The 57,671-nt window shown below is 42.3% G+C and carries 48 protein-coding genes (1 of these 48 running past the window's edge); 19 read left to right on the top strand and 29 right to left on the bottom strand.

Going from position 1 to position 57,671, the window contains the following annotated elements:
- Positions 1-219: 219 nt before the first annotated feature.
- The 9 genes from hflC to B6K83_RS05285 form a co-directional block, all read right to left on the bottom strand.
- Positions 220-1,104 (bottom strand): protease modulator HflC, encoded by an 885-nt coding sequence (gene hflC, locus B6K83_RS05245; protein WP_085283923.1) that lies wholly within the window; start codon positions 1,102-1,104, stop codon positions 220-222.
- A gap of 3 nt (positions 1,105-1,107) precedes the next feature.
- Positions 1,108-2,256 carry an FtsH protease activity modulator HflK gene (hflK, locus tag B6K83_RS05250; RefSeq protein ID WP_085283924.1) on the bottom strand — a complete coding sequence of 383 codons (1,149 nt, stop codon included), beginning with the start codon at positions 2,254-2,256 and terminating at the stop codon, positions 1,108-1,110.
- 65 nt (positions 2,257-2,321) lie between these two features.
- Positions 2,322-3,608 (bottom strand): ribosome rescue GTPase HflX, encoded by a 1,287-nt coding sequence (gene hflX / locus B6K83_RS05255; RefSeq protein WP_085283925.1) that lies wholly within the window; start codon positions 3,606-3,608, stop codon positions 2,322-2,324.
- Between the two features lie 33 nt (positions 3,609-3,641).
- The gene (gene hfq / locus B6K83_RS05260) at positions 3,642-3,908 is read right to left on the bottom strand and encodes an RNA chaperone Hfq (RefSeq protein ID WP_085283926.1); all 267 of its coding nucleotides are present in this window, start codon (positions 3,906-3,908) and stop codon (positions 3,642-3,644) included.
- 101 nt (positions 3,909-4,009) lie between these two features.
- Positions 4,010-4,906: a tRNA (adenosine(37)-N6)-dimethylallyltransferase MiaA gene (gene miaA / locus B6K83_RS05265; RefSeq protein WP_085284136.1), complete on the bottom strand. Its 897-nt coding sequence runs from the start codon at positions 4,904-4,906 to the stop codon at positions 4,010-4,012.
- A gap of 43 nt (positions 4,907-4,949) precedes the next feature.
- Complete coding sequence (gene mutL / locus B6K83_RS05270; RefSeq protein WP_085283927.1) at positions 4,950-6,884, bottom strand: DNA mismatch repair endonuclease MutL; 1,935 nt, start codon at positions 6,882-6,884, stop codon at positions 4,950-4,952.
- Positions 6,885-6,890: 6 nt separating this feature from the next.
- Complete coding sequence (locus tag B6K83_RS05275; protein ID WP_085283928.1) at positions 6,891-8,210, bottom strand: N-acetylmuramoyl-L-alanine amidase; 1,320 nt, start codon at positions 8,208-8,210, stop codon at positions 6,891-6,893.
- Between the two features lie 74 nt (positions 8,211-8,284).
- Positions 8,285-8,773: a tRNA (adenosine(37)-N6)-threonylcarbamoyltransferase complex ATPase subunit type 1 TsaE gene (gene tsaE, locus B6K83_RS05280; protein WP_085283929.1), complete on the bottom strand. Its 489-nt coding sequence runs from the start codon at positions 8,771-8,773 to the stop codon at positions 8,285-8,287.
- 41 nt (positions 8,774-8,814) lie between these two features.
- Positions 8,815-10,365, bottom strand: a complete 1,551-nt coding sequence (locus tag B6K83_RS05285; RefSeq protein WP_085283930.1) for an NAD(P)H-hydrate dehydratase — start codon at positions 10,363-10,365, stop codon at positions 8,815-8,817.
- On the opposite strand from B6K83_RS05285, the gene queG reads away from it, so the two are divergent.
- Positions 10,364-11,509 carry a tRNA epoxyqueuosine(34) reductase QueG gene (queG, locus tag B6K83_RS05290; protein ID WP_085283931.1) on the top strand — a complete coding sequence of 382 codons (1,146 nt, stop codon included), beginning with the start codon at positions 10,364-10,366 and terminating at the stop codon, positions 11,507-11,509. The two genes, B6K83_RS05285 and queG, sit on opposite strands and share 2 nt — an antisense overlap.
- 19 nt (positions 11,510-11,528) lie before the next feature.
- Here queG and B6K83_RS05295 read toward each other — a convergent pair whose 3' ends face one another.
- The 5 genes from B6K83_RS05295 to orn all read right to left on the bottom strand — a co-directional run bounded on the left by B6K83_RS05295 (position 11,529) and on the right by orn (position 18,645).
- A complete protein-coding gene (locus B6K83_RS05295) occupies positions 11,529-13,202 on the bottom strand; it encodes a response regulator (RefSeq protein ID WP_085283932.1) in 1,674 nt (557 codons plus the stop codon).
- Between the two features lie 8 nt (positions 13,203-13,210).
- Positions 13,211-13,423, bottom strand: a complete 213-nt coding sequence (locus tag B6K83_RS05300) for a DUF1289 domain-containing protein (protein WP_085283933.1) — start codon at positions 13,421-13,423, stop codon at positions 13,211-13,213.
- Complete coding sequence (locus tag B6K83_RS05305) at positions 13,420-17,037, bottom strand: hypothetical protein (RefSeq protein ID WP_085283934.1); 3,618 nt, start codon at positions 17,035-17,037, stop codon at positions 13,420-13,422. The genes B6K83_RS05300 and B6K83_RS05305 overlap by 4 nt, the downstream gene beginning before the upstream one ends.
- 202 nt (positions 17,038-17,239) lie before the next feature.
- The gene (locus tag B6K83_RS05310; RefSeq protein ID WP_233143801.1) at positions 17,240-17,725 is read right to left on the bottom strand and encodes a DUF4442 domain-containing protein; all 486 of its coding nucleotides are present in this window, start codon (positions 17,723-17,725) and stop codon (positions 17,240-17,242) included.
- A 374-nt stretch (positions 17,726-18,099) separates the two neighbouring features.
- On the bottom strand, positions 18,100-18,645 hold the full coding sequence (gene orn, locus B6K83_RS05315; RefSeq protein WP_085283936.1) for an oligoribonuclease: 546 nt from the start codon (positions 18,643-18,645) through the stop codon (positions 18,100-18,102).
- 182 nt (positions 18,646-18,827) lie between these two features.
- Between orn and rsgA the strand changes: the two genes are divergently transcribed.
- The 5 genes from rsgA (at position 18,828) to B6K83_RS18530 (ending at position 24,115) form a co-directional block, all read left to right on the top strand.
- Positions 18,828-19,865, top strand: a complete 1,038-nt coding sequence (gene rsgA / locus B6K83_RS05320; protein WP_085283937.1) for a small ribosomal subunit biogenesis GTPase RsgA — start codon at positions 18,828-18,830, stop codon at positions 19,863-19,865.
- A 69-nt stretch (positions 19,866-19,934) separates the two neighbouring features.
- Positions 19,935-20,777: an archaetidylserine decarboxylase gene (gene asd, locus B6K83_RS05325; protein ID WP_175474847.1), complete on the top strand. Its 843-nt coding sequence runs from the start codon at positions 19,935-19,937 to the stop codon at positions 20,775-20,777.
- 49 nt (positions 20,778-20,826) lie between these two features.
- On the top strand, positions 20,827-21,558 hold the full coding sequence (locus B6K83_RS05330; protein ID WP_085283939.1) for a glycerophosphodiester phosphodiesterase: 732 nt from the start codon (positions 20,827-20,829) through the stop codon (positions 21,556-21,558).
- A 168-nt stretch (positions 21,559-21,726) separates the two neighbouring features.
- Positions 21,727-22,113 carry a BlaI/MecI/CopY family transcriptional regulator gene (locus tag B6K83_RS05335; RefSeq protein ID WP_085283940.1) on the top strand — a complete coding sequence of 129 codons (387 nt, stop codon included), beginning with the start codon at positions 21,727-21,729 and terminating at the stop codon, positions 22,111-22,113.
- A 25-nt stretch (positions 22,114-22,138) separates the two neighbouring features.
- A complete protein-coding gene (locus B6K83_RS18530; protein ID WP_085283941.1) occupies positions 22,139-24,115 on the top strand; it encodes a M56 family metallopeptidase in 1,977 nt (658 codons plus the stop codon).
- Between the two features lie 2 nt (positions 24,116-24,117).
- On the opposite strand, the gene B6K83_RS05345 is transcribed toward B6K83_RS18530, so the two are convergent.
- The gene (locus tag B6K83_RS05345; protein WP_085283942.1) at positions 24,118-24,597 is read right to left on the bottom strand and encodes a Spy/CpxP family protein refolding chaperone; all 480 of its coding nucleotides are present in this window, start codon (positions 24,595-24,597) and stop codon (positions 24,118-24,120) included.
- A 154-nt stretch (positions 24,598-24,751) separates the two neighbouring features.
- On the opposite strand from B6K83_RS05345, the gene B6K83_RS05350 reads away from it, so the two are divergent.
- Genes B6K83_RS05350 through B6K83_RS05360 form a run of 3 tightly spaced genes read left to right on the top strand, consistent with a single transcriptional unit; the run spans position 24,752 to position 27,922 of the window.
- Positions 24,752-25,453: a response regulator transcription factor gene (locus tag B6K83_RS05350; RefSeq protein ID WP_085283943.1), complete on the top strand. Its 702-nt coding sequence runs from the start codon at positions 24,752-24,754 to the stop codon at positions 25,451-25,453.
- On the top strand, positions 25,453-26,859 hold the full coding sequence (locus tag B6K83_RS05355; protein ID WP_085283944.1) for a HAMP domain-containing sensor histidine kinase: 1,407 nt from the start codon (positions 25,453-25,455) through the stop codon (positions 26,857-26,859). Before B6K83_RS05350 ends, B6K83_RS05355 begins: the two co-directional genes overlap by 1 nt.
- A complete protein-coding gene (locus B6K83_RS05360; protein ID WP_085283945.1) occupies positions 26,849-27,922 on the top strand; it encodes an alpha/beta fold hydrolase in 1,074 nt (357 codons plus the stop codon). The genes B6K83_RS05355 and B6K83_RS05360 overlap by 11 nt, the downstream gene beginning before the upstream one ends.
- Positions 27,923-27,944: 22 nt before the next feature.
- Here the strand turns inward: B6K83_RS05360 and B6K83_RS05365 are convergent, their stop codons facing one another.
- Complete coding sequence (locus tag B6K83_RS05365; RefSeq protein ID WP_085283946.1) at positions 27,945-28,850, bottom strand: cation diffusion facilitator family transporter; 906 nt, start codon at positions 28,848-28,850, stop codon at positions 27,945-27,947.
- Positions 28,851-28,939: 89 nt separating this feature from the next.
- Between B6K83_RS05365 and trmL the strand changes: the two genes are divergently transcribed.
- Positions 28,940-29,404: a tRNA (uridine(34)/cytosine(34)/5-carboxymethylaminomethyluridine(34)-2'-O)-methyltransferase TrmL gene (gene trmL / locus B6K83_RS05370; RefSeq protein WP_085283947.1), complete on the top strand. Its 465-nt coding sequence runs from the start codon at positions 28,940-28,942 to the stop codon at positions 29,402-29,404.
- Positions 29,405-29,501: 97 nt separating this feature from the next.
- Here the strand turns inward: trmL and gpsA are convergent, their stop codons facing one another.
- From gpsA to B6K83_RS05390, 4 genes are all read right to left on the bottom strand, one after another.
- Positions 29,502-30,509, bottom strand: a complete 1,008-nt coding sequence (gene gpsA, locus B6K83_RS05375; RefSeq protein WP_085283948.1) for an NAD(P)H-dependent glycerol-3-phosphate dehydrogenase — start codon at positions 30,507-30,509, stop codon at positions 29,502-29,504.
- Between the two features lie 2 nt (positions 30,510-30,511).
- The gene (gene secB / locus B6K83_RS05380) at positions 30,512-31,024 is read right to left on the bottom strand and encodes a protein-export chaperone SecB (protein ID WP_085283949.1); all 513 of its coding nucleotides are present in this window, start codon (positions 31,022-31,024) and stop codon (positions 30,512-30,514) included.
- Between the two features lie 64 nt (positions 31,025-31,088).
- Positions 31,089-31,343: a glutaredoxin 3 gene (grxC, locus tag B6K83_RS05385; protein WP_085283950.1), complete on the bottom strand. Its 255-nt coding sequence runs from the start codon at positions 31,341-31,343 to the stop codon at positions 31,089-31,091.
- Between the two features lie 29 nt (positions 31,344-31,372).
- Entirely contained in the window at positions 31,373-31,798 is a 426-nt protein-coding gene (locus tag B6K83_RS05390; protein WP_085283951.1) for a rhodanese-like domain-containing protein, read from the bottom strand.
- Positions 31,799-32,037: 239 nt separating this feature from the next.
- On the opposite strand from B6K83_RS05390, the gene gpmI reads away from it, so the two are divergent.
- From gpmI to B6K83_RS05405, 3 genes are all read left to right on the top strand, one after another.
- Complete coding sequence (gene gpmI, locus B6K83_RS05395) at positions 32,038-33,585, top strand: 2,3-bisphosphoglycerate-independent phosphoglycerate mutase (protein WP_085283952.1); 1,548 nt, start codon at positions 32,038-32,040, stop codon at positions 33,583-33,585.
- Between the two features lie 31 nt (positions 33,586-33,616).
- Entirely contained in the window at positions 33,617-34,780 is a 1,164-nt protein-coding gene (locus B6K83_RS05400) for a murein hydrolase activator EnvC family protein (RefSeq protein WP_158088319.1), read from the top strand.
- A gap of 104 nt (positions 34,781-34,884) precedes the next feature.
- Complete coding sequence (locus B6K83_RS05405) at positions 34,885-35,652, top strand: divergent polysaccharide deacetylase family protein (RefSeq protein ID WP_092251460.1); 768 nt, start codon at positions 34,885-34,887, stop codon at positions 35,650-35,652.
- A gap of 14 nt (positions 35,653-35,666) precedes the next feature.
- Here the strand turns inward: B6K83_RS05405 and B6K83_RS05410 are convergent, their stop codons facing one another.
- Entirely contained in the window at positions 35,667-36,431 is a 765-nt protein-coding gene (locus tag B6K83_RS05410) for a S1C family serine protease (RefSeq protein WP_085283953.1), read from the bottom strand.
- Positions 36,432-36,766: 335 nt separating this feature from the next.
- Here B6K83_RS05410 and B6K83_RS05415 point away from each other — a divergent pair, with 335 nt between their 5' ends.
- The 4 genes from B6K83_RS05415 to B6K83_RS18675 all read left to right on the top strand — a co-directional run bounded on the left by B6K83_RS05415 (position 36,767) and on the right by B6K83_RS18675 (position 41,689).
- Positions 36,767-37,609 (top strand): patatin-like phospholipase family protein, encoded by an 843-nt coding sequence (locus B6K83_RS05415; RefSeq protein ID WP_085283954.1) that lies wholly within the window; start codon positions 36,767-36,769, stop codon positions 37,607-37,609.
- Positions 37,610-37,840: 231 nt separating this feature from the next.
- Positions 37,841-38,608, top strand: coding sequence for a PEP-CTERM/exosortase system-associated acyltransferase (locus B6K83_RS05420; RefSeq protein WP_085284139.1), 768 nt, complete (start codon positions 37,841-37,843; stop codon positions 38,606-38,608).
- A gap of 320 nt (positions 38,609-38,928) precedes the next feature.
- The gene (locus B6K83_RS05425) at positions 38,929-39,726 is read left to right on the top strand and encodes a PEP-CTERM/exosortase system-associated acyltransferase (RefSeq protein ID WP_085283955.1); all 798 of its coding nucleotides are present in this window, start codon (positions 38,929-38,931) and stop codon (positions 39,724-39,726) included.
- A 10-nt stretch (positions 39,727-39,736) separates the two neighbouring features.
- Entirely contained in the window at positions 39,737-41,689 is a 1,953-nt protein-coding gene (locus B6K83_RS18675; RefSeq protein WP_085283956.1) for a ThiF family adenylyltransferase, read from the top strand.
- A gap of 573 nt (positions 41,690-42,262) precedes the next feature.
- Here B6K83_RS18675 and pepA read toward each other — a convergent pair.
- The 3 genes from pepA to prsT (B6K83_RS05445) all read right to left on the bottom strand — a co-directional run bounded on the left by pepA (position 42,263) and on the right by prsT (B6K83_RS05445) (position 48,719).
- Complete coding sequence (pepA, locus tag B6K83_RS05435; RefSeq protein ID WP_085283957.1) at positions 42,263-43,123, bottom strand: flocculation-associated PEP-CTERM protein PepA; 861 nt, start codon at positions 43,121-43,123, stop codon at positions 42,263-42,265.
- 166 nt (positions 43,124-43,289) lie between these two features.
- Entirely contained in the window at positions 43,290-45,956 is a 2,667-nt protein-coding gene (gene prsT / locus B6K83_RS05440; RefSeq protein ID WP_085283958.1) for an XrtA/PEP-CTERM system TPR-repeat protein PrsT, read from the bottom strand.
- A 15-nt stretch (positions 45,957-45,971) separates the two neighbouring features.
- A complete protein-coding gene (gene prsT, locus B6K83_RS05445) occupies positions 45,972-48,719 on the bottom strand; it encodes an XrtA/PEP-CTERM system TPR-repeat protein PrsT (RefSeq protein WP_085283959.1) in 2,748 nt (915 codons plus the stop codon).
- Positions 48,720-49,076: 357 nt separating this feature from the next.
- Between prsT (B6K83_RS05445) and xrt the strand changes: the two genes are divergently transcribed.
- Positions 49,077-50,474, top strand: a complete 1,398-nt coding sequence (xrt, locus tag B6K83_RS05450; RefSeq protein ID WP_085283960.1) for an exosortase — start codon at positions 49,077-49,079, stop codon at positions 50,472-50,474.
- On the opposite strand, the gene B6K83_RS05455 is transcribed toward xrt, so the two are convergent.
- The 5 genes from B6K83_RS05455 to B6K83_RS05475 form a co-directional block, all read right to left on the bottom strand.
- On the bottom strand, positions 50,442-51,575 hold the full coding sequence (locus B6K83_RS05455) for a hypothetical protein (RefSeq protein WP_085283961.1): 1,134 nt from the start codon (positions 51,573-51,575) through the stop codon (positions 50,442-50,444). The two genes, xrt and B6K83_RS05455, sit on opposite strands and share 33 nt — an antisense overlap.
- 1,283 nt (positions 51,576-52,858) lie before the next feature.
- Positions 52,859-53,137, bottom strand: coding sequence for an REP-associated tyrosine transposase (locus tag B6K83_RS18540; protein WP_408607186.1), 279 nt, complete (start codon positions 53,135-53,137; stop codon positions 52,859-52,861).
- Between the two features lie 715 nt (positions 53,138-53,852).
- The gene (locus tag B6K83_RS05465) at positions 53,853-55,397 is read right to left on the bottom strand and encodes a hypothetical protein (protein ID WP_092251448.1); all 1,545 of its coding nucleotides are present in this window, start codon (positions 55,395-55,397) and stop codon (positions 53,853-53,855) included.
- Positions 55,398-55,408: 11 nt separating this feature from the next.
- Positions 55,409-56,413, bottom strand: coding sequence for an endonuclease/exonuclease/phosphatase family protein (locus B6K83_RS05470; protein ID WP_158088320.1), 1,005 nt, complete (start codon positions 56,411-56,413; stop codon positions 55,409-55,411).
- The gene (locus B6K83_RS05475; protein WP_085283964.1) at positions 56,403-57,455 is read right to left on the bottom strand and encodes a glycosyltransferase family 4 protein; all 1,053 of its coding nucleotides are present in this window, start codon (positions 57,453-57,455) and stop codon (positions 56,403-56,405) included. Before B6K83_RS05475 ends, B6K83_RS05470 begins: the two co-directional genes overlap by 11 nt.
- A 147-nt stretch (positions 57,456-57,602) precedes the next feature.
- Between B6K83_RS05475 and B6K83_RS05480 the strand changes: the two genes are divergently transcribed.
- Positions 57,603-57,671, top strand: the 5' end (the start) of a protein-coding gene (locus tag B6K83_RS05480; protein WP_085283965.1) for a glycosyltransferase family 4 protein. The gene runs 1,035 nt beyond the window's last position; the window shows 69 of its 1,104 coding nt (coding positions 1-69); the start codon lies at positions 57,603-57,605; its stop codon lies beyond the right edge, outside the window.

A 57,671-nucleotide genomic window follows, 5' to 3' on the forward strand; every position in this document is an offset into this window, starting at 1 on the left:
GTTTATCAACAAGGGATTTCCAATCATCAAGTGTTCTGCGTTGCATAGGTTGCTCCAAGAAAAAATATTAGAGCAACTTTAAATTGAAAGGTTAATTCAGGAAATGTGCAGTTGGCCGGACGTTTACAACGCTTCAAGTCATTATCTTGCCTGCAAAAAAAAGCCATGACAATGTCATGGCTTTGTTCCGCGTTGTCATTACCAAGCTTTTGCCAGTAATTACTTCGCTTTTTTAGCATCTTTTAAGTAATTAAAAAAGTCGCTATCAGGTTTCACTACCATGATATCGCTTTTTGAATTAAAGCTATTTTCGTACGCTTCTAAACTACGGAAGAAGTTATAAAACTCTGCATCTTGGCTATAGCTATCAGCATAAACCTTAGCCGCTAATGCATCACCTTCACCGCGAATCTCTTGCGCATTTTTTTGTGCTGTCGCTAACATGACTGTCACTTTAGCATCTATGGTTGCACGAATGATTTCTGCCTGCTCTTGACCTTGAGAGCGGTGCTCTTTAGCTACTGCCGTACGCTCTGCACGCATACGCTCATAGATAGAGTTACTCACTTCAAGTGGCAAGTTAATGGCTTTAATCCGCACATCAATCACTTCAATACCCAAGTCTTCACGACTACTTTTCGCACTCTCTAACGCTTTGGCCATAATGCCATCGCGATCGCCAGAAACAATTTCTTTTATCGTACGAGTACCTATTTCTGTTCTTAAACCGTTGTTAACTTTTTGTTTTAATAACGCGCGTGCATTTTCAATAGAGCCTGATGTACGCAAGTAATAGGTTGAAAAGTCAACGATACGCCACTTGACAAAAGAGTCGACCATTAAGTCTTTCTTTTCTGAGGTTACAAAACGATCCGCGGCTTCATCTAAGGTTTGAATACGCGCATCTATTTTGCGTACCGTGTTAATAAACGGAAATTTAAAGTGCAGACCGGGTTCATATACTTTCATATCGCCGGTCGTGCTGTCACGGGTAATTTTTGAAAACTGGAAAACAATACCGCGTTGACCTTCAAAAACTACAAATACCGAAGATACCGTCAGCACTAATATTAGGGCGATGATTGCCATTATAAAATTCTTCATAGCTTAATCTCTCCCACTATTGAAGCGGTCAGTACGACCGGATAATGCTGGTGCACTATTATTGTTGCTGGTTGAGTTTTGATTTATCGTTGGTGTTGGCGACTGAATTACTCGTTGCCCCCCTGATTGCTGTTGCATAATTTTATCTAACGGCAAGTACATCATGTTATTACCACCATCAACATCAACCATTACCTTGCTGGTATTACGATAAATGTTTTCCATGGTCGCTAAATACATACGTTGACGTGTCACTTCTGGTGCTGCTTGGTACTCAGGCAGCAATTTGTTAAAACGTGCAACCGCACCTTCCGCATCAAGCAATACTTGTGACTTATAGGCTAAAGCTTCTTGCTCAAGACGTTTTACCCGACCACGAGCGCGCGGCTCAATGCCACGAGCGTATGCTTCTGCTTCGCGTAAGAAGCGTACTTCATCTTCTTGCGCTGCAATAGCATCATCAAAGGCATCTTTAACTTCTTCCGGTGGGCGCGCATCTTTAAAGTTGACATCAACGATGATCAAGCCAAGATTATAAGGTTCGATAATCTCTTCTAGCTCTTGCCATACCGATTGACGCACTGCTTCACGACCACTGGTTAAGATATCATCCATTTTTGCATGACCAATAACATAGCGTAGGGCACTATCAAGTGACTCACTTAAACTTTCGTCAGCATTAGTGACACTGAATATGTAATTACGCGCATCCACAACTCGGTATTGAATTTCCATTTCAACCCGCACCACGTTCTCATCTCTAGTCAGCATAAAGCCTGATGATGGCAAAGCCCGCGTAGTTTGCATGTCAACCGGAATAATCCGATCAACAAAGGTCCACTTCCAGCTTAAGCCTGGCTCCACCATGCCGGCATATTGACCAAAGCGTAATACTATGCCTTTTTCTGCCTCTTTAATGGTATAAAAACCCGCAAATATATAGACTATGATTGCCGCTACCAGTACCACCATCACGCCGATACTAGAAAAGCTTTTACCTGAGCCGCCACCGGACTTATTACCACCAAAAATACCGCCAAACTTGTTGCCGATATCTTTTAATAAATCATCTAAATCAGGTGGACCTTGGTTTTTACCACCTTTATTTTTCCAGGGATCTTTATCGTTATTCCCCGGTTCATTCCACGCCATGGTACTCTCCGCTATAAAAAATGAATGCGCTAACTGTTATATAAACGCTCTAATATAACAGTCTGTTAAGTTTGAATAAAGTGCTCTATGTTTGTTTCGCCTTGTTTTACTAATTGTTGCCACTCGCGAAACGGTAATTTAATGTCTAATACACTGTTACCCTGTTCATCAAAATCTTCATTGATAATGCAGTCTAGTTGATATAATCGCCCTCTAAGCTTGCCCTCGCTAGGGGGTAGAGATAGCGTCTGCATAATCACTTGTTTACCTAAGCGCTCGGCTAATGCCTGAAATAAAAGCTCAATGCCTATGCCTTGTTGAGCTGATAGCCAAACCCGAATAGGCATGCCATGCTCATCACGATCTATTCTTGGCTCTACATCATCTAAGCGATCAATTTTATTGCATATTAATAACTGAGGCACCTCACCGGCTTCAATTTCATTTAATACTATCTCTACTTGTTCGATATTTTCACTGCGCCTTTCATCTGCAATATCAATAACATGTAGCAGTAATTCAGCCTCTCGCGTCTCGGTTAATGTTGCTTTAAATGCCGCAACTAAATCGTGCGGTAAATGTCGGATAAAGCCGACCGTATCCGCTAGAATAACCCGCCCAACATCCTCGACTTTAATTTTTCGCAAGGTTGGATCTAATGTGGCAAATAATTGATCCGCGGCATAAACATCCGCTTGGGTGATTTGATTAAATAATGTTGACTTGCCAGCGTTGGTATAACCCACTAATGAAAGTGTTGGTATTTCTGCGCGATTACGGGCTCTGCGCCCTTGCTGCCTTTGCTTTTCTACTTTTGCTAATCGCTTACGAATATTGACCATGCGCTCACGCAGCAAACGTCTATCAGTTTCTAATTGAGTTTCACCCGGCCCGCGTAGGCCAATACCACCTTTTTGTCGCTCTAAATGGGTCCAACCGCGTATTAAGCGCGTGCTCAGGTGACGTAATTGTGCTAACTCAACCTGTAATTTACCTTCATGTGTTCGCGCGCGTTGCGCAAAAATATCTAAAATTAAGGTGGTACGATCAACCACACGGCATTGACACAAGGCTTCAAGACTTTTTTCTTGTGACGGCGCTAAACTGTGATTAAATAAAATAATATTGGCGTCGAATAAGCGCACAGCATCAGCGACCTCTTGCGCCTTACCTGTGCCGACGAAGTATTTCGGGTGCGGGCTATTTCGTTTGCCAGTAACGGTATCTAACGCATTAATGCCAGCCGAACTAACCAACATTTCAAATTCTTGCAGGTCTTCGCGGGTACTTTCATCAGAAAAATCAACATGAACAAGTATCGCCTGCTCACCTGCTTGATAACGATCAAACAAATGAGCGACTCCGTACAATACTGGTTTTGTGCATTAACCGTCTACATCCTGATTAAAGCCAGCTTGGTTGGCTTGTGGGTTTGTGGGTGCTGTAGAAACCGCTCGTGACGGCACTACTGTAGAAATCGCATGTTTATATACCATTTGACTGACGGTATTTTTGAGTAAAATAACGAATTGATCAAACGACTCAACCTGTCCTTGCAGTTTGATGCCATTAACTAAGTAAATTGCTACAGGAATACGATCACGACGTAACGCATTCAAAAATGGGTCTTGTAAAGATTGCCCCTTTGCCATTATTTGGCCCCTTTTTGTTATTTTTAAATAAGTTAAAAATGTTTATATTTTGTAATAAATCTAGTTGCTTAATGCTAACTATTTTAATTATACATCAATGTTTAAAGTTTGCTTACTGCCGATAAAATTACTTGCAAATTATTTTCATCTTCCATCGACAACCACTGCAAACTTTGCCAATTTCGCAACCAAGTTAATTGCCGTTTTGCCAACTGCCGAGTCGCACATACACCTCGAAAAATCATCTCATCGTGCTGATACTCACCCTGCAAGTGCTGCCACATTTGCCGATAACCAACACAGCGCATTGATGGTAGATCTAAGTGTAAATCTCCTCTGTGCATTAAGGCTGCAACTTCTTGTTGAAAGCCTTGTGTGATCATTTGCTCAAACCGCAACTCAATACGCGCATGCAAGTCACTTCGCTCTTGAGGTGCAATGGCAAACTGTAAAACATTTCCGCTAAGTTTATCACCTTTTATTGCGGTTAATTGTGTCAAAGTATGTCCAGTTTTTCGATACACTTCAATGGCACGCGAAAGTCGCTGCGGATCATTAGGGTGGATCCGCTTTGCTGCAACGGGATCAAATTGCTCTAACGCCTGATGCATTGCAAGCCAACCTTTATCTTTTGCTTCGCGAGCAATGGCTTGCCTGATACTTTGATCGGCTTCCGGCAACGGCGATATACCGTCAATCAAGCTCTTAAAGTACATCATAGTCCCGCCTACTAACAAGGGAATACGACCATTTGCACGACTTTTTTCAATTGCCTTAAATGCATCTTGACAAAAGTCAGCGGCTGAATAACTTTCGCTTGGGTCTCTAATATCTATCAACTGGTGTGGATAGGCTTGCAGCTCCTCTGCGCTAGGCTTAGCTGTACCTATATCCATATCGCGAAACACCAAAGCCGAGTCAACACTAATAATGTCACAAGGTAAGTTATCGTGTAACGCCATTGCTAAAGCCGTTTTTCCTGATGCAGTAGGCCCCATTAAACAAATAACAGGCGGTTGATTAGCGTTATTGGCTTGACTATTAGGCACGAGAGTTTTCAAAGATGCTATTTTGCTTTAACTGGTTTATAGCAGATGTGAGGTCGACCACAACAGAATTCAAGCGCAATTGTTGTGGAAATTGACATTTAAAATGATTTTTCGCTTGCTGCCAAATTTCTAAGGCCTGAGCTTGACTCGTTACCTCTTGATAAAGCAATGCCGCGAACGCTTGTTGCCAGTCGGTTATTGTTGTTGCATCGGCTCGCTGCTCCACTCGTAACAAACTGATTAATTTAGTAAAGCTAAGGTTGATGTCTTGATTTCTCAACAGCGCCGGAAATTGGCGAATTTGTACATGGTTGCGATCAAGCCGACGAAGCTGAATGCCTAAGTGCTGAAAATAGCCTTCATTGTTTTCAACAAAGTTCAGCACGTTTTCTGTGACGGCAATTTTTACCGGTAATAATAGCGGCTGACTGACAAATTCCGTTTGCCACTCCTGCTTAATTTTGTCTAATCTTAATAAAAAGTCGAGTTGCTTTAACGACAATAAGCGCAATTCTTCTTGCTGGAGAAACAGCAACTGTGCTGGCGCTTGCCAACACAAAAACCTGATGGGCTCAGACACCTCATTTGCCACTGGCTGTTCGGTATGCACTGTAGTTTCGGCTGAGCGAGTTGCTACCGGGGTTTGCATTGACGCTACTGATGCTTGCTCAAGCGCCAAAGGGGTCATTAAATCACTATAAGCCTTACTGGCTAACGGCGTGACTTGCGCTCTAACCGAAGGCGCTGCCTGCGTATAATGCGATTTCACGGCTCTGTTGCTCGTATCAATCCTTGGTTGAGCATCCGCTGAAGCTTGCCTATTATGCCTTTGTAGTGGGGTGATGAAATTACGTTCTGGCTCACTGACCTGCGCTTGATTATGATCAGGCGCTAATATTTCGCCAGTGCCGTGATCAATATTGATTGCTAATTCATTTTTTAAGGCCCGGTGACAAACGGAATAGATAAAGTCATGCACATAGCGGCCTTGGTGAAAGCGCACTTCATGCTTGGCCGGATGAACATTGACATCAACCTCACGAAAATCAAGCTTTAAAAATAGCACGAATGCTGGGTAACTATCACTGGGTAATAAGTCAGCATATGCTTGACGAATCGCATGATTTATTAACTTATCTCGCATCATGCGTTCATTAACATAGCTATAGCAGAGATCATTTTGCGCACGATAAAAACTCGGCTGCGCTATCCAACCATACAAATGTAAGCCATCATGTTGGCAATCAATTTCTAGTGCATGATCAATAAACTTTTGGCCACACACTTGTGCAATACGTTTACTGCGTTGTGCGCTAGTGTTGGCCGCTCGGTACTGTTTTACCACTTTATGATTGTGGCTTAGTACAAAGCTAATCTCAAAATGAGCCAGTGCAATGCGCTTGATCACTTCTTCAATATGATTAAATTCAGTTTTTTCAGTGCGTAAAAACTTACGCCGAGCTGGCGTGTTAAAAAACAAATCACTGACATCTATTGTCGTGCCGTCTGGGTGTGCTGCTGGTTTAACCGACACCGCCATATCACGCCCTTCCGCACTTGCCTGCCATGCAGACGCTTGCGCAGCAGGTTTTGAGGTTAAGGTTAATCGTGCAACAGAGCTGATACTGGCCAAGGCTTCACCACGAAAACCTAAACTGCTAATGGCTTCAAGGTCATCAAGATCTTTAATTTTACTGGTCGCGTGTCGACTCAAGGCTAAGGCTAATTCCGCCTGTGCAATACCCTGGCCATTATCAGTTATACGAATGCGCTTTGCGCCACCTTTTTCAATATCGATTTTTATGGTGCTAGCGCCAGCGTCAATGCTATTTTCAACTAACTCCTTAACCACAGAAGCCGGTCGTTCCACCACTTCACCTGCGGCAATTTGGTTCGCCAGTCGAGCGGGTAATATCGCTATGGTCATATTAAATTAATCTGCCTGTGGTATTTTGAGGGTTTGGCCAATTCTGACCACATTAGATTTCAAGTTATTGGCCGACTTCAATTGTTTGATGGACACTTTATAGCGCTGCGCAACCACAGACAGTGACTCGCCACGACTAATTTTGTGCTCTTTAACCCGCGTTGCGGCAATTAAGGTGCCACTGGGTGGGTTGCCAGTAAAGTAGTCATTCACGGCTACATAAATGGCATTGGCTAATTTTTGTTGATGGCGTGGATCGTTCAACCGCCTTTCTTCTTGTGGGTTTGAAATAAAGCCGGTTTCAATTAAAACCGAAGGAATATCCGCTGACTTTAACACCGCTAAGCTTAAACGCTCAGGCTTCTTTTTATGTAACTTAGTTACTTTTCGCAGCTGTTTTAATACATGCTCAGCAAAATTATAACTACTTGCCATGGTGTATTCTTTCTTCATATCTGCCAAGGCTATCGCTAAATTATTGTCTTTGGTTTTTCTTATCGTTTCACCCGCGCCACCTAACAACTCAGAATTTCGCTCCCTATTTTTGATCCAGCGGGTAAACTCTGAGTCGGCACGACGGGTTGATTGGACTAACACCGAAGCGCCACTAGGCTTAGCTGAGGTGAACGCATCGGCATGAATGGAGATCAGCAAATCGGCCTTAGATTTTCGTGCCAACTCGGTTTTTCGATCATGGTTAACGTAATAATCGCCACTGCGGATCATCACCGCTTTATAGCCTTTTTTCTGGTTAATAAGGTTAGCAAGTTTTTGCGATATTTTTAGGGTGATGCGCTTTTCATAAGTGCCGGCAGCGCCGATAGAGCCGGGGTCTTCACCACCATGCCCGGCAACAATAGCAATCACAATATCGCGCTTACCTTGATTGTTATCGTAACTGGCGATTGTTTGACTTTCTTTGTCATAGAGATCTATTACCAGTCGGTCACCATATTGACCAGCAGGTGCTAAAGAAAAAACCGAAACACGAAAATCATCGGCTAACTCTAACACTAAGCGCGTGCTGCCTTTTTCTTTCGGTGTACTGGTGCGAATTTTTTTTACGCGTCGGTCGGCTTTTATGGCTGACATTAAAGCAGCATTATTTTTGCTGTTTTTAAAGTCAATCACCAAGCGTTTGGGGGATTGCAATGAAAAGTATTTAAAGTCAGGCTTTTTGCTTAAATCAAAAACAATTCGTGTGTTCTCGGGGGCTGGCCATACTCGCACGCCTTCAATACTATTTTGTGCATATACTGTTGTTGAGATACTGGTGAAAAGTATCAGCACAATCCATAGTTGTTTTGAAAAACTTGCTAAACGCATGAAATTTATACCTCTGTAATGACCTGCTTTTACGCTACTTTACTGATGTTATGGCACGAAAATGTTGGCTTGCCCTACTCACGCTTTATCCATGACAATAAGCTTGTTCCTAGAGCTGAATGAGCGCTAAAGGTAATTTCGCGCTGTTGTGCCAAATAGACAAGATCAATAATGATGTCCGGCTCAGGTAACATGCCTTGACCTTGCTCTGGCCACTCAATAAAGCTACAACTGGTCGCATTAAAGTAATCACGAATGCCCATATATTCTAGTTCTTCAGGATCAGCCAAACGATATAAGTCAAAATGGTATACTTGCCAATCGGCTAAGTCATAAGGCTCAACTAAGGTATAGGTTGGACTTTTAACATGGCCAACATGCCCCATACCTTGCACAAAGCCACGCGTCAATGTGGTTTTTCCAGCGCCAAGATCACCATTAAGGTAAACAATAATACCTTGTTTTAACTTAGTTTTTACTATTTCGGCTAGATGTTTTCCTACCGCAACAGTTGCTGTTTCGTCAGCTAAAATAAAGCTGTGTTTTTTTAAATTATCAGTCATTGTTTTCTATTAGCTTCTAAAGTATCGCATCTATAGCCGAATTAATAGCACTGGCCATTAATGAGCCGTTGAATTTCCGAGTATAAATCGCTGGCTAGTAGGCCTATTTCGCCTGTATTTTTGGCAATAATATCAGCTGCTCGACCATGAATATAGACACCTAAACGTGCCGCAGTGAATAAATCTGACATTTGTAGCAGCAAAGCGCCAATAATACCAGTTAACACATCCCCCATGCCACCGCTTGCCATACCCGGATTTCCGCTGGTGTTAATCCATACGGTGTGCCCATCTGAAATTAATGTGCCCGCACCTTTTAATACACAAATACCGCCGTATTTTTGCGCAATTTTTTGTACAGCGGCAAACCTGTCTGCTTCTATATCACTAATGGCGCAAGACAATAACCGCGCCGCTTCACCTGGGTGTGGCGTTAAAATCCAGTTTGCGCTTTTTTGCGGCTGCGCTGCCAGCAAATTTAAAGCGTCTGCGTCTACAACTTTAGGTTGAGGGCATGCCATAGCAAGTTTAAATAGGGCCTGTGACCAGGCAGTCTGTGCTAGCCCAGGCCCAACAATCAACACTTTAGCTTGCTCAATAACCGACGAGCGGCCTAGCGTTTGTGCGGATGTGGCTGCCACCATTAACTCTGGACGCCGGATCAGCAAGGGGGTACGGGATTTTTCATGGCAACATACACTCACTAATGATGCGCCACTGCGCAGCGCGGCTTCTGCACTCAAACAAATAGCACCAGCATACGCATGATAGCCACCTATCGCCAATAACATGCCAATATGACCTTTGTGGTAGTTAGCTGGTCGCGCCTCAAGCTGGGGAATATTCTGCCCATGTTGACGAAAACAATGTGTGGCACATAGCTGACTAAACGCCTGATGAATACCTAAAGTTTCAAGCTGTAAATTTCCAACATAATGAGCCGCTTGCCCAGTGAGTAACCCTTGCTTATAAGCGATCAATGTCACGGTTAAATCGGCTTTAATCGCCTTAGCGGACACGGTACCAAGATCAGCGTTGAGCCCTGATGGCACATCAACTGACAATTTAGCGCAAGGTTGATTATTGATCTTGGTAAATAATTGCACCAAGGCAGGCGATAACGGGCCATTAAAGCCAATACCAAATATACAGTCAACAATCAGATCTCCATGAAAGGCATTTAACTGCTCTATTATGCTTTGCGCGCTTGGACAAAAATCAATATTAACCGCGCTATGCTCAAGCAAACTTAAGGCTTGTTTAGCGTCCCCACGAATTGCTTCACGCTCTGCAAGTACCAGTACAGTGACTTTCATGCCCGCTTGTTGTGCTAAATCGGCAATAATATAGCCATCACCCCCGTTGTTACCTTTGCCACAGACTACAAGTATATTGTTTGCTAATGGAAAATGGCGTTGTAACTGCGCAAAAACGCGAGCGCCTGCTCGTTGCATCAGTTGAAATAAATTCATCCCTAATGCTTGCGCTGCATCAGCTTCATGCTGTTGCAACTGATTAACCTTATAGGCTTGATGTGTTAAACTTGCCGCCATCTGTCTTACACCTTTACTGATTAAACCAACGGCTACCATGACGGCACCTGCTATTAACTATCAAGATTTAACCGAAAAAATCAAGCTTTGGGGACGAGAACTCGGCTTTTCGCAAGTAGGCATTAGCGATGTTAATTTAGTAGACCATGAACCAGCATTAGCACGTTGGTTAGCAAATAATTATCACGGCAATATGGACTATATGGCTCGACATGGCTTAATGCGTGCCCGTGCCAAGGAGTTGGTTGAGGGTACACTGAATGTCATCAGTGTGCGTATGGACTATTTACCCACTGATGCCAAATTTGCCCGCACCCTAAAAAATCGTCAGCATGCATATATTAGCCGCTATGCGTTAGGCCGTGATTATCACAAGTTAATGCGTAAGCGATTAAAGCAATTGGGTGAAAGAATTAAGCAGCATTGCCAAAACTTTAACTATCGCCCTTTTGTTGATTCCGCGCCGATTTTAGAGCGCCCTTTAGCTGAAAAAGCAGGTCTTGGCTGGGTTGGCAAGCACTCACTATTAATTAATAAACAAGCGGGCTCATGGTTTTTTTTGGGTGAGTTGCTGGTTGATATACCGCTAGTGGTTGATAAAAAAGTTGAAAATGCCTGTGGTAGTTGCGTAGCCTGCATTAAAATTTGCCCTACCCAAGCCATTGTTGAGCCTTATGTAGTGGATGCTAGACGTTGCATATCTTACCTCACGATAGAGTTACGCGAGGCCATCCCAGAACAGTTTCGTCCTTTAATCGGTAATCGAATATATGGCTGTGATGACTGTCAATTAATTTGCCCGTGGAATAAGTTTGCCAAACTCGGTAGCGAAGACGATTTCAAACCCAGGCAACAGCTTGATGATATCAGTTTATTAACCTTATTTGCTTGGGATGAAGCCAGTTTTCTTCGTAAAACACAAGGCTCTCCCATTCGTCGCATTGGCTTTCAATGTTGGCAACGCAATATTGCCGTTGCGCTTGGCAATGCTGACTTTTCTGCCACGATTGTGACTGCGCTTTTGGAAAAGTTACCCGCTAGTGAGCCTATGGTTGCAGAGCATATTGAGTGGGCATTAGCGCAGCAGAGGTTAAAACAACAGGCGTTGGCTGACGATAAAAATCTGCGCTTAACTGCCCGCTTAATTCGTTCGGTAGAAAAGGGCATGCCACGCGACGCATAACCTGTGCTGTCGCACCGGCTTAATCTTCCTGCTCAGACGCCAATTGTTGCCAAGTGTGCATTAACTCTTCAAATGTCGCTAAATTTTTACCACTAAGGTTTTGTTTTTGTAGTGCTAAAATCACCTGTTTGGCTGCGCTTAAGTGTTCATCCTGCTGTTGCTCCGATTGAGTAATTTTAATCACGATACGCAATTGCCTGATCAATAAGTTAACGCTAGATGGACTAAGTCGTAATGCTTGTGCTATGGCATCAAAGGCTGGCAATAAACGATTTTTTTGATAGTGCTCAAGCGCCATTGCATTTAACTCTTTTGCGGTAAAATGTATCTCTTCACGCTGCAAGCATTCTTGTGCAATATAACGGCGTACCACTTGACTATTTAATGAGTCACCCGCTATTTGATTATTAATCGCCTCAAGCAATTTTATCGCATCTTCGCGCATACCAAGCTCATGCAAAACTTTGACCCGATCTAAGTTATCTTCTACTGCAGGGCTTGGTTTTAACGACATATGGTTTTCCACCAGCTTAGTTGCTTTTTCCCGTTCATTTCGCACATTATGCAACCGGGCTTTAACCACGAGTAACTGCTCTTTAAAGTTATTGTTGTCTTTGCAGTCATATTCAAACTTCGCAATATAGCGTTCCGTTTGTTGTAAGACGGTATTGGCACTTTCATCGGGGGTTGCACAGGCTAAGTCGATGCCAGATCTAATGACATTGAGCAATAATTCGGGTGAATCGTGAATCGAGTTTTTAGCTTGTTCTGCAATATTTCGAGTGGCAAAATATTGCCCTTTGAAATCATGCGTTAAACGCGCTAAATCCCATGATTTTTTATTGCGCTCTATATTGCGTGGCGCTAACGCCATGGCCTTCTTGATCTCTTCATAAGCTTGCTGGTATTGCTCTTGCTCAATGTAATACTGTGCCATCATGTCATGAGCACCAAAGCGGGTTTCGGGCTTATCTGTTAAGGTTGCAAGCAAGTCACGTATCTCTTCGATGCGCCCTTGCTTTAGCAAGGCTTTCGCATAGCCTAAATAAACCCATGAATATTTATGTTGCTGTAATAGTTGGCGATAAAATGACTCTGCTTCTTCAAACTCTCGCAATGCAAGATACGATTCGCCTTTGATTCGATTGATATTGGCATGATAAGGCGCGAGTTTTTCATTCAATAAGTGGCGATCCGCATAATAAATCGCTTTCGCGTACGCTTTTTTGTCTATGGCGCTGTTTATATTAAACAGCACTTGCTTAATTTTTAAGGTGGCAATAAAGCGCGTACGCACTTTTTTAATCGCTAACGGCTTAGTCCAAAAGTCATCTGGTTGTAACTCAATAATTGAATTGACTAGTGATTCATCGGTGTCGGTGCTAAGAAAAATTAAGACCGTTGTTCTCTTCACATGCCCTTTAAACTTCAGCTCTTCTAACAAATGAAAGCCATCTTTATCGCTTTTAACATTGAAGGCACAAATAACAATATGAAAATGCATTTCATCGCATAGCCTTAGGCCATAATAGGCATTTTGCACACAGCGCACTTCTCTGATACCTAAAGAAAATAAGCTTTCCTTTAATACACTGTGCACCAATAAGTTGTCATCGATCACTAAAACATTAAGTTGATCGAGTTGGGCTAAGGTATTTTTTTCAACCTCTGCCATCATTTGCTTTTTCGACACGGCTCTTTCTACTCCATGGGTCTTGCTTGCTGCTGGCGTTGGCGGCACAGGTCAAGCACCTTTTGCTTAGCGCTATCTTCAAGTTTCTGCCACGCCATAATTTCATCCAATGAACGAAAACAGCCAAGACAAATATCACGCTCATTTAAGCAACAATTGCGAACACAAGGACTAGCAACTTGACTACGCTTTGCCGTTAGCTGTGGCTTATACGCCTTCATATACTTTCTACAAACTCAGTTAACTGTTTTACACATAGTGTGAAATGATTTAGCGCCGGTTGCAATTGCTGTTTTGCTGGCAACGCGGCTTCTTTCTGCTTAGCGAGCGACTCAACAAGCAGACGTAAACTTTGACATTGCTCGCACAGTGTCTCAGCAACAAGTAAGTTAGCCAAGTGCTGTAGTTTTTCTAACTGTGTCAGCGCCTCGGGATAACGCACTTGTTCAATGGCCTGCTCAAGCGCTAAGGTATGTTGCTGTATGTTAGCTAAATAATCATCTAGCATATACGCGGCTAACTCAGCAGAGCCCTGGTTTTGAGCAAACCTTGCTAAATCAAATGCTTGCGCGGCATCGATATAGTCTGCTGATAAAGGCAGTGAAAAGTCCAATGCCTGATCAAGAGGTTGCAGCGGCGCATCTTGGTTGTTGTAGGTTTCAGTCGCAACTATTTTCTCGTTAAGATCTTCCCGCTTAGCATCTACTTGATGCGATATAGCAGCGAGGTGCTGTTTATTATTAGCGCTTTGGGCGTTTTCTGTGCCATGTTTTAGCCAAGGTGCCAGTTGTTTACTTAACTGCTGAATATCTAAAATGGGCGCTAAATGGCCGCTGTGCCATTCATTTGGTATGGCGTTAACGGCTAGCGACTGCTGATTTTCAACCTTATCTGTCAGTAAAAACACACCGCGCCTTGGTGTTAAAGCTTGATTGATGGTTAACTCTGTTGGCAACCATTCGCTAATCATCACCAAAAACTGCCCTGTTCGCCATTGACGCTGCAAGCTAGCTGGTTCGCTGCTCACCTTAACTTGTAAACCAAACCATTGCAGCAACCGCACTAATAGTTGATGTTTTTTAATATCTGCAACGGCCAAGAGCACTTCAACCTGCGACTTAACGTATTGATAGGGTTTAAATATTTCCGGCGCAATTAATAAATTTGAGCTTTTATTGCTGGCAAGTAGTGAGCTAATGCCAAGCACTAACTGCTCACCAAGCCATGGGCTTTGACTCTCTGCATACAAACCCCACTGTGCAAAGTTACACTGATAATGCGGCTGAATAACCAATAATTTTGGTTGCACGCTTGCTGGTAGGCTGGCTAAATGGTCATTAATCAAGGCAAAATCTGAGCGATAAACTTCGGGTGATAGCACAATAACATCTAGCGGGTATTTGCTCAGGTGCTTAAGACTCAGTTGTCGTCTAAATAAGGTCACATCGTGCATAGTTTCAACTTCAGCCTGGCTTACGGCTAAATGTTGGCAAAGGCGTTGCCGGCTGCCACTATCTGTAGCGATTACGAGTATATTTCGCTGTGATAGTGTCACTGCAGGCATTTGTTTATCGTCTGCTAATGCCTCTGCCAACGCCAAGGGTAACTCAAAACTAAACTTAGCAGCCTCTTCCAATTGCTGATGGGCTTTATTACCAAGATTAAAAATAAGCTGTAAGTCTTTTAGATAATCAGACTGATTTTCGCTATATTCGGGGTTAATATCAGCATCTGCGGCGAGTTCATTACTAGTTTGCGTGAGCGATTGCCAACAAGAGGCGTTACTCACTGCAAAACTCATTCGGATAATTTGCTGCGCACTATTAACATCCACTAAACGTACATTAATTTCAAGCTCAGCGCCTTGCTGACCAGCAAGCAACCTTTCGCAGATGCTAACAAGCATCGTCTGAAATAATCTGCTATCAAGTGTTACCCAGGTTGCCACTTGGTCTGCGGCATTAAGATAGAGAGTATTTTTATTAGCCTGTTGTGCTTTGCCGGCGGTCAATAGTGCACAATGGAGTTCATTACTAAAGTTTACTTTAGCTAAGGTTAATACAAAGTCATCGCTACGCAATTGTGCAGCGATTGCCTGCTGCTGATGCCAATGCTGCAATTGTTGCAATAATTGATATATTACCTGCTCATTTTGAGCGGATAATGAATGTAATTGCTGTTGCACCATTATCTCGGCCAGCTGCTTACTGGCAACATTGCTTATCCTAATATTCGTATCAACATGGGCCTGCGCTAGTTGTTGTAGTTGCAGCGTTAACTGTTCATTTTCTGCCGTTAGCGCTTGCCACTTAGTCGCATCGGCTAAACTTCCACACCACACATTATGGTAATACTCTACGCTTAAAATTATTGGCTTTTCATACTTACTGAGTAAGGTTAGCGTTTCACGCTGCTGCTTTTTTTTAGCACTGCGCGCTGCTCTTAAAATGGCCCTTACGTCGGCGCGGCAAAAGCAATGTCGCCAATGCAGTTGAGTATCTTTACTACCAAGTAACTGCAGTATTTGTTGACGCTTTCGCTTTGAGGTTAACGGCAACACCCAGAACACATGACCACTGTGGCGAGTCATCATTTCTGCCATTTGCTGCTGCTTTTGTTGTTGTTTTTTAAAAGCGGCTTCACTAAATTCTGGTCGGGCTAGCTTTTTAATCGCGGTGATAATATCCGCCATTTCTGCACTGGGGATCGGGTGTATCACTTTTCCTTGGGTGATCAGCTCATCAACTAACACATAACTTTGTTGACCATAACGTTTTAACTTGCGCCGTACGCTTATTAACGCTGCGAAAAAGCTAATCAACAACAGCACAAGCAGAGCTAATGCAAGCCAGGTAATATGCTTAGGCTGTATGTCTAATTTGAATTTAACTAGCTCATTTGCAAGTTGCTGATTAAAAGGAATATAAGTTGCAACTTCACGCACCATAACCTGCTCAATTAAGGGCGTTAACTCAGTTTGCTGCGCGGTTAATTCAGCACGATAGGCGTCAAACCTGCGCAACTGACCTCGCCACTTAGCAAACGTGTTTTGTTCGCTAAACAGTAAATTATTTAACACCTTTGTTTGCTCAAGCAAAACCTTAGGCTTACTGCTAAGCGGTGCAGTATCAGGGTCAAGCCAACGCGACAAAGCTTGTTGGCTTTGTTGCTGAAGGTACTCAAATTCGATCAGATCATAATGTAAATCTAGCTGTTGAAACATGACCAAACTTGCGGTTAAGGTATTGAGCAACTGACGATTTTCCGCCAAGCGCATGGTTAACTCACTGAGCTTAATGGCGCGATTGCTTTTGCTCTGACTACTTAAATTGCCTTGGGTCAGGTCTCGATATAACTGATTTTGTTGTGTTATTTGTTGGCTAACTAGGGTCTTAACGCTATCAACTACTAAGGTCAGTTGAATAAGAACACTTTCTTTTAGTTGAATATTACGTCGACTACTTGCCGCTAAACGTAAGGCATTTTCTGTCTGCCGTTGCAATCGTCTCAGCAACGGCTCTAACACTGCCCGACTTTGCTCACTGCTCGCAATAAGGTCGAGTAAATTAGCCTCTAACATTTGCTGCTGCATGGCAAACTGCTCAGCATTACCGCTGGTTAACATCTCGTTTAATAGCTGCTGATGTTTGTGTAATAGCTGTTGCTGCTGCATTTGCTTGGCAATGGCCGGGAATTGCTGTTTTTTAAGCGCTAATAAATCTTGCTGACCATGATAGTAAAGCGTCACAGCGGCAACTAAAAATAAGATAAAGCTCGAAGCTAAAATAAACAAACGGCGAGTAAACTGGCGATATAATGGCAGTGTGGAGTCCATGAACAAGCAAATATCCTAAAGTCATATATGTATGCAAAATGCGCTAGCTATGATGCCAATCAACAAGTGCCAAACGCACAATTAGCACATGTTTTATATATAACAGGCTCTGCCGTTAACTGCAATTAGCAAGTTGCTTAACACACTAACACCTAGCAAACGCCACTAGCTAAAAAAGTGCAGCAAAAATGCCAGTCACGGATTACGCTTTTTTACTGATCCAAGCCCAGGTCATTTGACACAAGATTGGCTGTTCACCAGACTCATCATTGATGATGACTTCAATATCAATTGCACCTTTGTCTTCGCTTAATAATGCTATTTGCTGCGCTGACATGGTGGCAACGGCGGTTAAATCTCCTTGCATTCTGCGCTGATATTGAATAGTCATTGTTTTTAATAGCGGTAAACAGCGATCGGGTAAATTCATGGCAAAAACAATGCCGGTCGCTGACTCGGCAAGTAATGCCGCGGCAATGGCATGTACACCACCAATATGATTTTGTACTGATTTGCGGTTTTTCATCTGCAACCGCACTTGCCGTGCTTGAATATCAAGCACCGTCAGTTTCGAAGTACCAGCATATTTTACTTGTGAGCAAAATAGTTTGGTAAATAGCATTGAGTGGGTGAATTTCGGCAGCTTTTTAATCTTATCTACTACACGGCTAAAGCGATTAGTCATCATTATCCTTTACTGAGATTTAATTAGGGTCTGTATCTTTTAAGGTTAAAATTTATTCAATGTAAAACGGATTAAATCGCCTCGCGCGCTTTGAATAATAGTTATTTTATTTAAAAAGCGAGCAACAAAGCCTATATTCGTTTTAAATGAAGCTAATGGCAGCACTTGTTTGGTATTTATACGGCGTTACCACCAATTCGTGTAACTAACTACACATGCTCTGCCTTGTCTAAAGACCAAATAAGTCGCTGTTAAAGTCATCTCGAAAGGTCAACACCTGCTCGAGTATCATCATTGTAAGTCAACTGGTCAGACCTGCAAGCATAATTTAAAAAAAAGACGCAGTAGCGTCTTTCAGTTCTTAACATGGCTAAGATTTACAAGGTGAAAAAGTGCTGTTGATAAACCTTCAATTCAGCAATTGACTCGCGAATATCATCAAGGGCCAAGTGTGCACCGGTTTTGACTACCTTATCGAGTACTTCCGGCTTCCAACGGCGCGCTAACTCTTTAATGGTACTAACATCTAAGTTTCGGTAATGAAAATAGTCTTCAAACTCTGGCATATATTTATTAATAAAACGTCTATCTTGGCCAATGCTATTGCCACACATAGGTGATTTACCTTTAGCGACATATTGCGCTAAAAAAGCAAGCGTTTCTTGACTGGCCTGCGCTAAACTAACCTGACTTTCGCGACACCTTTGGGTTAATCCAGATTGTCCGTGATGCTCTATACACCACTGACTCATATTATCTAATACCTCATCAGTTTGATGAATCGCAAACACCGGGCCTTCGGCTAAAATATTAAGCTGACTATCGGTGACGATAGTGGCAATCTCTAAAATCACATCAGTGCTCGGCTCAAGGCCGGTCATTTCTAAATCTAACCAAATTAAGTTGCTGTCATTAGCGCTCATTTGTGTTCCTACTTATCAACTGTTGCTCAACTATGGCATGTTATCAGATAATGTCTGCCTTGTGTGCTGCTATTGGCAACGATTACACATGCATTTACGCCAACATTGAGTATATAATGCCTAACAATAAGTTTTCGCTTATTTACATTTAGATACCGAGCATAGAACAATGAGAATAACTTGTGGCTAAAGCCAAAAAATTAACTAAAGGTCAAGCACGACAAATTCGCGCCAATCAAAGCAAAAAGCTACGAAAATCCACGGAAACTATTCAGTGGCAAGACGATGAGCTTGGCGCCCCAGAGCAAGGGGTTGTAATTAGCCGCTTTGGCCAACACGCTGATGTCGAAAGCCATGATGGTGAGATTTTTCGTTGTAATTTACGACGTAGTATTAGCTCATTAGTTTGTGGTGATAAAGTCTTGTGGCGCAAAGGTAAAGCAACCCAACACAGTATTTCTGGTGTTATTGAGGCGGTACATGAACGTGACTCTGTGCTCAGTCGCCCCGATGTTTATGACGGTGTTAAACCCATTGCCGCCAATATCAGTCAAATACTGATAGTCTCGTCTGTGCTGCCTGCATTTAACAGCGATATTATCGATCGCTATTTAGTGGCCGCCGAGCAAACGGGTATTACACCGGTTATTTTGCTCAATAAAGTTGACTTGCTTGATGATAGTAACCGTGAAGTGATAGAAAAACAGCTCAATATTTACCGTGATATCGGCTATCAGGTAACTTACGTCAGTAATGAAACTGGCGAAGGTATTGCTGAATTAAGTGCGCAATTAAGCCAACATACCAGCATTTTTGTTGGCCAGTCGGGTGTTGGCAAATCAACATTAACCAACACCTTAATGCCAGAGCTAGGGTTGGTGACCAATATAGTGTCAGAAAATTCAGGCCTAGGTCAGCACACCACCACAGTTGCTCGCTTGTATCATTTTAAACAAGGTGGCGACTTGATAGACTCTCCCGGCATCCGAGAGTTCGGGCTTTGGCATTTGTCTCCCGAGCAAGTCAGCAATGGTTTTATCGAGTTTTCTCCCTATATCGGTACCTGCAAATTTCGCGATTGTAAGCACCAAAATGATCCCGGCTGTGCATTAATTGCTGCGAAAAATGACGGTAAAATTTATCCTGAACGCTTAGTAAGCTTTCAAAAAATATTAGCGAGCCTAGGTGATAATACCCTAACCTCGCGTTTTAATGATTAAATTCTGACAATCCACATCTAAGGAATCAACGTGTTAGTAAATAGAGTAAAAATCGCCCTACAGTATCTCATGCCAAAACATGCCATCTCTCGACTGGTAGGTAAATTTGCCGCTGCTGAGGCCGGTTGGTTGACAACTAAAGCGATCAGCTACTTTATCAAAGCCTACGACATCAACATGGCGGAAGCGAAATTAAAAAACGCCAGTGACTTTAAAACCTTTAACGATTTTTTTACGCGCGAGCTAGCCGAGGGTACTCGCCCTATTTTGCAAGATGAGCACAGCATTTGTTATCCCGTCGATGGCGCAATTAGCCAACAAGGTGCGATAGTGCAAGGTCAACTCATTCAAGCAAAAGGCTTTAATTATAGCCTAGAGACCTTATTAGGTGGTGATAAAGCCACCGCAGCGCCGTTTCAAGGTGGTGAGTTTTCTTGTATTTATTTAGCGCCAAAAGATTACCACCGTATTCATATGCCAGTGGCTGGAACACTACGAGAAATGATTTATGTGCCTGGCGACTTGTTTTCAGTTAACCCATTAACAGCGAATAATGTGCCAAATTTATTTGCCCGTAATGAACGTGTTGTCACCATTTTCGATACTGAGCATGGTCCTATGGCCATGGTATTAGTTGGTGCGACCATAGTCGCCAGTATTGAAACCGTTTGGGCTGGCACCATCACGCCGCCGGCTGGAAAAGATGTATTTCGCTGGCAATACCCTGCAAGTGGCGCTAGTGCCATCACCTTAGCCAAAGGTGATGAAATGGGCCGCTTTAAATTGGGCTCCACTGTTGTTACCACGTTTGCACCCAACATGGTGAAGTTTAATGAAACCGCGGGTCCTGAAACCGTCACTCGGTTAGGTGAGCATTATGCTGACTTAGTGCAAACAACAGCCAAGGCGTAAACGATTTCGCCATGCAATTGCTCATTAACACGAAATCAAGCAAAGCCCAATGCAAATAATTGCCCACCGTGGTGCCAGCAAAGCGTTTCCAGAAAACTCGCTACTGGCATTTGAACAAGCACTGTTACAAGGCTGTGATGGCATTGAGTTTGATGTGCAATATCATCAAGCAAGCGGCGAGTTTATTTTACTGCATGATCAATACCTAGCAACCGGCGAAGCAAAAGTTCATTTTAATGACTTACCACTGAGCGCATTAACTGGCGATCACAAGCAAAGTGGCTACGGGCTTTGTACATTAGCTCAAGCGCTAGAGTGCATTAAAGGCCAATGCTGGATCAATATTGAGTTAAAGTCGCCCGCGCAAGGCGAGCAGCTAGTACTTGAACTGACAAAGCTCAGCCAAGTTATCAGCTGTGCTAAACAGCATGGGCAAATCTGCGATTCGCAAATTGTTGTTTCGTCATTTAATCATCATGCCCTGCTTAAGTTACATCAGCTGTTACCTAAAATAACAACTGCGGCCCTGATTGCCTGCTGCCCTCTTGATTATGCCGCATTTTGCTTACCGTTAAAGGTGCAGATGTTAAACCTGTCTATCGATTGTCTAAACCCTGAGTTAATACAGGATGCAAAACAACGAGGCCTGAGCGTTGGTGTCTATACGGTTGATCTGCCAGCACAAATTGAACTCTGTATGAGCTTACAAGTAGATGCGATATTTACCAATGACCCACGGCAAACGCGAGCCATAGTAGAAGGTTTAAACAAATACGGCTAAACTATTAAGCAGCTGAATAATAAGCTGTTATTGACTATCTGTTAACATTTAATTAAAACAATTTTACAATTTCTATTGCTCAATTATTCGTCACAAGCTAGGATAGGAATGTATATGGTACGAGTTTATTCGTATAACAATTTAAAATATTTGCCTTAAGGAATCTCAATGTTACGAGATAAGTCTGATATTAAGCCAACCGAGGCAGAACTGACGTTGCTTAATATTTTATGGAAAATGGGGCCGGCTACGGTTCGACAAATTCACGAAAACGTAAGTCAAACACAACAAACGGGTTACACAACGGTGTTGAAAATATTGCAAATAATGCATGAGAAAGCCTTAGTTATTCGTGACGAAAGCAATCGTGCCCACGTTTATGCGCCAGCAAACAGTGAGGTTGTTACCCAATCTTCTTTATTAAAAGACCTAGTATTAAAAGCATTCGGTGGCTCAAAATCAAAATTAGTGATGCGAGCACTCGATGACTCGACCAGTAAAGAAGAAATTGAGGATATTCGTAAATTGCTCAATGAATTAGAACAACAATCATAACCGACATTAAGCTCAACAATAATTAATGATGCCAGAAAGCTTATTTAATAGCCCAATATTTGCCGCTTTAGCTGTCACTCTTATCCACTTTTTGTGGCAAGGAGTGCTTGTTGCGCTGGTTTTAAAAATGCTATTGTCATTGATTTCTTATCGAAAGCCACAATTACGCTATGCGCTAAGTACACTAGCTATGCTAGCAAACTTGCTGCTACCCTTTATTACCTTTTTTGTTGTTTACGATAATGAGTATCGTCACGCCACTAGCTTCATTCACACATTACCATTGCTTGATCAAAGCTATTACTTTGAGCATATGGCCACTAATGCTTGGTATATTGAATGGCTAGAATACTTACCTATACTGTCTATTATTTGGCTTTCCATAGTCAGTGCACTGGCATTAAAGCTCACTATTGAGCTTTATAATGTCAATCAATTGTCGGCTCGAGGCTGTGTAACGCCAAATCTAGCCTTGCAAGCACGCTTTGATGCCTTAGTAAATAAAGTGGCTTTGCGTCATAACGTAAAATTACTGATCTCCAATAGCACCAATGTTCCTATGGCGATAGGTTGGCTAAAACCCGTAGTTTTGATCCCCTTTAGCATGTTATCGGGCTTATCACCGCAGCAGTTAGATATGTTATTACTGCACGAACTTGCTCACATTAGGCGACATGATTATTTGGTTAACTTTTTCCAAACCTTAATTGAAATTTTATTGTTTTTTCACCCATGCGTACGTTGGGTGTCAAAACAAATGCGTAATGAGCGAGAGTTCTGTAGCGATGACATAGCGGTGCAGCATAGTGGCTGTTCACTTGCCTACGCACATACCCTAACGGATACGGCTTCCTTGTGTCAGCAACAGCGCCAAAGTAGCATTCCTAGCATGGCCATGGCAGCATCAGGCGGCGATTTAAAGTTACGCGTGGTGCGTTTATTAGATCAGCACCACTGCAGCAAAAGCACTGAATCTGGCAAATGGCTAGCTTCAGCAACCATACTGATCGGTATGATATTTTTAATCGCTAAACACTCACCTAGCTTACCCGTTATTGATTTACAGTCAGGCAGCATTTCTTTGCAAAGCTCGACGCTAGAGTTTAATAACCGTATTGGTAACTATGTTCCAAAGGTGTTAGAGCAAAGTCATAATAGTACATCGTTAGCACGACAATTGTTGGCTATTGATGGTGGCTCAGCGCGAACGAGTCAGCAGCCAACACGCACCGCAGATAGCGTTAATCAGCTACCGCATAATCCAACTCAAGATGTTCACCAAGCGAAAACAGTGCCTAACAATCGCAACCTTACCAACCAGAGTGTCAGTAGTGGTTACGAAAACGAGCTACCCATAGTACAACAAAAAGCGAATACAAGCCCATCGCACCATCAAAGCTTATCAGCCAGCGTTAAAAGTGCAGCTGGGCAAAGTCAACTTAATGATAAGCTCACAACGACAAACAAAAAGTCTATCTCTGAATTGGCATTTGAGCGCACTGATTCTAAAAATGCGGCCGTATCAGCTAATCCCTATTCACAACAGTTGGTATCTTTACTCAATGAGCCAGAAGCATCAAGTGAAACGCATATTGCCGCCCTATCTAAAACTCATTATGGCAACAGCAACCAGTTGAGATCGCGCCACAGCCCTAAGCCTGACTTTACATTGGTTAATAAAACAACAAAGCAAAATACAAGTAGTGCTTTACCAACGCTTAAATCAAGCCTAATGGCGGCAAAATTATTAAGATCGGTTGAACCTAAATACCCTATTGCCGCAAAGCGTAAAGGCATAGAGTTAGAAATTATGGTTGAATTCACCATAGATAAAAATGGTTTAGTTAAAGATATTCAGTTTGAGTCAAAAAACCGCGCCAGTTACTTTCGCAACACCATTCGCAATGCCATGGAAAAATGGCGCTTTCTGCCGGCAAAAGAAAATGGACGCGCTGTCCCTAGCAAAATGTCCAAAATATTCTCCTTTAGCCTACTGCGCTAACCTTAGCGGTGCCTGCGCATTTTTAGATACTTTTGTTGTTGCTGTGGCGTTAACACTTGCAGCACGCCATGATGCATTTTTGCTTTTTGCATGGCCATGGCTTGAAACGCTGGCTGAAACTCTGCATAAATCGCATTGAACTGGTTTTCATCAAACTCACTCGCTTGTGTGAGACCTTGCAGCTGGGTTTTAAAACCTGACAGGGCAGTTTTTTGCGCCAATCGCTCTGCTTTTTGCTCAGTAAACAGCTGCATAATCTCAGCTTGTTGTGCTTCGCTTAACGCTAACACCTTGGTTAAACGATGCATGCGTTTGTGCATTTTTAGCGCTTGTTTATCAATATCCATAACTTGCTGGTACATCTTGTGATGTTGGTGTTGCTGGTGTGCTAGCGCGAAACTACTGACACTTGTCACTGCCAGCAGCAGTGCCGCTATCGTAATAAAACGTTTTATCATTGCGTATTGTTGTGTGGTTTGCATTCGTTTGCTCCTTAAGTAAGTTAACGGTTACCAGTATAAATGCCACAATGCAAAGAAACGCAAAGCAAAGTAAATGTTATGTAAAGGTCGCTAAAGCCAACAAGACTTTGGGTTATGATAGTGACGAATAATAGCCAACAAAGTAAGCGTAATAATGAACAAACAGAAACTGCTATTAATTGACGACGATAAAGAACTTGCTGAGCTTTTAAGCGAATACCTTAGCAGCGAAGGCTTTGAACTCGTCTGTCGTCATGACGGCGTAACTGGCCTAGAAAAAGCTTACGATGATAGCATCGCCTTGATCTTGCTCGACGTCATGATGCCCGGTTTAAACGGTTTTGAGGTCTTAAAAGCGCTCGGAGCTCACTACAAAACGCCCATTTTAATGCTCACTGCTAAGGGCGATAATGCAGATAAAGTCCGCGGTTTGCAGCTTGGTGCCGATGATTATTTAGCTAAGCCATTTCAACATCAAGAACTACTCGCTCGAATCAAGGCTATTTTGCGCCGCATTGCCATTGCCAAAAACAGTAAAGCAACCACTAATGTCATCGAGGTTAATGATGTGATGCTCAACCACGCAACTCGGCAAGTGCGTTGTCATCAACACGAGGTCGAGCTTACCGGTACCGAATTCCAAATTTTAGCGCATTTAATGGCAAACGCAGCAGTGATTGTCAGCAAAGAAGCGATATCTGAACAGATACTACACCGTAAGCTCAGTGCATTTGATCGCAGCATAGATATGCATATCAGTAATATTCGGCGTAAGCTGTTACCGTTAAGCCCCCGCGATAAATTCAAAACTATTCGTGGTGCTGGTTACCTATTTTTGCCTGGAACTAGTGATTAATGTTAGCCATTACGCGAAAATTCTCAGCGCTTGGCGTTAAGCTCTTTATTTACTTTTGGTTAGTACTGATAGGTACTTTTGCCGTCACAAAGCTGCTATCAGCACAGTTTAGTAGCAAAAGTGTTATTGTCCCTACTCACAAAGGCGACGCTATGAGAATTGAGCGGATTACACAAAACATTAATAACCTAGCGCTAAAAACACCACAATCTATCTATACCTTATTGCCCAATCGCCAAGCTCGTGCCGTGCTGGTAAAAAATACCACCAGCAACCAAGTATACTTCTCAGGCGCAGCATCACTTGCAAACGTAGCTGATTTTGTTGGTGATAATAAGCTCACCCGGCTAAGTACGATAAAGTTTAAGTTTTATCGCTTAACTGGGCCACAAGTTATTGATATAGATGGAGCTTCTTATCAATTGTTTATTGCTAGTCGCGATGGTAATCGGCACTTTAATAACATGTTACATCGAGTGCCTGCATGGTTAGCGGTAACCACTGCCTTAGTTATTAGCGCGTTGTTACTCTGGCTACTCAGTCGCTCACTTACCAAGCCACTGATTGCTTTACAAAAAGCCACCGCAAAATTTGGCGACGGCGATTTAAGTACCCGAATGCCGTTAATTGCCCAACGCCATGACGAAATTGGCGCATGTGCGGCAAGCTTTAATGCCATGGCAGACAAGCTTGAGCATAATATAGATGCGCATCAGCGACTTCTGGCGGACGTTTCCCATGAACTTCGTTCCCCCATGACACGCTTACAAATTGCTCTTGGGCTAGCACAACAAACGAATATCGATGCCGCAACGCGGGAAAAACATTTACAGCGCTGCGAACGTGAAGTCGCTCGGCTTGATGAAATGATCAGCAATGTTTTATCGCTTTCTCGCTTAGAAAATACCATCAGTGCTATGACATTAATGATGGTTGACCTAGAACAACTGATCCGCCTTTGCATTGAGGATGCACAATATATTGCCAACAACAAAGCAATCAAAATTAAGTTTACGCCTAGCGCCAACCCGCTGATCCAAGCCGATGCTAATTTATTATCGAGCGCCATCAGTAATATTTTGCTTAATGCCATTACCTATAGTGCGCCACAAGGACAACTCGCGGTAGAGTTACGCCAAACTCAGCGCCATATCATTATTAACATTATCGATAGTGGCATAGGCGTGCCGACGGCTGATTTAGCTAAGCTATTTGAGCCCTTTTATCGCGTAGCGCCAGCGCGTGATCGAGCCACAGGCGGCACCGGCTTAGGTTTAGCCATAGCCAAGCAAGCAATTGTTGCCCACCATGGTCGTATTTTCGCCCAAAACAACCCACAACAAGGCTTAACCGTGACTATTGAATTACCAGTAGATATCAGCAAAAATAGTCCGCATGATGATTAAAAACATTTCACTATTAGTGCTACTTATCTGGCTCTATTCAGGAACTTTAACCGTGACATACGCAAGCAATGATGTCAGTAAGTACACGCTTACTCAAGAAAAGGTCGACGCCATTAAGCAATTTTGGCCATCGGTACAGCAAGACAGCTTTCAAACGGCCGATGGCGTGACAATTGCCTATGCCGCTAACTTTTCCCGAGCCGATCAACCTTATATTGTCATCGTACCTGGCCGCTCAGAAAGTTACCTTAAATATCAAGAGTTGATTTATGATTTAGACCAACAAGGCTACGATAGTGTTGTGATTGATCATCGAGGACAAGGGCTATCAACGCGTTTAACCCGCAATCGCTTACAAGGTTATGTAGCACAATTTGATCACTACGCACAAGATCTGCAGCAGTTACTGGCGCAGGTTTTACCCGCTAAATACCCAGCTCATCATCAACAATCTTTTATGCTGGCACACTCCATGGGCGGCGCAATTGCTTTACGGTATCTACAGCTTTATCCAAATCAAGTGAAAGCGGTTAGCTTAACGTCTCCTATGATTGCCATTAAAAGTGCGGGGTTGCCGATAGCAGTAGCGAAGTTTTTCGTAAAAATGGGCAACCAACTTAACCAGTGGCTGTCTGATACGCCTTGGTATTTTATCGGGCAAAGTGATAACAATAGCACCAGCTTTGCCGATAACCGCTTAATGCATTCAGCTGAGCGTTATCAGCGTTTTCAAAACTTATATCAACAACAGCCTGAATTAAAGCTTGGTGGCGTTACCTTCCACTGGCTAGCGCAGGCCATTGACACAAACGATAAATTATTCATGGCACTTGATAAATTGTCGATGCCTATTCAAGTGCTACAAGCGGGGGATGAAGTTATTGTTGATAATGCCGCCCAAGATGCGTTTTGCCAACAATTACATGCAATGTACCCGCATTCTTGCCCTGACGGCAAAGCCATTACGCTCGCTGGTGCCTATCATGAGCTATTATTTGAAGCCGACCAATACCGAGACATTACCTTAGCAGCCAGCTTAGCTTGGTTTGCTCAACACCAATAGCAATCACCACACCGGCTAGCGTTTACTCGCGCTGATGATGCGCTGCCGATAGTGGATCATGATGGATCAACACTTCACAAGGCGCGAGGGCTTTAACTATTTCTGCTTCTATGGTTTCACCTATGCTATGAGCCTCACGCAGGGATAATTCACCATCTAACTCCAGATGAAACTGAATAAAACGATCGGGCCCCGCCTGGCGGGTTCTTAAGTCATGTAAACCTAAAGCCCCGTGATGCGACAAAATAATTTCTTTAATGCGCTTACGTTCTTGCTCCGTTAACTCATGGTCCATTAAGTGGTGGACACTAGTCCAGATTATTTTCCCAGCCCCTACCAGTAGAAATATACCCACGCCAACGGTAAAAATACCGTCCGCTTGCAGCCAATAGCCTTGGCTAAGAAATAAGGCCGCTAACACTCCTAAATTGAGCAATAAATCAGACTGATAATGCAGGGCATCGGCACTTATGGCGACAGACTTAGTGCGGTGAATAACATATTTTTGCAACATCACTAACGCTAAGGTCAAAATAATTGCAATGATAGATACGCCAATACCTACTTCGGTTCGCACTACTTGCTGTGGATTAATAATTCTATCGACACCATTAAAAACCAGCAATAATGCTGAGCCTAAAACAAATGCCGCCTGAACAAGTCCTGCTAAGCTTTCAGCTTTACCATGGCCAAATTTATGTTCTTTATCGGCAGGCGCGAGCGCAAAGCGCAAAATCACCACATTCATCACCGACGCAAATAAATCTAAAATAGAGTCGGTGGCAGAGGCTAGCATGGCACTGGCATCCGTCACAAACCAAGCATAAAGCTTTAGCAGCACCAGAATTAACGCCGTGGTAGTTGCAGAAAAAGCGGCCAGCTTCACTAAGTACGCATATTTATCGGCACTTTCTTTATTTTCCGACACGGGTCCCCCTAGTAAAAAAAATATAAACTTAATGATTCAATATAAGCAGGTTATAATGCCTTAATTATACAATTTATTAAGCACTTAATATGTTAGATGTCGTTTTATTTCAACCACAAATTCCCCCCAACACCGGCAATATCATTCGCCTTTGTGCTAACACCGGCTTTAGGTTACACCTTATTGAGCCCCTTGGTTTTGATCTAGAAGACAAAAAGTTACGTCGAGCTGGCTTAGATTACCACGAATTTGCCGCCGTGAAGCGTCACGCCAGCTATCAAGATTTTGTTAAGCACGAACAGCCAAAACGCGTATTAGCGGTCACTACCAAAGCCAGCGGTTATTATGGTGATATCAATTTTCAGGCCGGAGATTACCTGTTATTTGGCTCTGAAACGGGCGGCTTACCAGAAGACGTTAGACAACAAATTCCTGAGCCAAACAAGATCCGGATCCCGATGCTAAAAGATAGTCGAAGCATGAACTTATCTAATGCCACCGCTGTGGTGATCTATGAAGCTTGGCGGCAATTAGGCTTTGTAGATTCCGTCTAAGCGCGCACAACGTCAGCACAAACAAAAAAGGCATATTATTACAATATGCCTTGACTGAGTGCGACCTAATAGTACCGCTATACGTATTCAGGTTAACTTATTCGAACTTGCGTTCACGAGATAAGAGATCAGCGGCGGCTACTTTAGCGTTTTTACCACAGTAAAGCACTTGATAGACTTGCTCAACAATCGGCATTTCAACCGACATACGCTGCGCAAGCAAGTACACTTCTTTGGTATTGCGATAACCTTCCACCACTTGCCCAATATCGGCAATGGCTTGTTCAACCTCAACGCCTGCGCCAAGCGCAAGGCCAAAGCGACGGTTGCGTGATTGGTTATCCATACAGGTTAACACCAAGTCGCCCAAGCCTGCCATGCCCATAAAGGTTGACGGCTCAGCCTTTAGGGCACAACCTAAACGCGTCATTTCCGCTAAACCACGGGTGATTAAGGCGGTACGCGCATTGGCACCAAAACCGATGCCATCGGCCATACCTGCTCCTATTGCAATAACATTTTTCACTGCGCCACCCAGTTGTACGCCGATAAAGTCATTATTACTGTAAACACGAAAACGGCGCTCACAGTGCAATAAGTTGGAGATATCTTCTACAAACGCGTCATCTGTTGACGATAAGGAGATTGCCGTAGGCAAACCAGCGGCCATTTCTTTGGCAAAGGTAGGACCCGATAATACCGCTAACGACATATCATCGCCTAATATCTCTCGCGCCACATCTTGCAATAACCGACCGGTGTCATGCTCTAAGCCTTTGGTTGCCCAAACTAAACGGGCATCATGCTGAAGTAAAGGCTTAATTTGCGTTAGCACCTCTCCAAAAACATGACTAGGAACCACCACTAAAATATTACGACTGGCACTCACCACATCAGCTAAATTGTCACTCACAGTTAATGACGCAGGAAACGGACAACCGGGTAAATATTTATCATTACTACCACGACTTGCCATGCTAGCAACATGATCAGCATCTCGCCCCCACAACAGCGTTTGATGGCCATTGCGGGCTAAACAAATGGCGAGCGCTGTACCATAAGAGCCAGCGCCAATCACTGAAATTGCCGCACGATTTTCGCTCATAGTTAGTGCGTTTCTGTGCTTGGTGGTACTTGCTCTGCATTCGCCTGTGCTGCACGTTGCTGTTGTACATAGTTGGCGAATAAGGCTTCAAAGTTAACCGGCGCTAAATTAATTTGCGGGAAAGAACCACGGCTCACTAAGTTTGCCACTGCTTCACGCGCATACGGGAATAAAGTCGTTGGGCAAAATGCGCCTATGGTGTGCGCTAATTGTGCTTCAGCAAGGTTACCTATGGTAAAAATACCCGCTTGTTGTACTTCAGCAAGAAACGCCGTTTGTGCTTCAACGGTTGCGGTAACGGTTAGCGATAACGTCACTTCATAGGTATCTTCCGCTAGTTTTGTTGACTTAGTATCAATGTCTAGCTTAACTTCTGGCTGCCATTCTTTTTGGAAAATAGCGGGTGAGTTTGGCGTTTCAAAAGAAATGTCTTTGGTATAAACACGTTGAATTGCAAATTGTGGTGCTTTTTGTTCGTCAGTTGCTGCGGCGCTGTTTTGATTTTCTTCAGCCATTTTTTTTACTTCCTATATATTTATGCCATTGTTTGATGGCGTATTATGCTAAATTTCACCAACACTATTGTGCTAAAAGTGACGTTAATGTGCCCTGGGCATGTAATGCAAATAAATCGTCACAACCGCCAATATGATTGTCGCTAATAAATATTTGTGGCACTGTGGTGTGTCCATGACTGCGTGCGATCATCTTCTCACGCAGTGCGGCATCACCATCTATTTTTATTTCATTATAAGGTACGTTCATATCGTCGAGTAAAGCTTTGGCTCGCATACAATAAAAACATGTTACCTTGGTATATATATCTACTACCATGAGTAAAATCCGTTATTTAATTATCTTTTTTACTTGGTTACTGGTAAGCCGGCACTTTGCCAAGCACCCATACCACCTTTAAGTATGCTAACACGACTAAAGCCTGCTTTTGCCAGTTGATTAGCCACTTTACTGGCACTAATCCCCGCACTACATACTACAATAATGGGCTTATCTTTATGCTTTTCAAGACTCGCAAAGTCATTTTTGCTGACTTTTTCATTACTAAGGTGAAGTGCATCAATAATGTGTCCGGCTTTAAAATCCTTTTCGCTGCGGGTATCAACCACCACACCTGACTCGCGATTAACCAGCAGCGTCATTTGCTGTGTGCTTAATTGTTTAATCGGTGACAGCTGAATTTTAATGGTGATGGCAATAATCATCACCACCAGAATAAGCCAAATCGTACTCAATACTGGCTGACTCATTGCAAAAGTAATTAATTGTTCCATAAGTTTTACATTCTATTTAACGAAAAATTGGCCACAGTATACAGGCTAATAATGCAAACCCAAACTGAACTTTTCATCGATATTTAGATTCGATGATTAACAGCAAGGATTGAGCGCACATTTGTTGCTGACAGTGAAACATTTTCTCTGACACTAGACAAGATATTCCCTTTGGCTCTTGATATACTGCGCACTTAAGGTTATTTTTCCATAGATTTGCTCGCACCAAGGAAACCGTAATGCCAAACAAAAAGTCAACTGTTGTTATTATTTTAGATGGATGGGGTTATAGAGAAAACCCTGAGTCTAACGCTATTTATCACGCAAAAACCCCAGTCTTAGATAATTTAATGGCGACTAAACCTAATATGTTGATTGAAACCTCAGGCATGGCAGTTGGCTTACCTGACGGGCAAATGGGCAATTCTGAGGTTGGTCATGTTAACTTAGGTGCCGGCCGCATAGTGTATCAAGATTTTACTCGTATCACCAAAGCGATTGCCGACAATGAGTTTCAAACAACGCCAGCACTCGTTAATGCGGTTGCCGCGGCGGTTAATAATAACAAAGCAGTGCATGTTTTTGGGCTATTATCCCCAGGTGGAGTTCATAGCCATGAAGACCATATTTTTGCCATGCTAGAGATGGCGGCCCAACAAGGGGCAAGCGCCATTTATTTACACGCTTTTCTTGATGGTCGCGATACGCCGCCACGCAGTGCGCGAGCCTCGATAATGAAAGCACAAGAAAAATTTGCTGAACTAGGTTGCGGGCAAATTGCCTCTGTGATCGGTCGCTACTACGCCATGGACAGAGATCAACGCTGGGAGCGTATTGAGCAAGCCTACAACCTGATGGTTTCAGGCCAAGCTGAGTTTCACTTTAGCGATGCGCTTGATGCCTTAGATGCCGCCTACGCGCGTGACGAAAATGACGAGTTTGTCCAAGCATCAGCTATCACCAATGCTGCGGGCGAAAACATTCAAGTCCAAGACGGCGATGCCCTGATCTTCATGAACTTTCGTGCTGACCGCGCGCGCCAGTTTACCCGTTGCTTTACCGACAGTCAGTTTTCTGGCTTTGAGCGCAAACGTCAACCCAAAGTTGCAGACTTTGTTATGCTGACCGAATACGCACAAGATATTGATACTGCCTGCGCCTTTCCTACCGTCAAATTAAACAACGTCTTAGGTGAATGGCTAGAAAAACATCAAAAAACACAATTGCGTATTTCCGAGACCGAAAAATATGCCCACGTCACCTTTTTCTTCAGCGGCGGCAAAGAAGACACCTTTGTTGGTGAGCAGCGCATCCTGGTGCCTTCACCCGACGTCGCCACTTATGACTTACAGCCTGAAATGAACTCAAGCTTGTTAACAGACAAACTCGTCGCCGCCATCGAAAGCGGTGAGCATGACTTTATTGTCTGTAATTACCCCAATGGTGACATGGTTGGGCACACTGGTGACTTTGAGGCCGCGGTAAAAGCCTGCCAAGCAGTCGACGCCTGTTTAGGTCGAGTGGTAGCTGCGCTGGAAAAAACGGGTGGCGAATGCTTAATTACCGCAGACCATGGTAACGCTGAGCTAATGAAAGATAACACTACAGGTCAAGCGCATACTGCTCACACATGCGAGCCGGTGCCGTTAATTTATGTTGGTCGCGACGCTACAACGGCAACAACAGGTAGCTTGAGCGACATCGCGCCAACGGTATTAGCTTTGATGGGCTTAGCGCAACCTGAAGAAATGACAGGCAAAAGCTTATTAACCCTTGCCGACGCTTAACACGCAATTAACCGTGAACATGCAGCGATTAATGAGTACAAGCAGCCAGCATCTTGCTGGCTTTCTTGCGCTGATCATTTTACTGCTGCTTTTCACTGCCAACCATGCGGTTGCTCAAAACAGTAAACAGCAGCAAGCTAGCGCAAAAACTAGCCAGCAACTTAATGAAATACAACGCGCCATTAATCAGCAAAAAAAGGCATTATCAAGCACCAATATTAAAATTAGTGATTTGCAGCAACATTTAAAGGCTGACGATATTGCCATCAGTAAAATCAGCAAAAAGCTTGCACAAACTAGCAGCCAACTTGAGCAAGTCAGTGAAAAATTAGTAAGGCTTACCACCGAAAAAAAGCAACTACAAACGGCGAAATTACAACAAGAGCAAGGGTTAGCAAAACAACTCAGAGCGGCATATTCCGCCGGCCATCATGACTATTTAAAGCTGATGCTAAATCAGCAACAAGCCAGTAGCGTGCAGCGCACCCTTACCTATTATCAATACCTCAACACGGCGCGCATTAAAGAGATTGAACGCTTTCAAGCCACCATGGACAAGCTCTATCAGGTAGAGCAAGAGTATCAAGCAAAAGCAGAGCAACTGGCTCAGTTAACCGAGAGCCAACAGCAACAAAAGCAAGTATTAGAATTATCAAAGGCCAAACAACAACAAACCTTAAAAGCACTCAATAGTAAAGCGCTCACCGGCCAACAAAAGCTCGCTAAACTCGAACGTGAAGAGCAAGCCATGGTCAAGTTACTCAAAGAAATGGCAGCAGCGGCACAAGCAGCAAAAAACCTTGTTAGCTTAAGCAAATTAAAACGCAAATTAAGCTGGCCGGTCAAGGGGCGTATTAGCCATAGTTTTGGCTCTCGAAAACAGGGTTATTTAAAGTGGAAAGGTGTGTTTATTGCGGCGCCTATTGGTCGACAAGTACAAGCGGTACATAATGGCACCATCTTATTTGCCGACTGGTTACAGGGTTATGGTTTAGTGTCTGTTATTGACCATGGCGATGGCTACATGAGCTTATATGGTCATAATCAAACGTTACTAAAATCAGTTGGTGACCGCGTTGAGGCTGGTGAAGCCATTGCTTTAGTAGGTCAAAGTGGCGGCCAATCAAAATCCGGTTTATATTTTGAAATTCGCCAAGCTGGCAAAGCCGTTAACCCTAAAATTTGGTGCAAATAATTATTAATTTTATCGATTAATAGCGAGCAATGTTTTTCTGCTTATCGGTTGTGAATTTATCGATTTTACCTACCTGAGCTGTTACCCTTAAACCCGTATTTAACATGAGAAGTATTACCGTGCTGCGATTTCTGCCCTTACTATTGTTGTTTTTTTCTTCATTACTTGCTGCACAACCCGCACGAGTTGCCATTATTATTGATGACATTGGCTATCGTAAAAGCGACTTACAGGCGCTCTTTCTGCCAGGCAATATTAGCTACGCAATTCTCCCTCATACCCCTTACGGTAAAAAGCTCGCTTTGCAGGCACATGCCAAAAATAATGATGTAATTTTACACATTCCAATGGAAGCAAAAAATGGCAAAAAGCTTGGTCCTGGCGCCTTAACTAGCGTAATGAACGAAAGCAGCATTCGCTTAACATTAAGCAATGCCTTTGAGGAGATCCCCTTTGCTTTAGGGATCAACAATCATATGGGCAGTAAACTTACAGAGCTTTATCAGCCCATGGCTTGGACTATGCAGTTTTTACGCGAACGAGATCTTATTTTTGTTGATAGCCTAACCACGAATGCAAGCAAAGCAGAACAGATTGCGCTCAGTTTTGGTGTACCAAGCTTGCATCGTCATATATTTCTCGACAATCAGTTAGAGCACGCTTATATTCGCCAACAATTTGAACAGCTAATTCGCGACGCGAAACGTTATCGCACTATAGTTGCCATTGCTCACCCTCATCCTGAAACCATCAGCTCGTTGCAGCAATTGTTGCCTCGATTAGCCGAAAACAATATCGAGTTAGTGCCAATATCTCAACTGTTAAGCAATAAAAATAACGAAACAAACCCAGCATTGAGTGCCGATGACTAGGGCATATACATGCCCTAAGCTTTAATATTGTGTTTTTTCAGCAGTTGGTGTAAATACTTCACAGGAATGGCATAGCTAATACCGCTTGGCTTACTGATAACAGTTTCTTTACTTTGCTGCACAAAAACTTTATTGATAATTCCCACCACAGCCCCTGTATTTACATCATACATGGCACTACCACTGTTGCCTGGGTATGCCGTTGCATCTAATTGATAAACAAGAAACGGGTCGCGTAACTGCCTTAACATCGCAATACTAATTTGCCGCGTATCATCAAGTGGTGTGATTGTTGGTGTTAAGCCGGCAATAATGCCACGATGGGTTGCTGGGTACAGACCTAATACCGCACCAATTGGAAAACCAGTAAAGGCAATTTCACTGCCATCGGGCAAAAAGTCTTGCTGCGCTAGTGTTAAGGCGGGTAACGGCTCACTTTCAATTTTAAGCACGGCAATATCCGTCGCTTTATCGCTAGCAACTACGGTGGCAAATTTTACTTTTGCCGTTTGCCCTTTGCCGACAAAAACCGCTAACTTTTGTAATAAGTTGTCATCTAATTCCCTCGCGATCACATGATGATTGGTGACCACATAGCTGCCATCACCAATAACAAAGCCACTACCATAGAGTTTATTCTTCGGCTGACCAATAGGCGTGTACACCCCAATACCTACAACTGAAGGCTTGATCAGGCGCACAGTGTCAACTAAATTGCTGGCGGCACTGGCGCTAAATAACAGCATCAACGCTATCAAGGTTTGAAATACCTTTCGCATAATTTTATCCTTTTTCACATGTCGTGTTGCCTATCAACATTAGCCTATGCTCAATAAGCTAATGCTATGTTTACCTTAATTTAGCATAGCTTCTGCTAGCGAATTTTAAATTTTTACTCATAATTAAAGAACTTAAGTAAAAATAGCTCACTGCGCTAGGGTAAATACCTACAGCAAGTGATAAAAATTAACATAGCTTTCATCGCGAGCAAGCAAGTTTTGACAGCACACACGCATCTTAGCTTTGCAGCTCGACTAACCCATTAAGTACCCGTTTACTTAAGATACGCTAAGGGTTTAACACACAACTCAGTGGTAATTACGGAGGTGGAACAGTGGCAAGTATTGTACCTATTTTAGCCGGTGGTGGCACGCGACTGCCCGCGCATATCGGCGTACTACAGGCATTAAAACATTTAGACATTAGTTTCACACATTTAGTTGGCGTTTCTGGCGGCAGTATTATTGCCAGTTTATTTGCAGCCGGGCTGTCTATCGACGAGATCAAGCGCATCGCTATTACCACTAATTACAGCCAATTTAGAGGTTTTTCATTAGTCAGTTTAATTCGTAATGGTGGTTTAAGTTCTGGCGATGTTTTTGAACAATGGGTCGACAAACACTTACAAGGTAAAACCTTTATTGAGCTAGACTACCAATTACATATAGTGGCCACTGACGTCAAAACTGGTCGTCCGGTTATATTTAATCGCGAAAGAACACCCGGCATGAGAATTTCACAAGCCGTGCGCTTTTCTATGTCTATTCCATTAGTGTTTAGCTTCAAAAGCTTTGGTAAGCACTTAATGGTTGATGGCAGCATTTTATCAGAAGACGCCTTGCATCGAGATTGGGCAAACGATGGCACGCCAGTATTATGTTTTCGGCTACGAGGTGAACACGAATACGATGAACTCAAAATTAATGGCATGTTCCCAATCATTAATTATGTCACCTTGCTGATCCGTACTTTTATGACAACCATTTCTCGCGAATATATTAATGAAGCCTTCTGGCACAATACCATTATCATTAATACTGGCTTATGCTCAGCCGTCGATTTTTGCATGAGTGAAGAAAAAAAGTCCGCTTTATTTAATATTGGCTATCAAACCGCCTTAGAAATCGTGCCAATTAAAACCAACCTCACCAAAACGCTTGAAAATACACCCAGCTAACCCCATCAATACAGGCAATAGGTAAATATTCTTACTGAGTTAAATAGGCAGATATTAAAATAGAAGTTATACTAGATAAAACAAAAAATACTGGCGTTTTTATCGCCACCCGCTCTCGGCTAAAATAGAAATAAAGCTCACGACTAATAACAATTCAGGCTTACAACTAATAGCGGTTATTTTCTCTTCCTATCTTTGATAATAATGAACCCTGGGGGCATAGATAGAACCATGAAAAACTATTCAATTGCCAACAACTTCGATCGTTATTTTCTAATTCAGTTAGCCAATACGCGTGCCCTAAAAGAAGAGGTTTTTAAAATTCGCTATGGCGTATACAGTTATGAGTTAGGCTGGGAAACGGGTAACCAGCAGCAGATGGAAACAGACATCTTCGACAATTACGCCTACCACTGCCTGATCAAGCATCGTAGAACGGGCACTTATGCCGGCTGTATACGCTTAATTGTTCCCCCCGCCAATAGATCTGACTTTTTACTGCCCTGTGAAAACCATTGCTTACATTACGCTTGGCCTGAGGTTATTGATTCTACAGAGTTACCGCGGGGCAGTTTTGGTGAAATATCACGGTTAGCGGTATTATCATCATTTAGACGCCGCTTACGAGAGCGCCGAAAGCCATTTGTAATTAACAGTTTTGAGTCCAATACTATCTTTACTGAGGATGAACACAGAAACTTTCCCAACATTGCTATTGGCTTATATTTAGCGTCATTATCCTTGGCTGATATCTGTGATCACCAAGGTACCTTTGTTATGATGGAGCCTAGATTGAACCGTTGCTTATCTCGAATCGGCTTGCAGTTTCAACAAGCCAGTGACCTTATTGAACATCACGGAAAGCGCGCAATGTTTCACTTGGCAAGGGAAAACTTCAAATCAAACCTAAAGCCTGAATTACAAGAGCTCTATGAGTTAATCCATGCTGAATTATTAGCACAGCAATTTGTTTTGCCCCTTAAAAATGCTAGTGCATAATTAGCTACCCTCTTAATCACCAACCAATATATCAATTTACAGCCTGTAGTTGCTCCTTTGCTTTTCAGTGCTCACCATAGCTAGTTGAGTAACTGATACAGAAGTATAAAGTTAGCGCAGCAACCTAGTGATAACATTCTTAACTAAGTATCGCGAGATACTTACTTTAACGCGGCATTAAATCACAGGCTAAAACAGCTAACATGTAAAGTGATTATTGAAAAAAAACATGCGTTTATATTAGCAAATACGCTAGATGTTGGTATATTCTTAACTGTACATAACTTAAATAAAACAGTCATAAAGGTGTGGATTGACCAATGAGTGACTTTTCAATTGCAAAACATTTTAATCAGTACTTTAAAATTCATTTTGCTAGTACCAAGGAACTAAGGCAAGAAGCCTTTAGGATTCGCTATGCAGTTTATAGTGCTGAATTGGGCTGGGAGCCGAAAAACAACCAGCAAATGGAAACTGACGAGTGCGACGACTATGCCTACCATTGCCTTTTAGAGCACAGACGTACGGGTAATTTTGCTGGCTGTATACGGCTAATCATTCCTCCAACAGACACACCTGATAAAGCCTTGCCTTTTGAAGCAAATTGCCTAGCAAGTGCCCGCAAAGAAATACTCGATACCACAGCATTAGCTCGAGGAAGCTTTGGTGAAATATCTCGTTTAGCGGTTCTGTCCTCATTTAGGCGACGCCCTCATGAAAAAGACGTGCCTTTTGTGCTTAACAATGTCAATTCACAAACCGTTTACACTGAAGAAGAACGTCGTAATTTTCCTAACATTGCCATGGGGCTGTATTTAAGTGGCATTGCCTTGGCAAGCTTATGTAACCACGCAGGCATGGTGGTAATGATGGAGCCACGATTAAACCGACGCTTAAAGCGTTTAGGCTTACCGTTTCAACAAATCGGTGATGATATGGATTATCATGGTCGGCGCGCGATGTTCTATTTAGATAAAAATGATTTCAAACGCGAGCTAAACGAACAACTTAAAGAGCTTTACGATATTATCAAAAAGGATATGGCAGAGCAGATAGAGTTAAAACCCTATAACGATGCTCCTTTTAAGATCCCAAGCACGGATGTCACCGACAGATAACGAGGCAACAATGAGCGAGCAATTTGACTACCAGTTAGCATTTTCACGAAATATTGGTTGGGTTACCGAAGACGAACAAGCGATTTTGCGTACTAAACGCATCGCTATTGCCGGCATGGGTGGCGTCGGCGGCTCGCATTTGCTCACTTTAGTCAGAGCTGGCATCAGCCAGTTTAATTTATCAGACTTCGATGAATTTGCTTGTGAGAATACTAACCGACAAGCTGGCGCTAACACGGCAAGTTATGGTAAAAAAAAGCTCGACGTGATGGTTGAAATGGCACAAGCCATTAACCCTGAAGTCGATATTCGTTTATTTCCAGAAGGCATTAACCACCACAATACTGAAGATTTTTTGTCTGACGTTGATTGCTACGTTGATTCACTAGATTTTTTTGCACTTGAAGCGCGAAAGCACGTCTTTAAATTATGTGCTGACAAAGGTATTGCTGCCACAACTGCGGCCCCAATTGGCATGGGAACTGCGTATTTAAACTTTTTACCCGGGAAAATGAGCTTTGAAGAGTACTTTCGCTTAGAAGGCTACAGTGAGCATGAACAATACCTAAGGTTTTTTCTCGGCTTAACCCCTGCCGCATTACAACAAGCTTATTTAGTTGACCCGAGCAGATTAGATCTGGCCAATAAAAAAGGACCTTCTACCATGATGGGCTGTCAATTAGCATCAGGCGTGGCTGGTTCTCAAGTACTGAAAATATTACTCAATCGAGGCAAAGTATTGAATGTGCCATGGGGTCTCCATTTTGACGCCTACACCAACCAATTTAAAAAAACCTGGCGTCCCGGTGGCAACAACAATCCGATACAGCGCTTAGCATTTAACATTGGTAAGAAAAAACTGCTTGGCAACCTAAGTCCCACCGCAACCACAAACACTAAGCCATTATCATTGATTGAAAAAATACTCGACTATGCCCGATGGGCACCTAGCGGCGACAATATGCAAGCTTGGCAGTTTGAAATTATTAACGAAACAAGCTTTATTATTCATGGTACAGATACGCGCGAACATTGTGTTTATGATTTAGATGGTCATTCTAGCCACCTAGCACATGGTATTTTATTAGAAACCATCGCCATTTCAGCCTCACAATTTGGCCTCAACATTGAGTCGACCAACGACTTTACTGATCCACAGCACATAAAAATCACAGTAAACTTAGTTGCCGACGAGTCCATTAAGCCCAACACGTTACTGCCCTATGTTAAAATTAGAGCGGTACAACGCAGAGCCATGGGCACGCGGCCATTATCTGAAAGTGAAAAAGCGGCATTAGAAAACGCATTACCTGAAGGCTTTAGCGTTACTTGGTTTGAGTCATTTGATGATCGACTTAAATTAGCGAAGCTCAACTTCTGCAATGCCAAAACGCGTTTAACAATGAAAGAAGCTTTTCATACCCACAAAAACATTATTGATTGGCATCAGCAATTTAGTGAAACGAAAATTCCAGAAAAAGCACTGGGTGTTGACTGGGCTACCGCAAGATTAATGCAGTGGTTATTTAAAGACTGGAAGCGAATCGAGATTGCAAATAAATACTTTGCTGGCACCTTAATGCCACGAATTCAACTCGACTTTATCCCTAGCCTAAAAAGTTGTGCCCACTTTGCCATTCAAGCAGATAAAGAAGCAAGTTCTATTGAAGACTATGTCAATGCAGGTCGAGCTATTCAACGTTTCTGGCTGACTACTGCAAAATTAGGCTTAGGCTTTCAGCCAGAGCAAACGCCTGTGATATTTGCTAAGTACCTGCGCCAAAATATCGAATTTAGTCAAGATGAGGCGGTAGTGGAAAACGCTAAAAAAGGCAAAGCCATGTTTGAAGCTTTATTAGATAACACCGAGAATACCTTATTTTTAGGACGTATTGGCCGCAGCCAACTACCTACTTCACGCTCTACCAGGAAACCACTCACTGAGCTCATTATCAAGACTTAATCGCTATCAAGCTACCCGCTAACTTTCTATTTGGCGGGTATAGCGAACAAACAAGCAAAGCAAGCACTATAGCCGCTGCTAAGTCACTTTAAAGCACTTCAGTTTACAACACCTCACTTTAAGCACCACAATAGACCATGCTATTGGTTTTTATTGTCGATAAGCCAAACTCAGCAATGGAATTTTCAATGGACGAAGCAGCGAGGCAAGTAATAAGCAGATATAACCCCATTTAACTCAAAAGCTATCAGCAGCCGTTTTATTGTTGCGACTAAAACTCACATGCTGAGCACTCATTAACATCACTTAACAGTTATGATGCCGCCAGACTTAAACGTGATGCCGCATTTTTTATCTTCGCCTCTTCGCTAGCTAAGCCTCTCTGCTGAGCTTTCAACTATCTTTTCAACTGAGTTTTCAACTAAGCTTTCAAATATGCTGCTACAGTATACTGCTATCGCAATTTATCAAGCGCCGGCATGTAAATATGCATAATTGAAGATTGGTAGCGACAAATTTTAGCCATAAAAAAACCGAGTTATTAAACTCGGTTTTTATGATATCGGGTTAAGCTTAGCTACGACGACGAGTGCCAGCAAAACCTAAAAGACCTAAACCTAAAATAGCAAGTGTAGTAGGCTCTGGAACATTAATCGCCATATTACCATCATGGTCAACATTAAACACTTGTTGTCCGCCTGCGGCAGCGTAATTAAAGTTCAAACCATTAAGGTTTTGAACTGTCGCCGCATAGTCAATACCGATGGGGTTGGTTAATGTTGATAAGTCAGCGCCCCAACTGGTAAAAAAGTTACCCGCCGTGAAATTACCTGTCATAGAAATTTCACATGAGCTAGGACCATTAATTGAAACATCACCAGTGCCAGCATCAACGACTGTATCTAGTAAACAGCTACCACCGTTAAGGGTAAACGTAGCTAACGATACTTTAGTTTCACGGTCATTAGTGCCGCCAAAGCCATCTAAGTTACCATCAACACCAAACTGATCCCAATATAAGTACAATTCTGCACTTGGTAGGGCTGTAAAGTTTACATCTGTGTCATTAGGACCACTTTGTGTTGCAGTACCTTGCACATTGTAATCAAAATACAACACCATATCTGATTCCAATGGGCTACCATCAAAAGTGGTGTTTGAATAAAACTGTGAGGCATTATTAAGCGTTAAAGCAACCACACTGGTTGAGCCAAACTCATCAAAAAAGTCAGGTCCAACAATAGTGCCATCATTATTCGAATCAGTTTGAGTCACTGTTGCTGTCTCGGCTAAAAAGTCGATTAAGTCAAATGTTACATCAAAGCCGCCGTATTGCGAGCCCATGAAGTCTATCTCACTAGCTGTCGCCGAAGTTGATACACCCGCGACTAGAGCTAATGCTATTAATGAGTTCTTCATTTTAAATTTCATCATATTTTCCTTATATCTGTGATCAACATTGTTAGTGTTATTTCGAATTCATAATCGAATTACTCACTAATAATGCACACTCTATGCCAAGACATAAAACAAACAATAAAACAACAACTTAAATAATTTCGTACCGTTACCCTAGGCCAAACTGTAAAATTAGTTGACACTAATTACCCGATAACTCCTTTGCTTGCTGGTAATGGTTTTTAATTTCCTGTGACTCTGGAGCCAGTCCATAGGCTTGTGTTAAATACTCCAGCCCTTTATCGTGCTCGCCTTTTTGTACTTTGATCCAACCTAGGGTATCAAGTACAGCTGGGTGGTTTGGCATCTGCTTAAACGCGGCCTCGGCGTACTTATCTGCCTGCTCTAGTTGATTTAGCTTTAACATATTCAATGCTAAATTATTCAACGCAATAATATTTTTTGGGCGATATTCTAAGACTTTAAAATAGTAACGATTTGCCTCGTCGTATTGCTCAGTGGACGAGAAAAATTTCGCTAAGGTAAATAAGCCTTTTAACGATTTGTTACCGCGCTCATACTCTTTTTTTAGAAGCTCACCAGCTTGTTGTACTTGTCCCTTAGACTTCAAAACTTCAGCTACTAGTGTCGCTGACTCAATTGATGGCACACTGTTGTAATAACTAAGCAATAATTCTTCTGCTATATCTAAGTCTCCCGAAGCGAGTGCAAGTTCGCCCTCTAATCGATCCATTAACGTCGAAGCAACGTTATTATTTTTCAGGGTTAACAGTGTTTTTTTAGCATCAGATAAAAAGCCAAGCTCGGTTTGAAAATGAAGCTTTAACAACAACAGCTGCGCATGCTCAGGAAAAACCTTTTCTGCTGACTTAATCGTGCTATAGGCCTCTTCATCTCTTTTTAACACATCAAGTGTGGCAATTATTTTCAACCAGCTCTCAAGAATATTAGGCGATAACTCTTTCCATTCGGTGAAAGTCTCCAATGCATCTTCAAACTTTCTGGCATACAATTGGCTATCACCCAATATTTTCCAACCAATGGCACTTAACCTGGCTTTCTCGCCACTGAGCAACTCGATGGCTAACGGAGATTGATTCTCGTGTCGATACACTATAGCCATCGCAATTTTAGGTGCCAGTAAACTGGGGTGCGCTTGCATATGTGCCTGAATAAAAGCTTTCGCGTCTGCTAGTTTATCTTCTGCGCGCAATAGACTGATAATGACCACCATAGATTTCAGGTGATCTGGCTTTGCCGCTAAAATATTTTTAGCGGTCTGCATGGCAAGTGCGTTGTCATTAATTTTCATCGCGACACGAATCAAATTCAATTGCCCGCCCATATGCGTCGGCTCAATGGCCAATGCCTCGTTAAGCATTTCAATGGCTTTTATATTTTGTTTCGAATGATAATAAATAATAGCTTTTAACACTAAGCCGTCAGCTGGGCTTACTTGCTGCCACTTTTCGGCGGCCACCAAAGCTTGTGATAAATCATTATTTTGTAAATGGGCTAGCGCAATGGTTAACCAAGCGCTGTTCACTTCAGCATCACTTTTTATCGCCGCTTCCAGTTCATCAACACCGGATATATCGGCAGTTTGCAACTTTAATAGCCCTTCGCGCAGTAAGTTAACGGTATTATTCTCATCAAGCTGATTGGCTTTAGCGATCAGCTCTTTCGCTTTATTGACATCGCCGGATCTGGCTACTTGCATTGCAGCTTCAGCAAATAATTCACCATCAATTTCGGATAGCTCATCAAACTCTTCTATGCTCTCTAATGCCCCTTGCTCATAGCCTAATTTCAATTGCAAAAAGGTAAATAACCGTAGTAAGTCGCTTTCAGGTGGCAAACTGTCAACATAGTTGTTTAAGTGTTGATATGCCGTTTCAAAGCGCTTTAATTTAAACGCACTAATGCCTGAGATTAAGCGGGTCAACTGATAATCCAAACCACTGTTAATGGCTTTTTCTGCGTATTCAAACGCAATATCATACTCTTTTTTCAAAAATGCTATTTGCGCTTTTAATTGCAATGCTAGCGGTGCTTCTTGGAATACTTTTAATAGCTTGTCAATTTTTAGCTGTGCTTGATCAAGATCTTGCGCGCCTATCAAGGCATTAACCTCAAGCAGCCTGACATAGTGTGCTTCATGGTGATAGCTTACATAATTAACAAAAGCCTGACTCGCCTGTTCAAACTCTTTCATGGCCATAAGCGTATAACCTTCAAGCAGCAGAGCTTCGGTAAAATCAGGCGTGGTGGCTAGCAGATCTCGCGCTAAGGCTAAGCTGGCTGGGTATTGCTTATTTAAATAATTTATATAGCCATCAGCTAAGGCGGTATAGGGAGAGTCTTCGCTTAAAGACAACGCCTGCTCTAAATAATCTGCCGCTTTTTCTTGCTCACCCTGGTTCATTGCCGTTATACCTGCATATGTCAGTACCACAAGGTAATGCTCTGCACTCAATGCGCTGGTTTCATCGACAAAGTTATACACTTCGTCAAATTCATTCATTTTTGACATGGCTTGCACTAAAGGCGCGGCTACTTGTGGTAAGCTCAAACCGAGCTCAACCGCTTTCTCCAGTTCCTTTTTTGCACTGGTATAGTTACCAAGCTGCAAATAGGCTTGACCCAAAAGCAACCGGGTATTGGCATCTTTTGGAGCAATTTGAATAGCGTTTTTAAGTTGAATAATGGCTTTATTATAATCTTTCGCCTGTAATAAAGTCTGACTGTCCGCTATATATTGTTCAGCAGACTTATTTTCACCACACGCACTTAACGTCAGCGCTGCTGACATTAAAACCATTGCACTTATGCTGCTCGTTTTTTTCATAATAATCCTTATTAATTACAGAGACGTTAGTAACGCATTCATTTTATTTTGTTGCCTGCTTGTTCTGGGCTTTAAGTTAGCAAGCAATTGTTTTGCTGCATTTTTTCGGCTATTCAAGATCAATATCTCTATATAATTTAGCGCTATATCAATATCTTTACCGTCTGAAATTTCAAATGCTTCTTTCGCTTTGGCTAACGCGCCACGCTTGTTATCAAGTTTTAATAAAACCTGCGCGAAAGTGTCCGCGACATTGGCTATGCTTGGGTCAAGTTTGTAGGCGATTTCTGCATACTCAAGTGCCTTTTTGTACTGACCGTTTTCCATAGTTAGCCATGCGAGGTTATTAGCAATAATCACATTATCACTTTGGCTTAGCATGAGTTTTTCATATTCATCAATGGCTTTTTCTGGTGCTGTAAGGAGGTAATTATTCGCTAGCATCATTCGAACACGATCATCTTGTGTATTGTTCTCTAAGTGCTGCTGTAGCACCTTATTCGCTTGTTCTGGTTGTTTGTTACCTCTATGGGCGATCGATAATAAAATCGCATTGGGGCTCATGGGGTAGGCTTGGTAAAACGGCGCTAGTTTTTCTACTGCGCGTGCATAATCTTTTTCGAGTAACGCAATACGACCTGCTAAGCCCGATCTCAACTCGGGCCTTAGATCCTGAAATTGCGCATCTTGATAAAGTTTTTTAGCTTCATAGGTATTAGCTGTATCGAGTAACAATTGCAGCTTAACCAGTTTTAACAGTAAATCATCTTGATGGTAGTTCAATAATGCTTTGTCTAAATATTGCAACGCCTTTTCAAATTGCCGTTGCATTACATAATAATCTGAAGCCAAAAGCACAGGTTCAATGTGGTAAGGATTCGCTTGCAGCCATTTTTCAATGGTGGTGATTAATTGCAAGTCATTGCCTTGTTGTTTGTAAATATTTATCCGTTGCAACCAAGCTTTTTTCGGCGTTTTCACGCTATTATCTATGGTGTTGGAAACCGCCAATGCTTGCATTAAGTCGTCTGATTTAATCAAGGCATCAATATAGAGTAAGGTTAAGTCAATATTATCAACGTGTTTTTCATAAGCTTGTTTTATTTGAGCTAAGGCTTTTTCATCCGCTTGAACCGCGTAGTAATATCGTAAAGCCTTTGGGTTATCCGGAAACTTATCAACCGCACGTTGCGCAAGCTCGCGCGCGCGCTTTTTGTTATCAGCTAAAAAGTTAAGCTTGGCCAATTCGGTTAGCGCAAAAAGGTTATCTTGCTCTTTTGATAAACTGGTATCTAACGCTTGTTTTGCTAGGTCTATTTGCTGCTGGGCAATATAAACCGCTGCCAACATATTATAACTGCCCGCATTTTCTGGGTGTTTTGCTTGCCACTTTTCTGCCAGTTCAAGGGCTTTATCTAGCTTACCCGATTGCAAGGCAGCAAAGGCGATGGCGATCTCGGCACCTTTTAAGTCGGGGTCGGTTTCTAGTGCTAGCTCGAGGTCGTCAACACCAGACGGATCATTCATTAATAGCTTTAACATGCCATGACGAGCATTGGCGATGGCGGTGCTATCTTTGGGGTTGGTTGCGGACTTTTCAGCAAACTTTTTTGCTTCGCGCGTGGCGCCCACTGAGTATAAATTAAAGCTTAAAGCGGAAAGAAACTTTTCATCTTCATGGCTTTGCGGTGAAAAGCTGTCCAGTGCATAGGTTAAGTCATCAATTAAGCCAAGCTGAAACTGGCTGACGATTAGCATTTTTTTTGCAGGATGCTCGGGCACTAAAAACTTTTCAATAGCCGATAAGTGACGATGCGCCTTCTCAAAATTTGACAAATAATACGAGCTCACCCCTGCCACTAAACGCACTTGAGCAGAATTGAAGTTACTCTGCATGGCTTTTTCTGCTAACTCAACCGCAATTTGAAAGTCTTTACTGACAAAGCGAGCCATGGCTTTAACATAGTTTGCTAAAGGCTGTCCCGGTATCAATTTTAAAATTATATCGGCATATTTTTCAGCTTCGTTATACTTTTTGGCTTTCAGCAAACTATCAGCAATTAATAAATAAACAATACGTGCGTTTGGTTGCAGCACTTCATAACGCTTATAGTGCTTGCTCGCCGTTAGAAAGTCTTCTTGGGCGCTAGCCACTTGTGCCGCTAACATAACAACTTCAGGGTTACTGTCGTCTATGGCATCAATTTTAGCGGTTAAAGCTTCTGCTTTATCAAGATCTTGGTCATATAAAGCCAGATAAGCTTGAGAGAGTATGGCAAAGATACTGCCGGGCATTAAACTCAAAGCTTGCTCTGACGCTTGCCGCGCTGGGTTAATTTGTTGTGCTCGAATGGCGGCTAAGGTTTTATAGGCCAAAAATTCTACTTTCAGCTCTTGCGGCAATTGCTCTGTGTCAGCAAGCGCTAAAACACTTTCATTGTCGTCGGCAAGCAAATAAGCGCGCGCAAGTGCTGGCGTTAATTTATTGTCTAGATAGCCTAGTGCTTGTGCTTTTTCCAGCTCTTTAATGGCCTCTAAAGCACTGCCTTGTGAAAGATAATACTTCCCTAACAAAAATCGTGCTTCTGCGTTATTGGCGTCAATTTTTAGGGCATTTTTTAATTCTATTTCTACGGTACTAAATTGGCTTTTTTCTATCGCCTGTTTAGCTTTTACGATGTGATCTTGGGCTGTACTCGTTTCGCCACAAGCCGTAATTATTGAGGTAAGCCCTATAGATGCTATGAACAGATTGAGTTTCAAACTATCAACTCCTTTTGTTTTTTATTTATTTTTAACACTGATACTAAGTATGCACCTTTTAAAGAATTAAAGTAGTGATGCCATCACTTTATTTCAGCGAAAGTTGTTACTTTACAATAAACTTAAGCTGATGATTCAATGCTTACTGGTTGCACAGTTTAATATTAGTCTGATATTACTTACTCTGTGGATTAAATATAACCGTTTTATAATCGTTAAATAAAGACAAACTAATAAAAGCTTGTTAACTTGACTGTTACAGTAAATAGATGCCATACAAAAGTGCGCTCGGAGCACTATTTAAAATAGCCGAGAATTTTTAACGGCACACATAATAAAAACAATATAAAAGACAAAATGACAACATTGACTCAAAATTTACCAGCAACAAGGCCAACCATAAGCATGCAACTTATCGGTGTTTTTCTGATCCTACTTGCAGTGTCTCTTTTCAACGTGCCTGTATTAACGACGTTATGGCGGCACAGTTTTGACGACGGCACTTATTCTCATGCCTACTTAATTCCATTTATTACCCTGTATTTATTTTATTTGCTACAAAACGCTGGAAAACTAGTATTTCGAGACCGATTGTCGTTGCCAGCATCTTTATTATTTGTGCTTGCTTGTTTGGCACTATTTATTACCAGTACGGCACAAATCAGCTTAGGTTACTGGTGCGCCCTGCTAGCTGTACTGATATCTAGTATCAACATGCTGTACCGATTCAATAAATACATAGTTTTTCCGAGCTTGTTCTTAATATTTATTCTACCAGTTTGGGGCTTGCTCACTATCAGCCTGCAAAATATTTCGGTAAAAGCCGTGACTTATTTAATGAGCTTTACGGGTATACCTACTTATGTTGAAGGCAACTTTGTCACTATTCCAGCGGGTGTCTTTGAAATAGCTGGCGGCTGTAGTGGTCTACGGTATCTTATTGTTGCGTTAGCCATCAGTTCATTATTTAACTTTCTGTATATTAAAAATATACGCAAAGCTTTGCTGTTTTTTACTATTGCCATCGTAGGTGCTTTGATAACCAACTGGCTAAGAATAACCGCTCTGATCTTAATTGGTGAGTATACCAATATGGAAAGTAGCCTAATGGAAGATCATAATACCTTTGGCTGGTATTTGTTTATTCCCTTTATGGTGCTGTTATTTTGGTGGGGTAATAAAATTGCTGACTTTGACTTAACTCGGGTACAGGCTAAACAAACTTATGTCGCTAGCTCTCCCCAAGCTATGACCTTAACGCTAGTCATTTGTGTACTGGCTTTGTCTTCAACCAGCGTAACTCGTCTATTCGCTCCTACGCCAGCAGAAAATATGCTGACAAGCGATATCAATATCGCCATTAAACCGCAAATTCATTTTTATAGCTTTGTGCAAGCTGAAAATACGGCTAGCACAACTAAACTGGTCTATAGCTTTAACGGTGAAGATTTAGATGGAAAGCCCAGCTATTACGACAATAGCTTGATACCAAACGATTGGCAGCTAGTGTCACAAAGCGAGCATGATAAGGATCAGCTTATTCATATTTCAAACGGCGCTAAAAGTGCTTTAATCCTTGCTAGCTATGCCATTAATGGTCAGCACTACGCTTCGCTTCGCGCCTTTAAGATTACCCGATTAAAATTAGCCCTTAAAAACATTAGCCAAAGCCAGCTGCATTGGCAGTTCATTCCTTGCACACGCTATAATTGCCAAGGTGAACTACAAAAGCTCCAAGCTAATATCATCAACTAAAACGCTACCTTCATAATAATTAATGTGAGGCTCACCAAGCATAAAGTATTCAGGATAAGCACTACCGCGAGGCCAGTCGGTAAAGCTTTTTCCTGAAATAACATTGTGGGTGTTATTTATGCAATTTGGCGTCAACTCTTCTGGTGTTTGGTTATAGTGAAAAATACAGTTTTTTCGATAATCTATTCTATCGGTATAAATTGTTTGGCCGGCATGCTTAAAACGACCTTCAATCGCAAACTCATAATATAGCGCGGTGCGGGTAAAAGTGACGGTATACCATTCGTTTGGCAAGTAATAATCAACAGGCACGTCTGATATTTTTTGCCAACGGCCATCAAGATAGCTAATAAATTTCTTACCAAAAACTGGGTGGGTGGCACTTTTGCCATCAAGTGCAATGACATTCACCGTGTTTTGGAATTTATCCCGATTCCAACTATCGATAACAAATTTTCGGTGGTGATGCATCCATACATTATTATGAGGTCTAGGTGGGCTATCTAAAATAGCTAACCAATAAAAACCATTATGGCCAACACTTGATAATTGCCGCCATGGCTCCGCGGTTTCATTGCCATCGCTATAACCATTTAGTGCTGTGTCATCGCCATAATTCGCAAAGCCTATTCTTAAGCTAATACGGTATTTAGGCGGTAATGGATGTTTAGAGCGCAAAACTACGGCATCAGTATGCTCAGGCGTGCTAATTTTTAATACTTGGTTGTCAGGGTCTTTCGGATCAGTGGTTACGTCCAGATAGTCAAGTATGATTGGATCCGCTGTTCGCGTATATAACTCAGCCACAAGCCAATCACCTTTTCCGATATCAACCGTATTCCTAAATGCAGGCGGGGCAATGATATTTTTTTCTTGGTAATATTCGCCAGACTCAGAATAAGGCCCTTGATATTGCGCGATATCATAACGCCATTTTGGTACCTCATAAAAAGGTAAGTCGTCAAAATTTTGTAGGTTTATTTTTGCTAATGCGTGCAGAGAGTTATTATCTTTAGCTTCGTTATAAACCAACTCTGGCTCAGAGCAACCGAACAGAATAATTAGAATAAAGCCTAGCACTAACGCTGAATTTTTGTTCATGTCCATCTCCAAAAAAGTACCCTTTTTAGCACATAGAAAGCCTATGACGGACTGAAGTCCGACCTACAGATAGCTGTTTTACTATTAATCTTCGCCCCTATGCTGTTGTAGGTTGGACTTTAGTCCATCAGCCCCAGCACAGTTGGCATTTTAAAACCTATGACGGACTGAAGTCCGACCTACAGATAGCTGTCTGACCATTAATCTTCGCCCCTATGCTGTTGTAGGTTGGACTTTAGTCCATCAGCCCCAGCACAGTTCGCATTTTAAAACCTATGACGGACTGAAGTCCGACCTACAGATAGCTGTCTGACTATTAATCTTCGCCCGTATGCTGTTGTAGGTTGGACTTTAGTCCATCAGCCCTAGCGCAGTTGGCACTTTAAAAACCTATGACGGACTGAAGTCCGACCTACAGATAGCTGTTTTACTATTAATCTTCGCCCCTATGCTGTTGTAGGTTGGACTTTAGTCCATCAGCCCCAGCACAGTTGGCATTTTAAAACCTATGACGGACTGAAGTCCGACCTACAGATAGCTGTCTGACCATTAATCTTCGCCCCTATGCTGTTGTAGGTTGGACTTTAGTCCATCAGCCCCAGCACAGTTCGCATTTTAAAACCTATGACGGACTGAAGTCCGACCTACAGATAGCTGTCTGACTATTAATCTTCGCCCGTATGCTGTTGTAGGTTGGACTTTAGTCCATCAGCCCTAGCGCAGTTGGCACTTTAAAAACCTATGACGGACTGAAGTCCGACCTACAGATAGCTGTCTGACCATTAATCTTCGCCCGTATGCTGTTGTAGGTTGGACTTTAGTCCATCAGCCCTAGCACAGTTCGCATTTTAAAACCTATGACGGACTGAAGTCCGACCTACAGATGTCTGCCTGATTAGTAATCTTCGCCCCCTATGCTGTGTAGGTTGGACTTTAGTCCATCAGTCCTAGGACAGTTGGCACTTTAAAAACCTATGACGGACTGAAGTCCGACCTACAAATAGCTGTTTTACTATCACGCTTCAACTGTATGTGGTTGTAGGTTGGACTTTAGTCCATCAGTCCCAGCACAGTTCGCATTTTAAAACCTATGACGGACTGAAGTCCGGCCTACAGATAGCTGTTTTACTATCACGCTTCAACTGTATGTTGTTGTAGGTTGGACTTTAGTCCATCAGCCCCAGCACAGTTCGCATTTTAAAACCTATGACGGACTGAAGTCCGACCTACAAATAGCTGTTTTAGTCCATCAGGGTAAATTTAAAACTTATATAAACACTGGTCTACAAATAAACTGAATTCCAAAACGAATAATCAGCAATATTATTCACTAGTCCTTTTCTTAATGGGTTAGCAACTATATATCTAGCTATTTTCTTTCTATCCTCATCCACTCTTAAAGCGCGATCATAAAACGATGCTTGCCAAAATTGCTTCTGCTCATTACGCTCTTTATTGATAATAAAGCTAGAGCTTCCCTTTAATCCCTTAATAATATTAGGCAATGTTGAGCAATTAAGATTTAAACGTAATAGACCATGAAAATGATCAGGCATCAGCACCCAAGTCAGCCATTAACAATTATGCTTAGTTTCATTAGTAATTATTTGCTGCGAAAATAAGCATGCCAGATTAAAGTCATGAAAATATGGCTCCCGATTTTGGGTATTAAAAGTAACAAAATACTCACCATACACATACGAATAGCGCCCTTTACGCAAATCACTCCACGACATAAAAAACCTCCTTGTTTTTTCAATTATTTAAAACCTATGACGGACTGAAGTCCGGCCTACAGATAGCTGTTTTACTATCACGCTTCACCCGTATGTTGTTGTAGGTTGGACTTTAGTCCATCAGCCCCAGCACAGTTGGCACTTTAAAAACCTATGACGGACTGAAGTCCGACCTACAGGTGGCTGCCTGACCATTAATCTTCACCCGTATGTTGTTGTAGGTTGGGCTTTAGTCCATCAGCCCTAGCGCAGTTGGCACTTTAAAAACCTATGACGGACTGAAGTCCGACCTACAGATAGCTGTCTGACCATTAATCTTCACCCGTATGCTGTTGTAGGTTGGACTTTAGTCCATCAGTTCTAGCACAGTTGGCACTTTAAAAACCTGTGACGGACTGAAGTCCGACCTACAGATAGCTGTTTTACTATCACGCTTCAACTGTATGTTGTTATAGGTTGGACTTTAGTCCATCAGCCCCAGCACAGTTCGCATTTTAAAAACCTGTAACGGGCTGGGTCCGATCTACACACCTATTTAAAACTAATCATACGCTAACAACTTCTCTTTTAACCAAGGCAAATCGCTGGTGGTTGAATACATCCAAGCAAAGCGGCGCGGTGGCTTAAGCACCCAATAGTGTTTTTCACGCTTACTTTTTTGTTCTTGCTTTAATCTAAGATAACTGCCTGCACACTGCTCTAGTAAAGCACTAAATAACGTTTTTACTAAAAAATCATCTTGCTTGTTTTGCTGTTTTATATAAGTTGACTTACCTAATAAAGCCGCCACATCACAAGCGTGCTGAGGGTCGGTCCATTGATTTAGCTCTTCTTGTTTGGGGTTATCAATTGATACTATGTATTTGGGAATAACAATATTTTTTACTCGTTCATTGCCATAATAAATACCATAATTAAGCACAAAATCTCCAAAGCTATCGAGCAAAGCGGCGGCACGTTGATCTTCAGTTAGCAGATAAAAGCGCCATAACGCATCGCCCAACAATGCCATCATCCAGGGTGAACACGCAGCAGAGTTATCCCCCCAGCCTTCATGTGCTTTAAAACTATGTTGCGGACAGCCGCGCAATGGCCAATTATTAACAGGGTTAAAAGTCATGGCCACAGTTGCATCGATTAGTTCATTAATACGCTGCAATGCCTTAGCTTCACCGGTAAGCTCCCAATAAGAAATCGCCACATTTAACGCTGCAGCCTGATTACGCTCAGTCCAAAAGCCGCGCGTTAAGCGATAGCTTGCTTGCCAATCGAGCGACTTTTCAAACATCCTTGTTAGTGCAGCTTTTGCCTTAACATCGCCACTGAGTAAATAACGATACAAAACTCCCTTTGGCATCAGCATTTTGGGGTCAAAGCGTTTTTTTAACTTAAAAATGCCATTTTCATCAATGTGATTAATATAAAAATCAGCCAAGGCATTTGCTTTATTCAGCCACTGCTCGTCGCCAGACATTAAATACAATTGGTATATAGCCTGTGGGCGGTCATATAACCACTGCGTGGCTTTTTGCGCAGGGTAGCCTTTTTGTCTTAGCAGTGCTTGATTAGTAACATAATGGGCATATTTTTTTTGCGGCTCAAGATACCAATCACTAGCCACCGTTTGCGCTGGATGCAGTAAAATAGTTTGTAATAGCCATGCGCGAGACGGATAAACAAGTTGGCGGGGATGATATTCTTTCTCGCTTAGTTGTTCTACATTTAACGCGTGTGACGCACTTGACCAACTTAACGTTAATTGGCGCATATTTGCCGCTGTAACGTTAATATCTATAGCTAATAAACGAATATATTGCTGGCCTTTTACACTGGGCCAAGTGGCAAGTACCTTAAAATTTGCTGCTATGGTCTGTTTAGTGGCGTTTAAGCGCAGCTTGCTAGTGAGAGGGAGTTTTTTCTGTGGCACAGGCAGTAACAACAATATTTTACCGTTATGTTTACTTGGCTTGTTTGCCAGCTTATTGCTTGGCAAAGCAAAGCTAATTTCATGCACAGCACTATAGCCTGGCTGAGCTACCAGCAATAACAGTAAATAAACAGCAAACATAAGCGTTTGTCGCATCATCAGCCCTTAAGCTATTTCGCTAACCTAAACGTTGCCATGACGGGTCTATGGTCACCACTACTTGAGTCTATAACCTCAACTGCGGTGATTTTAAAGTCATCAGAATACAAAATATGATCAATTCTAACCCCGTACCATGACGTATGCTTAGTGGCATTAAAACCAATGCCCTTGGTATCAATAGCATTATTCAAATGGCTAAAATTACGTTGATAAATATTTTCATCTTGCGGCATGTTAAAATCACCAACAATAAAAGTATTAGACGTACTTTGCGACCATAAACTAACTAAATCGCTTTCAAATTGCCGATTACTTTCAACCGACTTAGCTAATTGAAAGTCAAAATAACGATAAATAAGCCCCATTAAAATAGATCTTGGTGTTTCAAAGTGCACATTAGCTAACGAGACTGTACCTAGCGGTGTATGCACTTGATAAAAAACCGCAAAGTCTCCCCAACCACCAAATAAGCGACGATTTAACACTTGCGTTTTTTGAAATGGAAACTGACTAAAAATACACAACCCAGAAACACACTCTTTATACGGATAATGGCTAAATACTTTGGCAAGTGACACTCTTCTGGCTTCTTGCAATAGCACTATGTCAGGCTTTTTACCAAAGCCAATGTTTTCAAGTGACTTAATACTGCCACCGCCCCCTATATTGGCACTTAACAATGATATTTCAGGCCCCGTACTTGCAGAGAAATAACTGCCCATGCTTGGCAATTGTAAATCGAGGTAATTTAGTGACAATAAAATTAATAAGGGTGATAACAATCGCTGGCGCATAGACAAGTAACGCCAGAAGCAAAACAGCCCTAACACCACCACTAACAACCACCAACGCGGGCCAAACAGTAAAGCATATTTGGCGATAATCAATGAGTTGCTATGCGGCCAATAGGGTAACAGGGTTACTAATAAGCTTATTAAGCAACAACCGATAAAGTAACCAAAGCCGAGTCGCTTGATTATTTTTCCCTGCTTTTTGCCTTGTTTATTTTTCATAAAGCGTGGCATACTTTTTAGCGGCGGCTTGAATAGAAAAGTTATCACTAATATAGTTAAACGCCTTATCACCCAATTGCGCAACTAAATGCCGATTGTCATTCATTTGCTGAATCAATATTGCGAGCTTTTCATCATCATCATAATCAAACAACCAGCCGGTTTCACCGTTTCGCACAAGCTTAGGGTTACCACCAACATTAGTAGCAATCACAGGTATCTTATTTGCCATGGCTTCAATAATCACCATAGATAGCCCTTCAGTTTCAGAACACACCACTAATAGGTCTATATTAGAATATATTTGCTCTCTGTCGCCCACCATACCATGAAAAGTCACTGCAACCGGCCATGCTTGCTGCTTGTGATAGTTTTGTAGGTGCGCAACACACTCGCCATCACCAAAAAAATGAATTGCCAAATTTTCTTGAACTGACAGCGGCAATAATGACGCCGCGCGTAACAGCGAGATTTGATTTTTTAACGGGATCATACGCCCCACAGAGCCAACTCGCAGCGCAGAAGCGGTGGCATTGCCCTTTTCAATAGGCTGTATCAGCACACCATTGTCAATCACTGCGCTGGGCGTACTTTGCCAACCATGCGCTTGGTGGAAGTTATCAGCGCCTTCTTGTGAAACGAATGTGATGGCATCGACATAGCGTTGTGATTTTTTATGCAGTTCAAGCCATTGGGCACCAGTTAAAGCTGCAGCGCCATGCCTTGTATAAATCAACTTTTTATTTAACAGTGGTAACACCGGGCAAATAAATTTTAACGCATGCGGAGTATGAATATGAATAACGTCACATTTTCTTAACTGAACAAAAACCTTGATGAGTTTAATCAATAGTGAATTTGCATAACTAAAGGCTGGGGTATTAAAATGACGGCATTCTTGCTCTAAAGTTTCACCCGGCTCACCCAGTGAAACAATTACAGGCTGAATATGATTGTTTTTTTGTTCCTCGCATAAATCAATGACAAAGCGCTCTGCGCCACCAACTTGTAAACTACTGACAACATGTGCAACTTTAACCACGTTAAATCCATTCCTTTTTATTGTTGCCTTAACTTTTTTAAATAAACCAACTATATTTATTTAACTTTTTCACTCCTCTTTATCATAATTGAGTTTTATCCTGATTGATATGAGGAAAATGGATATAGCATATGCAAAGAATTTAAGATGACGTTTGTAAAAAGTTTAAACGTTCTAGAAGTGGTACAAAGCTTACAAAAGGGCGGTCGCACAATG

Source organism: Colwellia chukchiensis, from assembly GCF_002104455.1.
Taxonomy (GTDB): domain Bacteria; phylum Pseudomonadota; class Gammaproteobacteria; order Enterobacterales; family Alteromonadaceae; genus Cognaticolwellia; species Cognaticolwellia chukchiensis.

What these genes read in the sequence shown, in the direction of transcription:
- B6K83_RS05360 (WP_085283945.1), top strand. Translation starts at nt 26,849, where the DNA reads ATGATGATTAAAAACATTTCACTATTAGTGCTACTTATCTGGCTCTAT.
- secB (WP_085283949.1), bottom strand. Translation starts at nt 31,024, where the DNA reads ATGGCTGAAGAAAATCAAAACAGCGCCGCAGCAACTGACGAACAAAAA.
- mutL (WP_085283927.1), bottom strand. Translation starts at nt 6,884, where the DNA reads ATGACCATAGCGATATTACCCGCTCGACTGGCGAACCAAATTGCCGCA.
- B6K83_RS05285 (WP_085283930.1), bottom strand. Translation starts at nt 10,365, where the DNA reads ATGGTAGCCGTTGGTTTAATCAGTAAAGGTGTAAGACAGATGGCGGCA.
- grxC (WP_085283950.1), bottom strand. Translation starts at nt 31,343, where the DNA reads ATGGTAGTAGATATATATACCAAGGTAACATGTTTTTATTGTATGCGA.
- orn (WP_085283936.1), bottom strand. Translation starts at nt 18,645, where the DNA reads ATGAGCGCTAATGACAGCAACTTAATTTGGTTAGATTTAGAAATGACC.
- B6K83_RS05335 (WP_085283940.1), top strand. Translation starts at nt 21,727, where the DNA reads ATGTTACGAGATAAGTCTGATATTAAGCCAACCGAGGCAGAACTGACG.
- prsT (WP_085283958.1), bottom strand. Translation starts at nt 45,956, where the DNA reads ATGAAAAAAACGAGCAGCATAAGTGCAATGGTTTTAATGTCAGCAGCG.
- trmL (WP_085283947.1), top strand. Translation starts at nt 28,940, where the DNA reads ATGTTAGATGTCGTTTTATTTCAACCACAAATTCCCCCCAACACCGGC.
- B6K83_RS05310 (WP_233143801.1), bottom strand. Translation starts at nt 17,725, where the DNA reads ATGATGACTAATCGCTTTAGCCGTGTAGTAGATAAGATTAAAAAGCTG.
- B6K83_RS18530 (WP_085283941.1), top strand. Translation starts at nt 22,139, where the DNA reads ATGATGCCAGAAAGCTTATTTAATAGCCCAATATTTGCCGCTTTAGCT.
- B6K83_RS05455 (WP_085283961.1), bottom strand. Translation starts at nt 51,575, where the DNA reads ATGAACAAAAATTCAGCGTTAGTGCTAGGCTTTATTCTAATTATTCTG.
- B6K83_RS18675 (WP_085283956.1), top strand. Translation starts at nt 39,737, where the DNA reads ATGAGCGAGCAATTTGACTACCAGTTAGCATTTTCACGAAATATTGGT.
- hflC (WP_085283923.1), bottom strand. Translation starts at nt 1,104, where the DNA reads ATGAAGAATTTTATAATGGCAATCATCGCCCTAATATTAGTGCTGACG.
- asd (WP_175474847.1), top strand. Translation starts at nt 19,935, where the DNA reads ATGCCAAAACATGCCATCTCTCGACTGGTAGGTAAATTTGCCGCTGCT.
- B6K83_RS05300 (WP_085283933.1), bottom strand. Translation starts at nt 13,423, where the DNA reads ATGAAGGCGTATAAGCCACAGCTAACGGCAAAGCGTAGTCAAGTTGCT.
- B6K83_RS05275 (WP_085283928.1), bottom strand. Translation starts at nt 8,210, where the DNA reads ATGCGTTTAGCAAGTTTTTCAAAACAACTATGGATTGTGCTGATACTT.
- B6K83_RS05305 (WP_085283934.1), bottom strand. Translation starts at nt 17,037, where the DNA reads ATGGACTCCACACTGCCATTATATCGCCAGTTTACTCGCCGTTTGTTT.
- B6K83_RS05355 (WP_085283944.1), top strand. Translation starts at nt 25,453, where the DNA reads ATGTTAGCCATTACGCGAAAATTCTCAGCGCTTGGCGTTAAGCTCTTT.
- gpsA (WP_085283948.1), bottom strand. Translation starts at nt 30,509, where the DNA reads ATGAGCGAAAATCGTGCGGCAATTTCAGTGATTGGCGCTGGCTCTTAT.
- pepA (WP_085283957.1), bottom strand. Translation starts at nt 43,123, where the DNA reads ATGATGAAATTTAAAATGAAGAACTCATTAATAGCATTAGCTCTAGTC.
- hflK (WP_085283924.1), bottom strand. Translation starts at nt 2,256, where the DNA reads ATGGCGTGGAATGAACCGGGGAATAACGATAAAGATCCCTGGAAAAAT.
- B6K83_RS05350 (WP_085283943.1), top strand. Translation starts at nt 24,752, where the DNA reads ATGAACAAACAGAAACTGCTATTAATTGACGACGATAAAGAACTTGCT.
- B6K83_RS05400 (WP_158088319.1), top strand. Translation starts at nt 33,617, where the DNA reads ATGAGTACAAGCAGCCAGCATCTTGCTGGCTTTCTTGCGCTGATCATT.
- B6K83_RS05410 (WP_085283953.1), bottom strand. Translation starts at nt 36,431, where the DNA reads ATGCGAAAGGTATTTCAAACCTTGATAGCGTTGATGCTGTTATTTAGC.
- B6K83_RS05345 (WP_085283942.1), bottom strand. Translation starts at nt 24,597, where the DNA reads ATGCAAACCACACAACAATACGCAATGATAAAACGTTTTATTACGATA.
- tsaE (WP_085283929.1), bottom strand. Translation starts at nt 8,773, where the DNA reads ATGACTGATAATTTAAAAAAACACAGCTTTATTTTAGCTGACGAAACA.
- B6K83_RS05330 (WP_085283939.1), top strand. Translation starts at nt 20,827, where the DNA reads ATGCAAATAATTGCCCACCGTGGTGCCAGCAAAGCGTTTCCAGAAAAC.
- B6K83_RS05465 (WP_092251448.1), bottom strand. Translation starts at nt 55,397, where the DNA reads ATGATGCGACAAACGCTTATGTTTGCTGTTTATTTACTGTTATTGCTG.
- B6K83_RS05405 (WP_092251460.1), top strand. Translation starts at nt 34,885, where the DNA reads ATGAGAAGTATTACCGTGCTGCGATTTCTGCCCTTACTATTGTTGTTT.
- xrt (WP_085283960.1), top strand. Translation starts at nt 49,077, where the DNA reads ATGACAACATTGACTCAAAATTTACCAGCAACAAGGCCAACCATAAGC.
- gpmI (WP_085283952.1), top strand. Translation starts at nt 32,038, where the DNA reads ATGCCAAACAAAAAGTCAACTGTTGTTATTATTTTAGATGGATGGGGT.
- miaA (WP_085284136.1), bottom strand. Translation starts at nt 4,906, where the DNA reads ATGGGGCCTACTGCATCAGGAAAAACGGCTTTAGCAATGGCGTTACAC.
- B6K83_RS05425 (WP_085283955.1), top strand. Translation starts at nt 38,929, where the DNA reads ATGAGTGACTTTTCAATTGCAAAACATTTTAATCAGTACTTTAAAATT.
- hfq (WP_085283926.1), bottom strand. Translation starts at nt 3,908, where the DNA reads ATGGCAAAGGGGCAATCTTTACAAGACCCATTTTTGAATGCGTTACGT.
- B6K83_RS05420 (WP_085284139.1), top strand. Translation starts at nt 37,841, where the DNA reads ATGAAAAACTATTCAATTGCCAACAACTTCGATCGTTATTTTCTAATT.
- B6K83_RS05390 (WP_085283951.1), bottom strand. Translation starts at nt 31,798, where the DNA reads ATGGAACAATTAATTACTTTTGCAATGAGTCAGCCAGTATTGAGTACG.
- queG (WP_085283931.1), top strand. Translation starts at nt 10,364, where the DNA reads ATGACGGCACCTGCTATTAACTATCAAGATTTAACCGAAAAAATCAAG.
- B6K83_RS05470 (WP_158088320.1), bottom strand. Translation starts at nt 56,413, where the DNA reads ATGAAAAATAAACAAGGCAAAAAGCAGGGAAAAATAATCAAGCGACTC.